At 66.6% G+C, this 55,844-nt stretch carries 54 protein-coding genes (2 of these 54 cut by a window edge); 32 read left to right on the top strand and 22 right to left on the bottom strand.

Annotated features, from left to right (window positions below):
- The 6 genes from VGV58_RS02050 to VGV58_RS02075 form a co-directional block, all read left to right on the top strand.
- Positions 1–166, top strand: partial view of a transketolase family protein gene (locus tag VGV58_RS02050; protein WP_326872300.1) — the final stretch only. 860 nt of this gene lie to the left of the window's left edge; 166 of the gene's 1,026 nt are visible here — the last part of the coding sequence; its start codon lies off the left edge, out of view; its stop codon occupies positions 164–166.
- Positions 167–215: 49 nt separating this feature from the next.
- Complete coding sequence (locus VGV58_RS02055) at positions 216–1,100, top strand: NAD(P)-dependent oxidoreductase (protein ID WP_326872301.1); 885 nt, start codon at positions 216–218, stop codon at positions 1,098–1,100.
- Positions 1,101–1,150: 50 nt separating this feature from the next.
- Complete coding sequence (locus tag VGV58_RS02060; protein WP_326872302.1) at positions 1,151–2,167, top strand: TRAP transporter substrate-binding protein; 1,017 nt, start codon at positions 1,151–1,153, stop codon at positions 2,165–2,167.
- 4 nt (positions 2,168–2,171) lie between these two features.
- Positions 2,172–2,729, top strand: coding sequence for a TRAP transporter small permease (locus VGV58_RS02065; protein ID WP_326872303.1), 558 nt, complete (start codon positions 2,172–2,174; stop codon positions 2,727–2,729).
- A complete protein-coding gene (locus VGV58_RS02070; protein ID WP_326872304.1) occupies positions 2,726–3,985 on the top strand; it encodes a TRAP transporter large permease in 1,260 nt (419 codons plus the stop codon). The genes VGV58_RS02065 and VGV58_RS02070 overlap by 4 nt, the downstream gene beginning before the upstream one ends.
- 111 nt (positions 3,986–4,096) lie before the next feature.
- On the top strand, positions 4,097–4,693 hold the full coding sequence (locus VGV58_RS02075) for a GNAT family N-acetyltransferase (protein ID WP_414643844.1): 597 nt from the start codon (positions 4,097–4,099) through the stop codon (positions 4,691–4,693).
- Positions 4,694–4,785: 92 nt separating this feature from the next.
- On the opposite strand, the gene tkt is transcribed toward VGV58_RS02075, so the two are convergent.
- Both tkt and VGV58_RS02085 read right to left on the bottom strand, forming a co-directional pair.
- The gene (gene tkt / locus VGV58_RS02080) at positions 4,786–6,747 is read right to left on the bottom strand and encodes a transketolase (RefSeq protein WP_326872379.1); all 1,962 of its coding nucleotides are present in this window, start codon (positions 6,745–6,747) and stop codon (positions 4,786–4,788) included.
- A gap of 439 nt (positions 6,748–7,186) precedes the next feature.
- Positions 7,187–7,885 (bottom strand): GntR family transcriptional regulator, encoded by a 699-nt coding sequence (locus tag VGV58_RS02085; RefSeq protein WP_326872380.1) that lies wholly within the window; start codon positions 7,883–7,885, stop codon positions 7,187–7,189.
- Positions 7,886–8,334: 449 nt separating this feature from the next.
- On the opposite strand from VGV58_RS02085, the gene VGV58_RS02090 reads away from it, so the two are divergent.
- The 7 genes from VGV58_RS02090 to VGV58_RS02120 all read left to right on the top strand — a co-directional run bounded on the left by VGV58_RS02090 (position 8,335) and on the right by VGV58_RS02120 (position 14,242).
- A complete protein-coding gene (locus VGV58_RS02090; protein ID WP_326872306.1) occupies positions 8,335–9,213 on the top strand; it encodes an NAD(P)-dependent oxidoreductase in 879 nt (292 codons plus the stop codon).
- Between the two features lie 3 nt (positions 9,214–9,216).
- Positions 9,217–10,107 (top strand): NAD(P)-dependent oxidoreductase, encoded by an 891-nt coding sequence (locus tag VGV58_RS02095; RefSeq protein ID WP_326872307.1) that lies wholly within the window; start codon positions 9,217–9,219, stop codon positions 10,105–10,107.
- Between the two features lie 124 nt (positions 10,108–10,231).
- On the top strand, positions 10,232–11,029 hold the full coding sequence (locus VGV58_RS02100; RefSeq protein ID WP_326872308.1) for a transporter substrate-binding domain-containing protein: 798 nt from the start codon (positions 10,232–10,234) through the stop codon (positions 11,027–11,029).
- A 255-nt stretch (positions 11,030–11,284) separates the two neighbouring features.
- The gene (locus tag VGV58_RS02105) at positions 11,285–11,968 is read left to right on the top strand and encodes an amino acid ABC transporter permease (RefSeq protein ID WP_326872309.1); all 684 of its coding nucleotides are present in this window, start codon (positions 11,285–11,287) and stop codon (positions 11,966–11,968) included.
- 7 nt (positions 11,969–11,975) lie between these two features.
- Positions 11,976–12,623, top strand: a complete 648-nt coding sequence (locus VGV58_RS02110) for an amino acid ABC transporter permease (RefSeq protein WP_326872310.1) — start codon at positions 11,976–11,978, stop codon at positions 12,621–12,623.
- The gene (locus tag VGV58_RS02115) at positions 12,610–13,401 is read left to right on the top strand and encodes an amino acid ABC transporter ATP-binding protein (protein WP_326872311.1); all 792 of its coding nucleotides are present in this window, start codon (positions 12,610–12,612) and stop codon (positions 13,399–13,401) included. The genes VGV58_RS02110 and VGV58_RS02115 overlap by 14 nt, the downstream gene beginning before the upstream one ends.
- 64 nt (positions 13,402–13,465) lie before the next feature.
- On the top strand, positions 13,466–14,242 hold the full coding sequence (locus VGV58_RS02120; RefSeq protein WP_326872312.1) for an SDR family NAD(P)-dependent oxidoreductase: 777 nt from the start codon (positions 13,466–13,468) through the stop codon (positions 14,240–14,242).
- Positions 14,243–14,287: 45 nt separating this feature from the next.
- Here VGV58_RS02120 and VGV58_RS02125 read toward each other — a convergent pair whose 3' ends face one another.
- From VGV58_RS02125 to VGV58_RS02165, 9 genes are all read right to left on the bottom strand, one after another.
- Positions 14,288–15,262 (bottom strand): DUF4432 family protein, encoded by a 975-nt coding sequence (locus tag VGV58_RS02125; RefSeq protein WP_326872313.1) that lies wholly within the window; start codon positions 15,260–15,262, stop codon positions 14,288–14,290.
- A 100-nt stretch (positions 15,263–15,362) separates the two neighbouring features.
- On the bottom strand, positions 15,363–16,331 hold the full coding sequence (locus VGV58_RS02130) for an SMP-30/gluconolactonase/LRE family protein (protein WP_326872314.1): 969 nt from the start codon (positions 16,329–16,331) through the stop codon (positions 15,363–15,365).
- Positions 16,328–17,614 carry a TRAP transporter large permease gene (locus VGV58_RS02135; RefSeq protein WP_326872315.1) on the bottom strand — a complete coding sequence of 429 codons (1,287 nt, stop codon included), beginning with the start codon at positions 17,612–17,614 and terminating at the stop codon, positions 16,328–16,330. Before VGV58_RS02135 ends, VGV58_RS02130 begins: the two co-directional genes overlap by 4 nt.
- Before the next feature lie 4 nt (positions 17,615–17,618).
- Positions 17,619–18,140 carry a TRAP transporter small permease gene (locus VGV58_RS02140; RefSeq protein WP_326872316.1) on the bottom strand — a complete coding sequence of 174 codons (522 nt, stop codon included), beginning with the start codon at positions 18,138–18,140 and terminating at the stop codon, positions 17,619–17,621.
- Between the two features lie 31 nt (positions 18,141–18,171).
- Positions 18,172–19,188 carry a TRAP transporter substrate-binding protein gene (locus VGV58_RS02145; RefSeq protein ID WP_326872317.1) on the bottom strand — a complete coding sequence of 339 codons (1,017 nt, stop codon included), beginning with the start codon at positions 19,186–19,188 and terminating at the stop codon, positions 18,172–18,174.
- Between the two features lie 81 nt (positions 19,189–19,269).
- Positions 19,270–20,289 carry a Gfo/Idh/MocA family protein gene (locus VGV58_RS02150; protein WP_326872318.1) on the bottom strand — a complete coding sequence of 340 codons (1,020 nt, stop codon included), beginning with the start codon at positions 20,287–20,289 and terminating at the stop codon, positions 19,270–19,272.
- Positions 20,286–21,395, bottom strand: a complete 1,110-nt coding sequence (locus VGV58_RS02155) for an isocitrate/isopropylmalate dehydrogenase family protein (RefSeq protein WP_326872319.1) — start codon at positions 21,393–21,395, stop codon at positions 20,286–20,288. The genes VGV58_RS02150 and VGV58_RS02155 overlap by 4 nt, the downstream gene beginning before the upstream one ends.
- Positions 21,392–22,090: a GntR family transcriptional regulator gene (locus tag VGV58_RS02160; protein WP_326872320.1), complete on the bottom strand. Its 699-nt coding sequence runs from the start codon at positions 22,088–22,090 to the stop codon at positions 21,392–21,394. Before VGV58_RS02160 ends, VGV58_RS02155 begins: the two co-directional genes overlap by 4 nt.
- 438 nt (positions 22,091–22,528) lie before the next feature.
- Entirely contained in the window at positions 22,529–23,245 is a 717-nt protein-coding gene (locus tag VGV58_RS02165; RefSeq protein ID WP_326872321.1) for a GntR family transcriptional regulator, read from the bottom strand.
- Positions 23,246–23,427: 182 nt separating this feature from the next.
- Between VGV58_RS02165 and VGV58_RS02170 the strand changes: the two genes are divergently transcribed.
- The 15 genes from VGV58_RS02170 (at position 23,428) to VGV58_RS02240 (ending at position 37,968) form a co-directional block, all read left to right on the top strand.
- Positions 23,428–24,210: a citryl-CoA lyase gene (locus tag VGV58_RS02170; protein WP_326872322.1), complete on the top strand. Its 783-nt coding sequence runs from the start codon at positions 23,428–23,430 to the stop codon at positions 24,208–24,210.
- A 4-nt stretch (positions 24,211–24,214) separates the two neighbouring features.
- On the top strand, positions 24,215–25,549 hold the full coding sequence (locus VGV58_RS02175) for a phenylacetate--CoA ligase family protein (protein ID WP_326872323.1): 1,335 nt from the start codon (positions 24,215–24,217) through the stop codon (positions 25,547–25,549).
- A gap of 27 nt (positions 25,550–25,576) precedes the next feature.
- Positions 25,577–26,455 (top strand): branched-chain amino acid ABC transporter permease, encoded by an 879-nt coding sequence (locus tag VGV58_RS02180; protein WP_326872324.1) that lies wholly within the window; start codon positions 25,577–25,579, stop codon positions 26,453–26,455.
- Entirely contained in the window at positions 26,452–27,414 is a 963-nt protein-coding gene (locus tag VGV58_RS02185) for a branched-chain amino acid ABC transporter permease (protein WP_326872325.1), read from the top strand. Before VGV58_RS02180 ends, VGV58_RS02185 begins: the two co-directional genes overlap by 4 nt.
- Positions 27,411–28,139 carry an ABC transporter ATP-binding protein gene (locus VGV58_RS02190; protein WP_326872326.1) on the top strand — a complete coding sequence of 243 codons (729 nt, stop codon included), beginning with the start codon at positions 27,411–27,413 and terminating at the stop codon, positions 28,137–28,139. The genes VGV58_RS02185 and VGV58_RS02190 overlap by 4 nt, the downstream gene beginning before the upstream one ends.
- Complete coding sequence (locus tag VGV58_RS02195) at positions 28,136–28,858, top strand: ABC transporter ATP-binding protein (protein ID WP_326872327.1); 723 nt, start codon at positions 28,136–28,138, stop codon at positions 28,856–28,858. Before VGV58_RS02190 ends, VGV58_RS02195 begins: the two co-directional genes overlap by 4 nt.
- A gap of 97 nt (positions 28,859–28,955) precedes the next feature.
- Positions 28,956–30,107, top strand: a complete 1,152-nt coding sequence (locus VGV58_RS02200; RefSeq protein WP_326872328.1) for an ABC transporter substrate-binding protein — start codon at positions 28,956–28,958, stop codon at positions 30,105–30,107.
- Between the two features lie 70 nt (positions 30,108–30,177).
- A complete protein-coding gene (locus tag VGV58_RS02205) occupies positions 30,178–31,044 on the top strand; it encodes an isocitrate lyase/PEP mutase family protein (RefSeq protein WP_326872329.1) in 867 nt (288 codons plus the stop codon).
- Positions 31,045–31,349: 305 nt separating this feature from the next.
- A complete protein-coding gene (locus tag VGV58_RS02210) occupies positions 31,350–32,057 on the top strand; it encodes a cupin domain-containing protein (protein ID WP_326872330.1) in 708 nt (235 codons plus the stop codon).
- On the top strand, positions 32,054–32,947 hold the full coding sequence (locus VGV58_RS02215) for a GNAT family N-acetyltransferase (protein ID WP_326872331.1): 894 nt from the start codon (positions 32,054–32,056) through the stop codon (positions 32,945–32,947). Before VGV58_RS02210 ends, VGV58_RS02215 begins: the two co-directional genes overlap by 4 nt.
- A 19-nt stretch (positions 32,948–32,966) precedes the next feature.
- Positions 32,967–33,893 carry a 2-hydroxyacid dehydrogenase gene (locus VGV58_RS02220; RefSeq protein WP_326872332.1) on the top strand — a complete coding sequence of 309 codons (927 nt, stop codon included), beginning with the start codon at positions 32,967–32,969 and terminating at the stop codon, positions 33,891–33,893.
- 12 nt (positions 33,894–33,905) lie between these two features.
- Complete coding sequence (locus tag VGV58_RS02225) at positions 33,906–35,375, top strand: NAD-dependent succinate-semialdehyde dehydrogenase (RefSeq protein ID WP_326872333.1); 1,470 nt, start codon at positions 33,906–33,908, stop codon at positions 35,373–35,375.
- Positions 35,376–35,525: 150 nt separating this feature from the next.
- A complete protein-coding gene (locus tag VGV58_RS02230; RefSeq protein ID WP_326872334.1) occupies positions 35,526–35,969 on the top strand; it encodes an AraC family transcriptional regulator in 444 nt (147 codons plus the stop codon).
- A 9-nt stretch (positions 35,970–35,978) separates the two neighbouring features.
- The gene (locus VGV58_RS02235) at positions 35,979–37,373 is read left to right on the top strand and encodes an aminotransferase class III-fold pyridoxal phosphate-dependent enzyme (RefSeq protein WP_326872335.1); all 1,395 of its coding nucleotides are present in this window, start codon (positions 35,979–35,981) and stop codon (positions 37,371–37,373) included.
- A 118-nt stretch (positions 37,374–37,491) separates the two neighbouring features.
- Positions 37,492–37,968 (top strand): Lrp/AsnC family transcriptional regulator, encoded by a 477-nt coding sequence (locus VGV58_RS02240; RefSeq protein ID WP_326872381.1) that lies wholly within the window; start codon positions 37,492–37,494, stop codon positions 37,966–37,968.
- 6 nt (positions 37,969–37,974) lie between these two features.
- Here VGV58_RS02240 and VGV58_RS02245 read toward each other — a convergent pair whose 3' ends face one another.
- Positions 37,975–38,841 (bottom strand): GNAT family N-acetyltransferase, encoded by an 867-nt coding sequence (locus VGV58_RS02245; RefSeq protein WP_326872336.1) that lies wholly within the window; start codon positions 38,839–38,841, stop codon positions 37,975–37,977.
- Positions 38,842–39,029: 188 nt separating this feature from the next.
- On the opposite strand from VGV58_RS02245, the gene VGV58_RS02250 reads away from it, so the two are divergent.
- Positions 39,030–40,307: an NAD(P)/FAD-dependent oxidoreductase gene (locus tag VGV58_RS02250; protein ID WP_326872337.1), complete on the top strand. Its 1,278-nt coding sequence runs from the start codon at positions 39,030–39,032 to the stop codon at positions 40,305–40,307.
- A gap of 154 nt (positions 40,308–40,461) precedes the next feature.
- On the opposite strand, the gene VGV58_RS02255 is transcribed toward VGV58_RS02250, so the two are convergent.
- The 6 genes from VGV58_RS02255 to VGV58_RS02280 all read right to left on the bottom strand — a co-directional run bounded on the left by VGV58_RS02255 (position 40,462) and on the right by VGV58_RS02280 (position 46,536).
- Complete coding sequence (locus VGV58_RS02255; protein ID WP_326872338.1) at positions 40,462–41,247, bottom strand: ABC transporter permease; 786 nt, start codon at positions 41,245–41,247, stop codon at positions 40,462–40,464.
- A complete protein-coding gene (locus VGV58_RS02260) occupies positions 41,244–42,056 on the bottom strand; it encodes an ABC transporter permease (RefSeq protein WP_326872382.1) in 813 nt (270 codons plus the stop codon). The genes VGV58_RS02255 and VGV58_RS02260 overlap by 4 nt, the downstream gene beginning before the upstream one ends.
- 241 nt (positions 42,057–42,297) lie before the next feature.
- A complete protein-coding gene (locus VGV58_RS02265) occupies positions 42,298–43,353 on the bottom strand; it encodes an ABC transporter substrate-binding protein (protein ID WP_326872339.1) in 1,056 nt (351 codons plus the stop codon).
- Positions 43,354–43,392: 39 nt separating this feature from the next.
- Positions 43,393–44,709, bottom strand: coding sequence for an NAD(P)/FAD-dependent oxidoreductase (locus VGV58_RS02270; protein WP_326872340.1), 1,317 nt, complete (start codon positions 44,707–44,709; stop codon positions 43,393–43,395).
- Positions 44,710–44,714: 5 nt separating this feature from the next.
- A complete protein-coding gene (locus tag VGV58_RS02275) occupies positions 44,715–45,419 on the bottom strand; it encodes an HAD-IA family hydrolase (protein ID WP_326872341.1) in 705 nt (234 codons plus the stop codon).
- Between the two features lie 31 nt (positions 45,420–45,450).
- Positions 45,451–46,536: an ABC transporter ATP-binding protein gene (locus VGV58_RS02280; protein WP_326872342.1), complete on the bottom strand. Its 1,086-nt coding sequence runs from the start codon at positions 46,534–46,536 to the stop codon at positions 45,451–45,453.
- A gap of 230 nt (positions 46,537–46,766) precedes the next feature.
- Here VGV58_RS02280 and VGV58_RS02285 point away from each other — a divergent pair, with 230 nt between their 5' ends.
- The gene (locus tag VGV58_RS02285) at positions 46,767–47,720 is read left to right on the top strand and encodes a LysR family transcriptional regulator (RefSeq protein WP_326872343.1); all 954 of its coding nucleotides are present in this window, start codon (positions 46,767–46,769) and stop codon (positions 47,718–47,720) included.
- A gap of 9 nt (positions 47,721–47,729) precedes the next feature.
- On the opposite strand, the gene VGV58_RS02290 is transcribed toward VGV58_RS02285, so the two are convergent.
- A complete protein-coding gene (locus VGV58_RS02290) occupies positions 47,730–49,199 on the bottom strand; it encodes an aldehyde dehydrogenase family protein (protein ID WP_326872344.1) in 1,470 nt (489 codons plus the stop codon).
- A gap of 2 nt (positions 49,200–49,201) precedes the next feature.
- Positions 49,202–49,870, bottom strand: a complete 669-nt coding sequence (locus VGV58_RS02295; protein WP_326872345.1) for a haloacid dehalogenase type II — start codon at positions 49,868–49,870, stop codon at positions 49,202–49,204.
- Positions 49,871–50,083: 213 nt separating this feature from the next.
- Between VGV58_RS02295 and argE the strand changes: the two genes are divergently transcribed.
- On the top strand, positions 50,084–51,226 hold the full coding sequence (argE, locus tag VGV58_RS02300) for an acetylornithine deacetylase (protein ID WP_326872346.1): 1,143 nt from the start codon (positions 50,084–50,086) through the stop codon (positions 51,224–51,226).
- 4 nt (positions 51,227–51,230) lie between these two features.
- On the opposite strand, the gene VGV58_RS02305 is transcribed toward argE, so the two are convergent.
- The gene (locus VGV58_RS02305) at positions 51,231–52,553 is read right to left on the bottom strand and encodes an NAD(P)/FAD-dependent oxidoreductase (protein WP_326872347.1); all 1,323 of its coding nucleotides are present in this window, start codon (positions 52,551–52,553) and stop codon (positions 51,231–51,233) included.
- An 89-nt stretch (positions 52,554–52,642) separates the two neighbouring features.
- Positions 52,643–53,971 carry an NAD(P)/FAD-dependent oxidoreductase gene (locus VGV58_RS02310; protein ID WP_326872348.1) on the bottom strand — a complete coding sequence of 443 codons (1,329 nt, stop codon included), beginning with the start codon at positions 53,969–53,971 and terminating at the stop codon, positions 52,643–52,645.
- Positions 53,972–54,250: 279 nt separating this feature from the next.
- Here VGV58_RS02310 and VGV58_RS02315 point away from each other — a divergent pair, with 279 nt between their 5' ends.
- Positions 54,251–55,844, top strand: partial view of a peptide ABC transporter substrate-binding protein gene (locus VGV58_RS02315; RefSeq protein WP_326872349.1) — the 5' portion only. It continues 89 nt past the right edge of the window; only the first 1,594 of its 1,683 coding nucleotides appear in the window; its start codon is at positions 54,251–54,253; its stop codon lies beyond the right edge, outside the window.

Consider the following 55,844-nt stretch of genomic DNA (forward strand, 5'->3'; position numbering starts at 1 on the left):
CGAGGCCGTCGCCGGCCTGTTGATGCGCGAGGGCGTGCACCCCGCCTTCCGCATGGTCGGCCTGCCCGACGAGTTCCTCGCGGCCGGGGCGCTGCCGACGCTGCACGACCGCTACGGTATCTCGACCGACGCTCTCTGCAACCGGGTCAAGGGCTGGCTGAAATAGCCGGAACACGCTGCAGCTCCCGCCAGGAGGAGTTCGAAGGGGAGGGGTGATGAAGACGATCGGCTTCGTGGGGCTCGGCTCGATGGGCCTGCCCATGGCGATCAATCTCGGCAAGGCCGGCTTCGCCGTGACCGGTTTCGACCTGCGTGCCGAGGCCCGCACGGTGCTGCAGGCGGCTGGCGGCGAAGCCGCCGGTTCACTCGCCGATGCGTTCTCCGGCCGGGATGCAGTCGTGCTCATGGTCGTCAACGCAACGCAGGCCGAGGATATCCTGTTCGGCCAGGGTGCGCTGACCCAGCTCGCCCCGGGCGGCACCGTCATCCTGATGGCGACCTGCCCGCCGGCGGCCGTCGCGGCGCTGGCCGCCCGCGTCGAGGCGGCCGGGCATGCGTTGGTCGATGCGCCGGTCTCCGGCGGCGTGGTCGGGGCTGAGGCGGGCAGCCTGACCATCATGGCCGCAGCGCGCCGGCCCGTCTTCGATGCCGTGAAGCCGGTGCTCGACGCCATGGGCTCCAAGGTCGTCTTCATGGGCGAGGAGCCGGGGCAGGGGGCGACGGCCAAGGCGGTCAACCAGTTGCTCTGCGGTGCCCATCTCGCCATCGCGGCGGAGGCGCTGTCGCTGGCCGAAAAGCTCGGTGTCGATACGCACGCCATGCTCGACATCGTCTCGGGCTCGGCGGCATCGAGCTGGATGCTCAGGGATCGCGGCGCCCGCATGCTGGAGCGCGAACCGCGCGTGACCAGCGCGGTCGACATCTTCGTCAAGGATCTCGGCATCGTCCTCGAAGCGGGGCGCGATGCCAAGGCGGCGCTGCCGATGGCGGCGCTCGCCCATCAGCTCTTCCTGTCGGTCTCGGGGCGCGGCCTTGGCGCCCGCGACGACAGCCAGGTGATCGCCGCCTACCGCGCAATGCAGGGGCGTGACGCGACCTGATCCGGAACAAGCAGCAAGAGCCGTCGAAACGGCGATAATGGGAGGATGACATGACGAAGATCGATCTGCCGACCGGAGGTCTCAGCCGCCGGAACCTGCTCACCGCGGGTCTGGCGATGCCTGCCGTGTTGAGCCTGCCGCGCGGTGCGCAGGCGCAGGCCACCATGACGCTCGGCCACAATGCCGCGGCCGGCAATCCGCGCTGGATCGCGGCCGACAAGTTCGGCGAGCTGCTCAAGGAGCGCACCAATGGCCGGCTCGCCGTGCGCGTCGCCGGCGCCGAGCAGCTCGGCAACGAGCAGTCGCTCCTGACCAGCCTGCGCACCGGCGCCGTCGACATGACCGTCAACAGCCAGGGCTCGACCTCGGCGCTGCTGCCGGAGCTGGCGGCGCTCGGCCTGCCCTTCCTGTTCGCGACCTCGGCCGACGCCTTCAAGGTGCTGGGAGGCCCGATCGGCGCCGAACTCGACCAGCGCTTCGCCAAGATCGGCATGGTGCCGCTCGGCTGGTGGGACAACGGCATCCGCCACATCACCAACAGCAAGCGCCCGGTCGTGAAGCCTGCCGACCTCAAGGGCCTCAAGATTCGCACGCCGCCCGATCCGATGACGATCGACATCTTCCAGGCGCTCGGCGCCGGCACCGAGCAGATCTCCTTCGGCGAGCTCTATGTCGCGCTCCAGCAGGGTGTCGTCGACGGCCAGGAGAACCCGCTCGTCAACATCGCCTCGTCCAAGCTCTTCGAGGTGAACAAGTACATCTCGCTTTCGGCCCATAAATGGGAGTGCTCGCCCTTCCTGATGTCGCAGATCACCTGGATGCGCCTGTCGCCGGCCGATCGCGAGGTGGTCAAGGCGACGGCGAAGGAGGCGGGCGAATTGCAGCGCAAGCTCTTCCTCGACGCCGAGACCAAGTTCGCCAACGAGTTCAAGGCGAATGCGAAGTTGCAGGTCAACGAGGCGGATCAGGCTGCCTTCCGCGAGGCCTCCGCCAAGGTCTACGACGCCTGGAAGACCAAGCCCTTCGGCGATTTCGTCGACCGCCTCGCCAAGGCGGCACGGGGCTGACGTCATGGACAGGCAGCCCGAGACGGGGTGGCGCGCCGGCGTCATCGCCCTGGCGGACGGTATCGATCGTCTCGCCGCCAGGTTCTGCGAGATCGTCGTGATCGCGGTCGGCTCGGCGCTGCTCGCCATGCTCGCCGCCAATGTCGGCGCGCGCTATGCGCTCGAGTCCGGCGGCTTCCGCTTCGCGCAAGAGCTGCCGGAGCGGCTCTTCCCGGTCTTCATCATGGCGGGCGTCGTGCTCGGCGTGCAGAAGGGCGGGCACATGGCGGTCGAGACCGTGCTCGCCATGCTCGGCCGCCAGGGCGCGCGGATCATGCTGCTGGTCGGGCATGCGATCGTGATCGGCAGCTACATCCTGCTGAGCAGGGACATCCTGCTTCTCGCCGAGATGCTCTGGATCGACCGCTCGCCGGTGATGGGGATCCCGGCGAGCTATGGCTACTACACCCTCGCGATCGGGCTCGCGCTGATCATCGTTGTCACAACGACGCAAGCGGTGCGCGTCGCCCTGATGGGCCCGGAGGCGATGCCCGTCCCGGCGCCGGAGGAGCAGGTCGCATGAGCCTCACCCTCATCCTCTCCTTCACAATCCTGATGTTGCTCGCCATCCCGGTCGGCCATGCGCTGATCGTGGCGGCGGGCGCGGCCCTGCTGGTGCAGGGCCAGATCCCGCTGACGATCATCGCCCAGCAGATGTACCAGCAGACCCAGTCCTTCCCGATGCTGGCGCTGCCGTTCTTCATGCTGGCGGGCTCGCTCATGCTTGGCGGCAAGCTCGGCAGCGAGCTTCTCGCCTTCGCTTCCAAGGCGATGCAGCGCTGGCGCGGCGGGCCGCTCTCGACAACGGTGGTCGCCTCGGTGGTGTTCGGTGGGGTCTCAGGCAGCGCCGTCGCCAATGCCAGCGCGCTCGGCTCGGTGCTGATCCCCTGGCAGAAGCGGCAGGGCTATCCGGCCCCGCTCTGCGCCGCCAACAACGCGACCTCGGCGATCATCGACATCCTGATCCCGCCCTCGATCCCGCTGATCCTCTACTCCCTGGTCTCGAACGTCTCGATCGCCGATCTCTTCACCGCCGGCATCCTGCCCGGCCTCTTGATGGCCGGCGGCTTCATCGTGCTGTGCAGCTGGATCGCGCGGCGCCGCGGCTATGTCTCGCCCGAGGCGCCGGTCTCCAAGGCGGAGCTGGCCCGGCTGGCCTGGCGCAGCATGCCGGCGCTCTTGATGCCGGTCTTCATCCTGCTCGGCCTGCGCTTCGGCATCGCGACGCCGACCGAGATCGCGGTTCTCGCCGTGCTCTACGCGCTGGTTCTCAGCGTCGTGCTCTACCGCGACATGAGCTGGCGCCGCTTCCGCATCAGCATGGTCGAAGCCGGCGTCGCGACCGGCGTGGTGATGCTCGTCATCATGGGCTCGGCCATCGTCGGCTGGATCCTGACCTTCGACCAGGTGCCGCAGCGCTTCGCCGAATGGGTCTCGGCGACGATCTCGAACCCCCATTTCGTCATCCTGGCGATGAACATCCTGCTGCTGCTCGTCGGCATGCCGATCGACCTGCCGCCGGCGATCCTGCTGCTGGGGCCGATCTTCGTGCCGCTGGCGGCCTCGATCGGGCTCGATCCGGTCCAGCTCGGCATCATCATGGTGCTGAATCTCGGCATCGGCCTCTACACGCCGCCGATCGGCACGACCTTGTTCATCTCGACCTCGATCGCCCGGACCTCGCTCGGCGAGACCACGCGCGAGCTCTGGCCCTTCTTCGGGGTGGCGATGATCGTGCTGCTGCTGGTGAGCTATGTGCCGGCGCTGACGATCTACTGAGCCGGTTGGCCCGGGCCGCCGCGTCCTGACTCTTTCGGGCTCGCCGACATGGCACAAGCATGTCGGCGAGCCCATATGCGATGGGCCGATTGCATACATCGGGACCATGCCATGGCGCCCATTGCTGTCCGTTCCGCCTCTCGCGACGAGGAACGCACCGTCTCCGCGCTGATCACGCTCGCCTTCGCGAGCGACCCGATGGCGCGCTGGTCGCTGAGAGAGCCCCATGCCTATCTCGCCGTGATGCCCGAGCTGATCCGCGCCTTCGGCGCTGCAGCCTATGACAGCGACAGCGCCTATGTGAGCGAGGATGGCGGTGGCGCGGCGATGTGGCTACCGCCCGGTGTGGAGCCCGATATCGAGACGCTCGATCGTCTCATCCGGGAGAACGCCGATCCGGCGATCCTGTCGGACGTCGAAGGGATATTCGATGCGATGGCGCGCTATCACCCGCAGGAACCGCACTGGTATCTGCCGCTGATCGGCACCGACCCGATGCGGCAGGGCCACGGCATCGGAAGCGCACTTATGAAACACGCGCTCGCCCGCTGCGATCGTGATGGCGTCGCGGCCTATCTGGAATCGTCGAATCCGCTGAACATTCCGCTCTACCGGCGGCACGGCTTCGACATTCTCGGTACCATCCAGATCGGGTCATCACCGGTCCTGACGCCGATGCTGCGCCAGCCGCAGCCTGCCGCGGGCTGATCGGAACGGACCCCGGGAGCTCGATCCCGTCGCGTCGTTCGCTTCGGCACGGCAGCTTGCGGAAGGGCAGGGCGATCGGCGTCGCCCCTTTTTTAGTTTCGTAGACGCAAGCGCGCCTCTTCAGCGACCGCCTCTGCGGTGATGCCGAAATGCCGGTAGAGTTCCTCGGCCGGGCCGGAGGCGCCGAAACCGGCCATGCCGACGAAGCCTCCATCCTCGCCGATCCAGCGCTCCCAGCCGAACTTGACGGCGGCCTCGACGGCGACGCGAACGCAGCCCTCGCCCAGAACCTCCCGCCGATAGGCGCGGTCCTGCGCTTCGAACAGGCTCCAGCACGGCATCGAGACGACGGCGGTCGGAATGCCGTCCCGTTGCAGCAACTCGCGGGCCGCCAGCGCGATCTGCACCTCCGAGCCGGTGGAGAGCAGTGTCACCTTGCGCGCGCCGCCTTCGGCTTCAGCGAGTACATAGGCGCCGCGAGCCGAGCGGTTTTCGGGACCTCCGTCGCGCCGCAATTGCGGCAGGCTCTGGCGAGCGAAGACGAGAGAGACCGGGCCGGCGCGATGGTCGAGCGCGATTTCCCAGGCCTCGGCGGCCTCGACCGCGTCGCAGGGGCGCAGCACCAGCATATTCGGCATCGCCCGCAGCGAGGCGATGATCTCGACCGGCTGGTGTGTCGGCCCGTTCTTTCCGATGCCGATCGAGTCGTGGCTGAAGACGAACAGCGTCGGCAGGCCCATCAGCGCCGCCATGCGCATCGCCGGTCGTTCATAGTCCGAGAAGGGCAGGTAGGTCACCGCGAGCGGGATCACGCCGCCATGCGCCACCATGCCGTTGGCGAGCGCGCCCATCGCATGCTCGCGTACGCCGCAATGGAGATAGCGGCCGGCCCGGTCACCGGCATTGAAGGCGGCGAGCTGGCGCTTGTGGTTGGTCGGCGCCTCCAGATCGGCACAGGCCGTCATCATCTCCGGCAGCACCTCGTAGAGCGCGGCCGCGATCTCGCCGGAAACCGCGATCGAGAACTCGGCCTTGCCATCCTGCGCAGCGCGCGCCTTGAAGGCATGAATGGCCTCGCGCCAGCCGATTGTCAGGGCGCGCTCATGCACGCGCTCGAATTCGTCGCGGACGGCGTTGCTCGTCTCCGCAAGCCGTGCGGCCCAGCTTGCGTGGTCCTGCGCTCCGCGCGATGCAGTCGCGCGCCAGGCGGCCGCGATTGGCTCGGGAATCTCAAAAGATCTCCCCTCCCAACCGAAGCGCTCGGCCATCGCAGCACGATCCTCAGGAAAGAGCTTGCCGGAATGGCCGCCGCGCTGCCCCTCGAGGCGCGGAATGCCGCGCGCAATCACCGTCTTGCAGGCGATCAGCGAGGGGCGTGGATCGATCTTGGCGGTGTCTATCGCCGCATCGATCGCAGCGATGTCGTGGCCATCGATCTCCTGGACGTGCCAGCCGGCGACGCGGAAGCGCTCGGCGACGTCTTCGGAGATCGAAAGCTCGGTCGCGCCGTCATCGGTGATGGCGTTGTCGTCCCAGAAGACGGTGAGCTTGCCGAGCCGCAGATGTCCGGCGAGCTGGATGACCTCCTGCCCGACGCCCTCCTGCAGGCAGCCATCGCCGACGAAGGCGAAGGTTCGGTGGTCGACCAGCGCGTCGCCGAAGCGGGCATTGAGCGACGCTTCCGCGATCGCCATGCCCAGCGCATTGGCGATGCCCTGGCCGAGCGGGCCGGTGGTGGTCTCGATGCCGGCCGCCGGCTCGTATTCCGGATGCCCGGCGCAAGGTGAGCCGAGTTCACGAAAGCGCTTCACCGCGTCGAGCGAGACATGGTGGTAGCCGGAGAGGTGCAGCAGGGAATAGAGCAGCATCGAGCCATGACCGTTCGACAGCACGACGCGGTCACGGTCGGGCCAGGTCGGATTGGCCGGATCGAACTTCAAATGCCGGGCGTAGAGGGTGGTGGCGATCTCCGCCATGCCGAGCGGCACGCCCTGATGGCCTTCGCCCGCGGCGAGAATTGCATCGACCGAGAGAAACCGGATCGCATGGGCCATCTCGGCGAGAGCGGTCGGGCGCGAGCCAGCGGGCGCTCCCCATTGTGGAATGTTCAAGCTCTGCCTCACGCGATCCGGTTCCGGAGAGCAGATTGTGCCGAAATCCCAGCGCTGGCTAAAACGCGAAATTTAGAGCGACACATGAAGCTGATTCAGCTTTCGGCCCTGGGCAAGCTGGGGCGCGATCCGAAATAATTGGCCTTCGCCCTCCTTACATTGCGCATCTATCTTGTTTTACGCGAATGCAGCCCGCTCCTCGGCCATCCGCGAGGGGAGGCAAAGCTCTGCCGCTGGTTGCGAATGTCCGCTTCCAGGCAACGACCCAACTGCCGATATTGGCCCATCGCCGACTCTCGCAACGACCGCTTTCCGGCGATCTGGTTCGCGCGGCAGCAACCGTAAAGAATGAGTCGATAAAATCGGGTGGAGCCGAAAGTGCTCAGATAGAATCCTTAACGCGTCGCCACGTGTCGTGGATATGTTTCTCCAATATGGCTGCCATATGCTCGCCGTTGCGGCTTTCCAGCGCGACCATCATCTGCTCGTGATCGTCGACCGCAGCCGCCCACTTCTCGGGGCCTTCGTTGCCGATATAGCGGATGCGCCGCAACCTGCTTTGCAGAACCGCATGGACATCGATCAATGCCGCGTTGCGCGATGCGCGTATGATCAACGAGTGAATGGATTGGTTCGTCTTGAAATAGGCCAGGCGATCGCGAGCAGCGTATAGCCGCAACATCTCGTCGTGCATCTTTCGAATCTGGCGAATATCATCGTCCGACGCATTGAGGCACACCAGACGCCCCGCGTAATTCTCGATATTCGCCAAGACGTCGAGGCAATCCTTGACGTCCTTTGCGTGAAAGACCCGGACGACCGCGCCACGCCCCGGCGAGAGATCGAGCAGGCCCTCGCTCGCCAGGGACTTGATGGCCTCGCGCAACGGCGTCCGCGACACGCCGAGCTCCTGCCCGAGGTTGCCCTCGTGAACACGGGTGCCCGGACGGAGATGGCCTTCGGTGATCATGTCGCGGAGTCGGCTCACGATCAGATCGTGAAGGTTATGCCGAATGATCGGGTTCGGCGCCGTCTCGGACGAGGCTGCGCCGAGAGAGGCGCGCGCGCTTGCAGGTTCCATCATGTGCCACTCCGGCTCAGGCCCGACTTCATGACTGCTATGCAATGGCTGAATGCACAACGACAATATCCTGTATGCAGCATATTGACAGGCAAAATTCGGCTCCATAACCTCGTTCTCGAACAAGGGGAGCGCAGGCCGTGACATGCAGAAGCCCGCATGGCGGTGGCAGGTGGGGAGACCCAGCAGTTCAGCATTGAGCGAGTTTGCTCCCCGTTTTCAGAGAGCTTTGCAGCAGCGCTGATAGATATGTTCGACGCCAATCGACGCGTGCGCCAAGACGGCGCGATGAGCAGCGCAGATAGTTGGCTGGAAAGACAAGGAAGGTCTCGGCAACGACCAGGGCCTGAATACGAAATACCAAAAACAAGCAACAAGGCGGCTTGGAGGAAATCTTGGAACGCACGGCATATACGCAGTCTCAGCTCGCGCCGGCGATGTCCTGAGTCATGGCGAAAGTTGGATTCATCGGCGTCGGCGTGATGGGCCGAGAGATGGTGATCAACCTGCTCAAGGCTGGTCACGAGGTTCGCGTTTTCGATACCCACCTGGCTGCCGCCGAAGCGCTGGTCGCCCATGGCGCCGTGGTGGCAAAGTCTGCAGGCGATGCCGTGCGTGACGCGGATGTCGGCATCACCATGCTTCCCGACACCCCCCAGGTCGAAGCCGCGATACTGGGCCCTGACGGCGTCCTGTCCTCGCCGCCCGCCGGCGGCGTTTTCGTCGAAATGAGCACGATCTCTCCCCAGGCGACGCGTGCGATGAGTGCCGCGCTGGCGGAGCGCGGTGTATCGATGCTCGACGGGCCGGTCTCCGGGGGGCCGCTCGGCGCAACCAACGCGACGCTGTCGATCATGGTTGGAGGCGACGAGCAGGCTTTGGCGAAGGCCATGCCGGTGCTCTCCGCCATGGGCAAGACGATCGTGCATATGGGCGAGAGCGGAGCCGGCCAGGTCACGAAGCTGTGCAACCAGCTCGTCGTCGGCATCAACCTCCAGGGTGTGTGCGAGGCGCTCGCGCTCGGCCGCGCCGCTGGCATCGATCTGGAGAAGTTGAGGGATGCGCTTCTGGGCGGCTCGGCCTCGTCCTGGATGATGCAGAACCTCGCGCCCAAGATCATCGCCAAGGATCCCGCTGCCGGCTTTCGCATCGATCTGATGCTCAAGGATCTTCGCCTGACGGGCGAACTCGCCTTCGCGCTCGGCGTGCCGCTACCCGGCAATGCGCTGGTCACGAACCTCTTTCTCGAGGCGCGAGCCCATGGCGAGGGTGGGAACGGCAACCAGGCGCTCTATCGCGCCTATGACCGGCTAACCAACCAGGAATGAGCGATGGCTGCTAAACCGAGACTGGGTTTCGTCGGCCTCGGCCTGATGGGCACGGCGATGTCGCTGCGCCTTCTGGAAAAGGGCTGGCCGCTCAATGTCTGGAACCTCGAGCCTGACCGCCTGGGGCCTGTGGTGGAGGCCGGTGGCGTCGCCATGGCGTCGCCCGCGCAGGTCGCGGCCGAAAGCGACGTCGTCCTCATGTGTGTGCTTCACACGCAGGCTGTCGAGGCCTGCGTCTTCGGTGAACATGGCATCGCGCAGACCGCCCGCAATGGCCAGGTCCTGATCGATCATTCGACGATCGATCCGAACAAGAGCAAGGCTTTCGCGGCGAAGCTGCGTGCCGACACCGGAATGGCCTGGGTCGATGCGCCGATTTCGGGGGGCCCCCTGGCGGCGCGGGACGGCCAGCTGACCGTCATGGCGGGCGGCGAGGAAGCGGACGTCGATACGATCAAGCCGATCATGGCGGATCTGGCGGCGAACTTTACGCGCGCCGGCAGCGCGGGCGCCGGCCAGCTGGCGAAGATGCTGAACCAGGCCATCGTCGGAACGACCTATGTGCTGATGGCTGAGGCGCTGACGCTGGCCGAGGCGTCCGGCATCGACGCTGCGAAGCTGCCGGAATGCCTCGCCGGCGGTCACGCCGACGGCACCTTGCTGAAGCAGCTCTACCCCCGCATGCAGGCCCGTTCCTTCGATCCGCCGCTGGCCTATGCCCGGCAGCTTCTCAAGGACATGAAGGCGGTAAAATCCGAGATCCATGGCCTCGGCCTCGATCTGCCGCTGATCGAGAAGGCGGTGGCGCAGTATGACAGCTACGTCTCTGCCGGGCATGAAATGGCCGACGCGGCTTCGATCGTGAACCTTTATCGGCGCGGCGGAGGGGCATAGCGGCATCGCCCGATACGGACACGCACCCCATGCTTTCGATCTCGCCCGGCCGGCGAGACCGGAGGAACAACAGGACCGGGATCAACCCGACCACAAAAAACAAGCAATCACAGGGAGAACAACGATGAGATCATTCAAAGTCCTGGCCTTGGCATCGCTCGCGGGCTGGGCCCTGATGTCGCTGCCGGCGCATGCCGACCTGCTGGCCGATATCAAGGCCGCCAAGAAGATCCGCATTTCGACCGACCTGACGATTTCGCCCTACGGCAAGGTCGACGACAAGATGCAGCCGACAGGCTCCGATGTCGAAATCGCGAAGATCCTGGCCAAGGACCTCGGCGTGGAGTTCGAGCTGGTCTCGACGACGGCGGCGACGCGCATCCCGAACCTGCAGACCGGCAAGGCGGACATCGTGATCTCGTCCCTGGCGATCACACCGGCGCGCGCCGAGGTCGTCGACTTCTCGGTGCCCTATGCCGACCAGCTGTCGGTCGTCGCAGGGCCGAAGAGCGTCAACGTCAAGTCGATCGAGGATCTCGAAGGCAAGAAGGTCGCCGTCACCCGCAGCACCACCCAGGACAGCGACCTGACCCAGCGCGCCAAGAAGACCCAGATCGTCCGCTACGAGGACGACGCCACGCTCGCGCTCGCCATCGCGTCCGGCCAGGCGGATCTGTTCGGCACCGCCTTTGCGCAGATCATCAACATCAACGCGAAGAACCCGTCGCGCGAGCTCGAAGCGAAGTTCACCCTGCAGACCTTCTTCCTCGGCATCGGCGTCCGCAAGAACGAACCGGAACTGAAGAACTGGCTCGATGCCTGGGTGAAGGAAAATCTCCGCAACGGCAGGCTCAACGCCATTCACAAGCAGTTCCACGGCATCGAGCTGGCGCCCGATACGCTGAAGGCCGGCAACAGCTGAGCGACGGCATGGCGGGCATCGAGGCGCGCGCCATCATGGCGCGATCTTCGATGCCTGCGATGCATGACTTCGGGCCGGGGCGACCATTTCCTCCCGGCCCGACACCGCGGAGCGGGTTCGGACTTCAGACTGCCTGAACGTGCTGACGAAACCCGGTCCGTGCGTCGCTGATCGCGAGGTCATGCCCGAACGGTCGACGAGAACGCAATCGCTCGATCAATCCCGACTGGTCCGGCCGCGCAGGAACGCATCTGAATGAACTATAGTTTTAGCTTCGCATTCCTGGCCAACCGCTGGCCCGCCCTGGTGGAAGGCGTCTGGCTGACCATTCAGCTGACGGTCGTGTCGATCACGCTCGGCTTCCTCGTCGGCACGCTGTGCGCCGTACTGAGGGTCTACGGCAATGGCTTCGTTCGACGCGTCGTCGGCTCCTATGTCGAGATCATCAGGAACACGCCGCTGCTCGTTCAGATGTTCATCGTCTATTTCGGCATCGCCAGCATGGGCGTGAAGCTCAGCGCCGAAGTCTCCGCCATCATCGCTCTCGTCATCAATGCCGGCGCATACACGACGGAGATCATGCGGGCGGGCATCGAGTCGATCAGCAAGACGCAGCTCGAAGCCGCGGAATGCCTGGGGCTGTCGCGCGTCAACACCATCATCCACGTCGTCCTGCTTCCGGCCATGGAGCGCGTCTATCCCGCCCTGAGCAGCCAGTTCGTCCTGCTCATGCTCGCATCGAGCGTGACGTCACAGATTTCAGCGGAAGAGCTGACGGCCGTCGCCAACGTCATGCAATCCGACACGTATCGCAGCTTCGAAGTGTATCTGATCGTCGCGGCGATCTACATTTCACTGTCGTTTCTCTATCGTTTTGCATTTGCGCTGGTCGGGGCGGTTCTCTTCACCCGTCGCCGCAAGCTCGGCACGGCGCTGTGAGGCCGGCATGATCCAATTCGGCTCCGCACACGTCATCTATATTTTCGAAGCGGCACGCTGGACCATCGTGCTGTCCTTGATCGCCTTCTTCGGCGGCGCTGTTCTCGGCCTGCTGCTGGCGCTCGCACGCGTGTCCCGCCTGCTGATCCTGAGGGCCTTGTCAGCCGCCTATATCCAGACGATCCAGGGCACGCCGCTCCTGATCCTGCTGTTCCTGTCCTATTTCGGGCTGAGCCTGCTGGGCTATCGTCTCGCCCCGATCGTGGCGGCCGGGCTGTCGTTGACCCTCTATGTCGGCGCCTTTCTCGGCGAGATCTGGCGCGGCTGCATTCAGGCCGTGCCGCGCACCCAGTGGGAAGCATCCGACTGCATCGGGCTCAACCGGTTTCAGCAATACGCCTATGTCATCCTGCCCCAGGCTGTCCGCATCGCGACCCCGCCGACCGTCGGCTTCATGGTTCAGGTGGTGAAGAACACCTCGCTCGCCTCGGTGATCGGCTTTGTCGAACTGACCCGCGCCGGCCAGATCGTCAATAACTCGACATTCCAGCCGCTGGTCGTGTTCCTGCTCGTGGCCGCCATCTACTTCGCGATCTGCTATCCGCTTTCGGTTGCGAGCCGCGTCCTTGAAAGGAAATTCAATGTCGCGAGATGACCAGCAGACCCTCGCTGGAACGCGCCCGGCCCCGACCGGGGCGCCGGATACGGCGGTGATCAAGGTTCGCGACGTCGAGAAACTCTTCGGGCAGCTCAAGGTTCTCGACGGAGTTTCTCTCGACGTGATGGCAGGCCAGATGGTGGCGATCATCGGCCGAAGCGGCTCCGGAAAGAGCACATTGCTGCGTTGCATGAACGGGCTGGAGGACATCCAGGGCGGCGATATCACGATCTGCGGCCACAATGTCGGGCGCGGCAAGTCCAACCGGGCGGATCTGCGCCGCGACGTCGGCATGGTGTTTCAGAGCTACAACCTCTTCCCGCATCTGACGGTGGAGCGAAACATCACGCTGGCCCTGACCCTGGTGAAGAAGAAGTCGAAGGCCGAGGCACGGCAACGGGCCGAGCAGGTCCTTGCGCAGGTCGGCCTTGCGGAAAAGATCGATGCCTATCCCGAGCAATTGTCGGGCGGGCAGCAGCAGCGGGTTGCCATCGCTCGCTCGCTGGCGCTTTCGCCGCAGGTGATGCTGTTCGACGAAGTGACCTCTGCGCTCGATCCCGAGCTCACGGTCGAAGTTCTTCGCGTCATGGAGGACCTCGCCAGGGGCGGCATGACGATGGTGCTGGTGACGCACGAAATGGCTTTCGCGCAGCGCGTCGCGGACCAGGTCGTGTTCATGCACAAGGGCAAGGTCTGGGAGTCGGGCCCGACGAAGGAACTCTTCGCAGCTCCCAAGACGGCCGAGTTCGCGCAGTTCATCGGCACAGGTCTGTAGTTTCGATCGGGCGGGGGCGGCGCATCCCGCAAGCCAAACCACTCACTTCCCGGAGGGATGACGCATGGCGAATTCGGATGCCGCGCTGCCGGCCTGGCGCCTGGACGGCGCCGTAGCCGCCATCACGGGCGGCGCGAGGGGGATCGGCCGCGCGGCCGCCGAGCTTTTTGCCGCGGCCGGGGCCCGTGTCGTCATCCTGGATGTCGATGGTGATGCGGCTCGGGCAGCAGCATCGGCCATTGGTGGGGCAGCCACGGCCCATGCGATGAACGTCGCGGATGAGGCCGCCGTCGATTCCGTGTTCGAAGCGATCGTGCGGACCGAGGGGCGTCTGGACGTTCTGGTCAACAATGCGGGAATGGCGCTGAGGCGCCCCACCGTGGAACTCACGCTCGCCGACTGGCAGCGCGTCGTCGACGTCAACATGACCGGCGTATTCCTGTGCGCGCGTGCCGCCGGCCGGGTGATGACGCGGCAAGGCTCGGGCGCCATCGTCAATCTCTCCTCGATCATGGGGCTTTCGGGTGGCGGGCTCTATCCGAACATTTCCTATCAGACGACGAAGGGGGCGGTCGTCAACATGACCCGCGCGCTTGCCGTCGAATGGGCGCGCGCCGGCGTGCGCGTCAACGCCGTCGCGCCGACCTGGGTGGATACCGAGTTCATCGCGGCGCTGAAGGACAACCCGGAATTCATCAGCGCGGTGGAGCGCCTGACGCCGATGGGGCGCCTCGCGACGGTGCAAGAGGTCGCTCAGGCGATCCTGTTCCTGAGCAGCCCGGCGGCCGCGATGATTACGGGGCATACATTGCCCGTCGATGGTGGTTTCCTCGCCCAGTAAGCATCGGCCAGCCGAGCGGAGGGCCGCCGCGCGTCTCAAGCCTCCTTAGGGACAACTCACCGTTGCGCGCAGCCAGAACGTCTTGCGCTCTCCGGCCATGAGACTCGAGGCGGTGCCGTTCTCGACTGCCGCGGCAAGCCCCTCGCGAGGCATGCTCGTAAACGGCTCCAGGCCGATATTGTAGTGGCGGCCGAACCAGGGGTAGTCGCGCATCGCTCCGAACTCCTGCCAGCACCAGACATAGGGCATCACGGCTGCGTCCCAGGCGATTTCGAGTCCCAGCTCGCGGGTATTGCGAACCAGATAACGGCCATCGCGGAAGCCGCGCAGATAGCTCATCTCCCCGGGCGTCCCGGCTTCCGGCAGCAGCGACATCTCGACCGCCCGGCCGTCAGCGTCCACAGCATCATGCCAGGGCATGACCCGATGATCGGCGAGGCGGCGCTGCGGATGGCTGCGCGAGATGTCGCCCGTCACGACCTCCACGCCCCGCGGCATCTCGATGACGGCTCCGGGCCCCAGAAACGGCCGCCCGAACGTGATGTGGTGGCCCCACATCAGCGGGAGTTCGACCTTGCTCTCATTGATCGCGACTTCCTCGAAGAGCAGCGACGGCGAGCCGGATTCGAGCCTGACATTCCGGATCAAGCGATAGGGCAGCGTCTCCGTCCGAACGCTCAATTCAACCTGCACGGCGGACGGGGCGTCTTCCACGATCCGCCAGTCCCATGGCCGGTGCCAGACCTCGCCATGCATGCCATGGCTGCCGATCGGAAGGCCCGGGCCGGCCGACGGGGCGCCGCCGGCCGGGAAGACCTCCTGCCAGCCGCCGGGATAGCTGTCATAGAACGCCATGCGGGCATCGGGCGGGGTGACCGCGCGCAGGGCCGGATGCCGAAGCCCGTTGGCAGAAAGCCAGACGAAGTCAGTATCTGTGGGCTTGTGCAGGAATTCGACCAGATCGGCCCCGCGCCCCACTGCGAAGCTGACGCGCAGTCGCTCGTTCTCCAGCGTCAGCACGTCCAATCCATGCCAGACGACATGATTGATGCGGACGCCCCAGTTCCGTTGCGGGCGATAATAGCCGTTCATCGACGGGGAGCCCTCGGTACGGCCTATGTCAGTACAGCCAGTGCACCGGTGGCACGCCCGCCACATCGAGACGGGTCACTGCAATCGAGCCGCCGAGCAGGCAGCCGAGATAGCCCGTCCGGAGGTCAGCCCCGCCGAAGGCGATGCTCGAGAGATTGCGGAGCTTCGTCGACGGATTGGCGTCCATATGCGGCCGCCCGAGCGCATTCGCCTGATAGGCCTGCTCGACCCAGGCGACATGGGCCGGATCAGTCTCGCTCAGCATGATCTCGCAGCTTCCGCTCTCCGGATCGATGCGCATCAACTGGTTGGAGATCACGCCTGCGATCCAGATACGCCCTTCGGCATCGAAGGCGAGACCATCGGGAAACTGGCCTTCTCCGAACTCGTGGATCACCTCTTTCGGGCCCAGGCTCGCATCGTCGCGGAGCGCAAAGCGGCTGAGTCGCCGGCCATAGGTCTCGTTGACATAAAGCCAGCGCCGGTCTGGCGAGATCTGGCATTCATTGGTGAAGCCGAGCCCGTCCGCGACGATGCGCGCGCCCTTGTCGTCCATCACGGCGATGAAGCCGCTCCTGGAATCGCGGCGGTAGTCGAGTGAGCGCGGCACCATCGTTGTCGACACGGTGAGCCAGAGCCGGCCGAGATGGTCCCGCACCAGATAGTTCGAGGGCGCGATCGGGTCGCCGTCGATCTGTGTCCAGTACGGCGCCACCTGTCCGTCGCGCGTCAGGCGCCAGACGCCCCCCGCCTCGCTGCCGAGATTGGCGAGCAGGAAGGAGCCGTCCGGCTCGAGCGCGATGCCGTTCGGGCGCAAGCCCTCGGGCAGGTCGGCCGTGGTGGCGCTGTAAAGCGTCTGCGTGCCGTCGGGCTTGAGATGCGCCACGCCGCCGCGCCAGTCGGCGGTATAGAGGTCGCCTTTCGCCGTCGCGAGGACGCATTCGGGGCGGCTGAGGCCGGAGCCGAGCAGCGAGACGTCTTCGAGAGTCAGAGTCATCCGCGCATCAACCAGACCAGAGCCATCGGGATCGCCTCGACATAGGTGACGAGGAACAGCACGCAGAGCGCCAGGATGAACATCGGGATGAGTTCGCGCGAGATCGCGACCATGCCAACCCGCGCGATTTTGGCTGCCACGAACAATGTGCCCCCGACAGGGGGCGTGTAGAGCCCGATCACCAGATTGAAGACCATGATCAGGCCGAGATGGACCGGGTCGATGCCGAAAGCCTTGGCAGTCGGAATGAACAGCGGTGCCGTCAGCATCAGCGAAGGCAGCGGCTCCAGGAAGATGCCGACGAGGATCAGCGCCAGGTTGAGCAGGAACAGGAAGACGTACTTGTTCTCGGCGATGTTCAGGATCGCCTGCGCCAGATTGGCCGGGATCTGCTCGACCGTGATCAGCCAGGAAAGCGCGCCGGTGGCGCCGACGACAAGCATGACCACGGCGCTGGTGCGGAAGCTCTGCAGCAGCATGCCGGGGACCTGCGCCGGCTTGATCTCGCGATAGACGAATAGTGCCAGGACAAGCCCGTAGAACACCGCGACCGAGGCAGCCTCCGTCGGCGTGAAGATACCGGTCAGGATGCCGCCGAGGATGACGACCGGCATGCCGGAGGCCGGCAGGATAGCGAGGAAGCTCTTCCAGATATCGGCCCGGCTCGGCATCGCCCCGCCGAGATCGCAGCCGAGAGAGCGACCCTTCCAGACGCAGAGCAGGATCAGGACGAAGGCGAGCGTGAAGGCCGGGAAGACGCCCGAAACCAGAAGCTCGCGGATCGAGACATTGCCGACGAAACCATAGACCAGCAACGGGATCGAAAGCGGCATCAGCACGCCGATCGTCCCGGCGACCGCGATCAGCGCGGCTGCGAAGGCACGCGGGTAACCGCGCTCGGCCATGCGAGGCACCATGATCGAGCCGATCGCCGCCGAATCCGCCACGGCCGACCCCGAAACCGAGCCGAACATGGTGCAGGCGGAGACCGTGACGACGCCAAGCCCTCCCGGCATGAAGGCCAGCAGCGAACGCGCGAAATCGATCAGCCGGCGGCCGACGCCGCCATGGGTGATCAGTTCACCGGTGAAGATGAACAGCGGTATCGCAGCGAGGTGCAGCGGTTCCAGGCTCGATATGTAGGAGAGGAAGATCGCCTCGAGCGGGTAGCTCATGCCGAAGATCCCGATCGTGGCGACCGTGGTCAGCAGGAGCGCCCAGACAAGCGGCATTCCGAGAAGGGCGAGCGCGAAGAAGACCGCGCAGATGACGGCAAGAACCATGGCGTCAGTCCTGGAAGGCTTCTTGCGGGAGGGGCTTGCTGCCCAGCAGCAGCGCCATCTCGTAGAGCACGAAGACGAGCGCCAGCGCCGAACCGACAGGCATCGCGAGGTACTGAAGTCCCATCGGGACATGGAGCACTGTCAGTTCCTGCCCCATCGTGCTTTCCGTGATGCTCCAGCCATAGGAAATCAGGAGCACCAGCAGGCCGACGACACCGAGCCGAGTGGCGAGCTCGACGGCTTTCTGCAGGCCGGGCGGCATCTTGTCGGTGACTTCGGTGATGCGCATATGCGCCCCCCGGCGCGCGGCTGTGGCCCCGCCAAGGAAGGTCGCCCAGAGCAGGACGAACTCGCCGAATTCGGTATTCCAGGCGAGGTCGCTGTTCAGCGCGACGCGCGCGGCGACATTGGCGAACATCACGACGAGCAGCATGGCGGCCAGCAGCGTCAGGGCAATATCGACCATGTCGCCGAGCCAGCGCAGGGGCGCTGGCTCGGGCAGGTCGGGGCGATAAAGGAAACGCATGCCGGCCTCCGGTGATGCTTTGCGACGAGGCTCAGCTCATGCTTTTGCGGATCTCGGCCGCCTCGGCGATGAACTGGTCGACCGCGGCTGCACCGAACTCCTTGCGGGCGCGCTCGACGGCGCCTTCGCTCGCCTTGCGCCACACCGAAAGATCCGGCTTGGCGATGGTCGCGCCCTTAGCGGTCATCTCCGCCAGCAACTTTTCGTCATTGGCGCGCACTTCGTTGCGATTCCAGTCGCCGGCTTCCTTCGCCGCCTTGAGGATGCCCTCCTGATCGGCCGCGCTGAGGCTCTTGAAGGTGCGCTCGGCCATGGCGACCCAGCGCGGCGAATAGACGTGCTGCGACAGGGTGACGTGCTTGGCGACCTCATAGAAGCGCTGCGAGTAGATGGTGTCGATCGGGTTCTCCTGGCCGGAAACCGTGTTCTGCTGGATGCCGAGATAGACCTCGGTCACCGGCATCACGACCGGCGAGAAGCCGATCGATTCCATGATCCAGCGGATCATTTCGACCGGAGCGATGCGCAGCTTCTTGCCCTTGGCATCGGCCGGGCTGTTGAGCGGGAAGTTCGTGGTGAAGCTGCGGAAGCCGGCCTCCCAGTTGCCGACGATGCGCATGCCCTTGGCGGGCAGCAGGTCCGCCTGCTGCTTGATGAACTTCGAGGTGTCGTAGAGCTTCCAGCCCTGCTCGTAGTTCTCGGCCAGATAAGGCAAGGCGATCAGCGAGAGATCCTTCACGTGGGGGGTGAAGGTGACGACGCCGGTCAGGGCGAAATCGAGCCCGCCGACCTGCAGTTGGTCGAGCGACTTGGCGTCGTTGGCGAGCTGGCCGGAGTGGAAGACCTGAACCTTGCAACGGCCGGCAGTGTAGGTCTCGACCGCCGCGGCGAAGCGCATCGCGGCCTCGTTTGCGGCACCCACGGAGGTGTCGGTGTGGCTAAAGCGCAGCGTGCGGACGCTCTGGCCCAGGACGATGTTGGGAAAGCCGGTGATCGCGCCGCCCGCCAGCGCGGCCGAAGCTTTGAGGATGTGACGCCTGTTCTGCATGATGTGCTTCCTCGGTTGTCGTTTCCGTCTCACTGGGCGGCTCCGACGGCCGCCTTCTCGTGATTGGTGTTCAATCCAGTCTCAGACCGGGATCAGGCGCGCCTCTTCCGCGGAGCGGTAAACCGCTTCCTCGATGGTGAGATTGCGCAGGTAGTCGCGGCCGGAATTGACCAGCGGCTCGCCCTTCGTCAGATGCCGGACGATGTGGCGGCTCTGGCCGTAGACGCAGTCGCCGCCATAGCCCCGGTCCTCCCAGGCGTAGGCGTGCTCGCGTTCCTCGCCGCGCAGCGGGCGCAGGAACAGCCGGCCATAGCCATCGAGCCTGAGCACGCCGCGGTCACCCTCGACCATCAGCACGCCATTGGTCATGCGCGTATCGTCGGCCGGATGGTCGACATGGCGGTTGCCGTCGAAGAGCCCGGCGCCGCCGCTGGCAAAGTCGAAGATCACGAGCCCGGCATCCTCGCCCCTGATTACCGGATTGATGCGCCGCAGACGCGCGAAAACACCGGTGATCTCGCCCATGATGTCGCGGAAAACATCGATCAGATGGATACCGGTCTCATGGATGAGGAACCGCGGCATGGTCTGGAAATAGGGCTGGCGCGAGAGATAGGCCTCGGGCCCCTGTCCGTCCCCCGGCCGCAGGCGGAAATTGACGTTGAGCGGGGTGCCGATTGCGCCTTCGGCAACAAGCCGCTTGGCTTCCATGAACCAGGGCATGAAGCGAAAATTCTCATGCACCGCCAGCATCACGCCCGCCTTCTCGGCAATGGCGACGATCTCCTGCGCTTCGTCGAAGGTCGGTGCCAAAGGCTTCTGGCAGATCATCTTCACGCCGCGCCGCGCGGCCGCCTCGACCAGCGCCCGGTGCGTCTGCGGCGGCGTGACGATGTCGACCAGGTCCGGACGCGTCGCATCCAGCATCGCCTCGGCGTCCTCGAAGGCCGCGGCGCCTTGCAGCAAAGTGGCCGCCGCCTCGCGCTTGCCGGCATCGCGGTCCGCGACGCCGACGACGCGCACCCCCTCCATCCGGCTCCACGCATCCTGATGGAACCGGCTGAAGTAGCCGCAGCCCGCAATAGCAACGGTCAGAGTCATTGCGGGTCGGCTTTGCCGCTCGCGATCAGTTCGGCGATGGTCCCGCCGATGTCACGGGTGCCGTGCCGCCCGCCGATGTCGTAGCTGCGCAGATTCATCGTCCCGAAGGCGTGGTCGACACCGAGCTCGATCGCCCGCGCGGCATTGCGGGCCGCGGCGCTGCCATGACGCTCGCCCAGCCAGTCCAGCATCATCGCAGCCGAGAGGATCATCGCCGTCGGATTGGCGATGCCCTTGCCGGCAATGTCCGGAGCCGTGCCATGGCTGGGCTGGAACATCCCATGAGCCTCGCCAATGTCGGCCGAAGGCGCGAAGCCCATGCCGCCGATCAGCCCGGCGCCGAGATCCGAGAGAATGTCGCCGAAGAGGTTCTCCGTCGGCAGGACATCGAAGTCCCAGGGCCGGCGGACGAGGTCGAGCGCCATAGCATCGATGTAGTGATGGCGCGCGTCGATATCGGGATGCTTGGCCGCGGTCTCGTAGAAAACCTTCCGCATGAAGGCGAAGGAGCGGAACACATTCGCCTTGTCGACGAGGGTGACGCGGCCGGGCGTGCCGCGCGTCTCGCGGCGGCGGCGGGCGAGGTCGCAGCAAAAGGCGGTGAGCTGCTCGGTCACCTGGCGGGTGATGACCTGCGTGTCGCGCGCTTCCTTGTCGTCGATGATCTCGCCCTTGCCGCGCGAGGCGAACATGCCCTCGGTGGATTCGCGCACGATGACGAGGTCGATGTCCTTCCAGCGCTCATGGGTGAGGACCGGCGGAGTGCCTGGAATGGCACGGATCGGTCGCACGCCCGCATAGAGGCTGAAATGCATGCGGATATCGAGCTGGGGCGCGATCTCGGTCCCGTCCTTGAAGCGGATGTCCGGCCAACCCATCGCTCCGAACAGAATGGCGTCAGCCTTGCCGGCACGCTCCAGCCCGTCCTTCGGCAGGATGGCGCCAGTTTCCTTGTAATGATGGGCACCGCCGGGGATGTTCTCCTGGCGAAAGGACAGGTCGAAGCGCTTCTCGACCGCGTCGAGCACGACGGCCGCAGCCTCCATGACCTCGATGCCGATGCCTTCGCCGGGCATCACGGCAAGATGGAATGAGTTCGACGTCATAGCCTCTGGATTCCGTGTCGTTCGATGATGGTGGTCAGCTCGAGGCCGCCGCGCTTGCGATGCTCGTGGTAGATTTCGCGGGCACGCTCGACATTGCCCGCGAGGATGGCCTCGACCACGGCACGGTGCTCTGCCGTGGACTGCACCGGCAAAGGCCGCAGCGAGAGCGTGAACATGCGGGCGCGATGGGCCTGGTCCCAGACCTGCATGATCATCCCAGCCAGGCGCTTGTTGCCGCAGAGGCGCGCGAGGTTGAGGTGAAAGGCCTCGTCGGCGGCGGCCCAGGCCTGCAGATCGGGCGTGCCCTCGAGCGCAGCCTCCATCGCATCGCAGGAAGCGATCAGCCCGGCGAGTTCCGCCCTGTCCGGCTTCCGCCGGGCCAGAAGCTCGACAGCCGTCGGCTCCAGCGACATCAGCACCTCGTAGATCTCGCGCATGTCGCCGGGCGAAAGCGCCGAGATGCGCGCGCCATGGCGCGGCACGATCTCGAGCAGCCCCTCCTGCTGCAATCGCACGAAGGCCTCGCGAACCGGTGTCCGCGAAGCGTCCAGCTCGGCTGCGATCTCGCTCTCGAGGATCTGCGCGCCAGGTGGATAGCGGTTGTCGAGGATGTGCTGCTTCAGCTGCGCATATACCGCATCTGTCGAGCGCCGGGCCGGCTGAAGCGTATCCGAAGTGATCAATGTACCAATCATCGAATCCAATAACGCATACATTAATTGACGGCGCAAGCGTACACGTGATGAAGCCGATTGCGAGCGGGCATCGATTTCGCGAACGTCCGCTTCATGGCCGTGCAGCAGGCGGTGGAGGCGCCCATCCGCAAAGCAGAAGCAGTCGCCTTCCTGCGGAAATTCGTGCGGGGGCGATCGAAAGCGGATTTGTCGCCAGCCTTATCGAGAAGCACGCCGTCGAAGGGCTGACAGTCGCGGCTATCCAGTCTTCATGGAGCCGCGTCAATCAAGTCGGCGCGCCGCCAAGGGCAACTTTCCGGCAGAGCTGAACCGTCCGCTCCTGGCGCAACGCGGCCTGGAGCAGGCCGCCCGATAACGGGGGGCGGGGCGCGGACAGCGCCTTCGCCTGCCGACGCCAGGTCAAAAGGCCAAAGCGCGATCAATCTCGCTTGGCACTTTCTACCGGGCAAACACGCGTTGGGGCATGGCTTCGGCCACGCGCATCGCACGCTCCAGGTGATCCCTGACATGTTGTTCCGCCAAGGCGGCATCGCCGGACAGGATCGCGCGGGCGATGTCACGATGCTCGGCGAGGGAGGCGGCGATGTTTTCGACCGTCAGCGTGCCCGTGAGCTGGTACATCAGTGCGGGCAGCCGCAACTGCTTGGTCAGCCTGAGCAGTTGCTCGTTCCCGCTCGCTGCGACCACGGCATCGTGGAACCGGTGGTTCTCTTCTATGTAGTCAGGCCCCGCAGCGCGGGGGCGTTCATCCCAGATCGGTTCGATTTCCTGCTCGAAACGCGACCTGGTCGCGGGATATGCCATGGCCTCGGAGGCTAGCCGCGCTGCGAGCATCTCAAGTCCAAGGCGGATCTGAAAGAGCTCCTTCATCTCCTTGAGGGTCAGACGGCGTACCATCGCTCCGCGGTGCGGCACGATCTCAAGAAGGCCTTCTGCCGACAGGCGCCGAAATGCCTCGCGCAATGGACCCCGGCTGACTCGGAGCTCCTGCGTCAGATCCGCCTCGATAAGCCGCTGTCCCGGAGCATAGCGACCCTGGAGAACGCCGCTTCGCAAATGTTCAAGGATGTACTCGACCGTTCCCCCACGCTCGGGGCCCTCGACGGCCTCGGAGCCGGGGGAACCGTTGGTCAGGTGATCATCGAGTGTCGCCATGGTTATGGGCCTATCAGTCTCAAACGCGGTTGACAACGTTTCGACCTGCAATATTGTCCTACAAACTTAGAAGACAAAATACGCCGAACACGGCGAAGAGGAAATGCCAAAGTCCAGTACGGACCTAACGCTCGGCTTGCCGAGTGGGCTCTCTTCGCGCGCCCGGCGACAGGAGAGGCGACATGTTGATTGGCAAGGCAGGCCCAGCGGTTACCGGCATCTGCACCTCCGAACCCGATCGGATCGAGATCCGCGGCAAGGACTTTGCCAGCGAGATCATGGGCCATTACGGCTTCACCGACTTCTTCTTCTTCCTCGTCACGGGCAAGAAGCCGTCCGAACAGCAGCGCTATTTCCTCGACCTGCTTCTCGTCGCCATCGCCGAGCACGGTCTGACGCCGACCGCTCAGGCGGCGCGGATGACACTTGCCGCTGCGCCCGACAGCCTGCAGGGCGCGGTTGCCGCCGGCATTCTCGGCTGCGGAACGGTCGTGCTGGGCACGGCGGAGCTTTGCGCCAAGGTCCTGGCCGAGGCTGCGGCGAGGGTCGATGCGGGCGAAGACCCCGATGCCGTCGTCAACGACATCGCGTCGAGTACACGCCGCGCCGGCGGCAAGATGCCGGGTTTCGGCCATCCCATCCACCATCCCGTCGATCCGCGCACCGAGCGCATCTTCGCCCTGGTCGAGGAGCGCGGTATCGCCGGCCGCCATCTCGATCTCCTCAAGCGGATGCGCGGCGCCGTCGCGACGGCGTGGGGGCGCCCGATGCCGCTCAACGTCTCGGGCCCGATCGCCGCGGTGCTGATGGATCTCGATTTCCCACACACGATGATCAAGGCCGTGCCGATCCTGGCCCGGACGGCAGGCATCCTCGGGCATCTGGCCGAGGAGCAGAGGAACCCGATCGGTTTCATCCTCGCGCATCACGCCGAGGAAGCCATCGCCTACGACCCCGCGAGCTGAGCAGATGCTGCAGGAACCCGATATCGAAACCTTGCCCTGGCCCGAGCAGCGCGCGAAGGACGACACGCGCTATCGCGAGCAGCTCCGCTATCTCTTCGATCGCTCGCGCTTCTTCCGCGAGAAGCTGCAGGCAAGCGGCTTCGCCACGCCCGAGGCGATGGGCGGCCTCGACGAGATCGGCGCGCTGCCGCTGACGGAGAAGGACGAGCTGCGCCAGAGCCGCAGCGAGGCCGATCCGATCGGAACGCATCTGGCAGCCCCGCTCGAGGACGTGGTGCGCATCTTCTCAACGAGCGGCACGACGGGCCTGCCCAGCTATATCCCGCTGACGGCTGGCGACCTCGACAACTGGGTCCGGACCTCGGCGCGCAGCTATGGCGCCAGCGGGCTCAGCAAGGGCGAGCGCATCGTCTCCACGTACAATGCCGGTCCCTTCGTCGCCGGCGCGGCGCTCGATGCCTTCCCGCGGCTCGGGCTTTGCCACATCCCCGTCGGCACCGGGAATACAGAACGGCTGCTGGCCGCAGTGAAGCTGCTGAAGCCGCAAATCCTCGCTTGCACACCGTCCTATGCGCTTCATCTCGCCGAGATCGGCGAGGCGCGCGGCCTCGACCTGCGCAACAGCAGTGTCAAGCGCATCATGGTGGCGGGCGAGCCGGGCGGCGGCGAGCCGGCCATGCGCGAGAAGCTCGAGGAAGCCTGGGATGCCAAGGTCACTGAGGCGATGGGCATCGGCGATATCTCCGTCTCGCTCTGGGGCGAGTGCGAGGAGCAGCACGGCATGCACTTCTCCGGCCGGGGGTTCGTGCATTTCGAGCTCATCGACCCCGATACGGGTAGGCAGGTCCCGATCGAAGACGGCGCGAAGGGCGAGCTCGTCTATACCCATCTGCAGCATCGCGGGGCGCCGCTCCTGCGTTTCCGCAGCCGCGACCATGTCGTCGTCTGGACGAGCCCCTGCCGCTGCGGGCGCACGGCGCCGCGGGTCCGCTGCATCGGCCGCACCGACGACATGCTGATCGTGCGCGGCGTCAACGTCTTCCCCTCGGCGATCCGGGAGATCGTCAACCGCTTTGCGCCGGCCGTGACCGGGGTGGTCTCGGTCCGGCCCACGGCGAAAGGGGTGAAGCAGGCTCCGCCGCTGAAGGTTGTCGTCGAGCTCGCCGAGGCGGGCGCTGCCCCGGACGGCCTGCGCGAGCGGATCGAAGCCGATATCCGCGCGACGCTCGTGGTGACGACGGCGATCCACCTCGTGCCGCCAGGCACGCTGCCGCGAAGCGAATACAAGTCCCGGCTGCTCGACTTCTCCGAGGCATCGGCGGAGGCGCTCGATGAGTGAGACGCAACGCCTCGCAGGTCCGGCCTCATGACGGCCTCCATCATACAGGCCGTGCTCCTGTCGCTGAGCATCGCCGGCCTCTATGCCGCGGTGGCGGCGGGGCTGACGCTGACGGTCGGCGTGACGCGGATCATCAACTTCGCCCATGGCGAGTTCGTCATGCTCGGCGCCTTCCTGACCTATGGACTCTATACCCGTTTCGGGGTGTCGCCCTGGCTCGGCATGCTCGCTTCCGGCGTGGCGCTCGGGGCGTTCTCGATCCTGGTCTACCGGCTGTTCCTGGCACGGGTGCTGAAGCAGGACGAGCACAACCAGCTCCTGGCCACGCTCGGACTGTCGATCCTGCTGCTCAACATCGCGATCATCCTCTGGTCGCCCGACCCGCGCGTGATGCAGGCGCCAGCGCTGCTGCCGAGCCTGCAGGTCGCGGGTGTGACCGTGCCGGGCAACAACATCGTCGTCGCACTGGTCGGGATTCTGCTCTTCCTCGTGCTGCTCGGCATCAAGAACTACACCCGCTACGGCACGCAGATGCGCTTCGCGAGCGACGATCCCGTGCTCGCGATGCATGCCGGCATCAATGTCGACCGCATCTTCGAGCTGTCCTTCGTGATCGGCGGCGCGGCGGCGGGTCTGTCGGGCGGGCTCGTTGCACTAGTGCTCTATGTCCAGCCGACGGTGGGCGTCGATCTCGTCATCCGTGCCTTCGCGATCATCGCGCTCGGCGGCCTCGGCAACATTCCCGGCGCACTCTTCGGCGCGGCGATCCTTGCGCTGGTCGAGGGGTTGATCGGGACCTTCGTTCCCGGCGGCGGCAGCTGGGGCTTCGGCGTCGCCTTCCTGATCCTGCTTCTCGTCCTGCTGGTGCGGCCGAGCGGGCTCTTCGGCCGACAGGTGCAGGCATGAGCAGCCTCTTTCCCCGCATCGGCCTCTATGCCGCGATCGCCGCGCCGCTGCTGCTGATCGCGGCCACTGACCGCCCCTTCCTGGTTCAGGTCGCGATCGGGACGGCGATTTCGGCAATCCTGGCACTGGCCTGGGACATCCTCTCGCGGACGGGACAGGTCTCGCTCGGGCACGCAGCCTTCTTTGGAATCGGCGGCTACGGCTCAGCCCTGCTGACGCCTCTGTTCGGCGCGGTGCTCGGCTGGATAGCCGGCATCCTGATCTGCGGGCTGGTCGCGGTGCTGCTCGGCTCGGTGACGCTGCGGTTGCGCCGCCTCTATTTTACCATCGCGACCCTATCCTTCAGCCTCTCGATCCATGTCGTCATCCTGGTCACGCCCGGCATCACCGGCGGATCGACCGGCATCATGCCGCCGGTCATTGCGGGTGGCTCGCCGCCGCTGCAGCTCGCCTTCATCACGGGCTGCCTCGTTGTGGCGGCTGTCGTCAGCGACATCTTCCTCGGCCGCCGCTTCCGGCCGGCCTTCTTCATGATCCGCAACAACCCCGATCTCGCCGCGGCATCGGGCGTACCGGTAACCCGGCTGAAGGTCCTCGCCTTCGCCGTCTCGGGCATGATCGCGGGGCTCGCCGGCGCCTGCTATTGCGGGCTCTACGGCTATGTGATCCCCGAGGACGTATTCACCACCAACTGGAACGTGCTGCCGCTGGCAGTGACGATCCTCGGCGGCATGGACACGACGCTGGGGCCGGTGGTCGGGGCCGTGGTGCTGCGCCTGCTCGAGGAGGTGGCGCGCCATCTCGTCGGCGGCGTCGGCTATCAGGTCGTCTATGGCGCCGTGATCATCCTGTTCATCGTCGGCATGCCGGAAGGCCTCGTTGGCTTCCTGCGTCATCGCTTGCGCCGCCGCCGGCGGCAGCCGGGAGAGCCCCAGGCCAAACCGGGGCTCGCATCGTGACCGCGCTCCGCATCGAGGGCTGTACCGTCTCCTTCGGTGGCCTGAAAGCCATCGACGACGTGACGCTTGCCATCCCCGCCGGAGCGATCACGGCTCTGATTGGGCCGAACGGATCGGGCAAGAGCACTTTCGTCAACATGGTCTCGGGCCAGATCCCGCCGCGCAGCGGGCGTGTCGCGCTCGGGGACGAGACCATCACCGGCTTGCGGCCGGATCTGATCGTTCACCGCGGCCTGGCACGGACCTACCAGGTTCCGCGCGTGCCGAAGGAGCTGACGATCGAGGAGGTGATCGCGGTCCCGCTGCTCTATGTGGGCTCGCCCAGGCCGTTGCCGGGCGGTGCGAGCACTGTCGCCGAGCTCGCCCGTTATTGCGGCTTGCGACCGGCGGTGACGACGCGCTGTGGCCAGCTCTCCGTCTCGGATCTGCGGCGGCTCGAGATTGCCCGCGCGCTGGCCTGCCGCCCTTCGGTGCTGCTGCTCGACGAGGCGATGGCCGGGCTCAGCCTGGAGGATACCGACCAGGTCATAGGCCTGGTCAGGGAGATCCACGCATCGGGGGTCACGGTGGTGGTGATCGAGCATGTGATGCGGATCGTCGCCCGCTTGTGCGGCCACGCCATCGTGCTGAACCAGGGCCGGCTTCTCGCCGAGGGAGCGCCGGAGACAGTGCTGCGCGACGCAAGCGTGCGGGAGGCCTATCTCGGCAAGGGGTTCTCGCTGTGAACAGGTTCGAAGCCACCATCGAGCGGGCGGCCTACGGCGAACTCACGGTGGTGCCGAAGCTCTCGCTCCATGTGTCTGGCGGGGAGCTGCTGGTGCTGCTGGGCCCGAACGGCGCCGGCAAGACCACCTCGTTGCGCGCACTGGCCGGAACGGTTGGTACGCTGCGTCGCAATCTGCGGCTCGACGGGCAGGACCTCTCGGGGCAGTCGCCCTGGCAGCTCGCCCGTTCCCGCATCGCCTTCGTTCCGGACGGAGCCCGCTGCTTCGCCAATGCCACCGTTGAGGAGAACCTGCGGGGCGCCTTCGAGGCGTTGTCGCCTCGCAGCGCCCATGCCGAAAGGCAGCGGCTCTGCGAGGTGGTGTTCGAGCTGTTCCCGGTGCTGCGCCAGCGCAGCCGACAGCTCGCCGGCTCCATGAGCGGCGGGCAGCGGCAGATGCTGGCGATCGGCCGCGCGCTGATGATCGAGCCCAGGGTGCTGATGCTCGACGAACCCTCCGCCGGACTGGCGCCGAAGCTGGTCGAGGAGCTGTTCGAGGCACTCGGGCGCATCAAGGCGGCCAGTCGCTGCGCCATCGTGATGGCCGAGCAGAATTTCGCTGCTGCCATGAGTGTCGCCGATACCTGCCTGGTGCTCGACGAGGGGCATGTCGCGCTGTCGGGCACGATGCAGGAGATCGCCAGCAACGAGAAGCTCAGGATTGCCTACCTCGGATTGTGAAACGGGGAAGCCAGGCCAATGCCTGCCGTCACGAGCAGGCTTTTCAGGGAGGGACAAGAGGATGTGGTGCAGGCTTAGACATCTCGCGGCCGGGGCCGTGCTCGTCGGTGCGGCGCTTGCCACGACGGCGGCGTCCGCACAGCAGCCGATCAAGATCGGCGTGCCGCTGCCGTTGACCGGCGCGCTGGCCGGCGGCGGAACGCAGATCCTCTGGGGCATCCAGTATGCCACGGACGAGATCAACGAGGGGGGCGGCCTGTTCGGCCGCAAGATCGAGCTCGTCGTCGAGGACACGAAGGGCGAGGCCAACACATCGGCCACCGTCGCTGCCAAGCTCGCGACGCAGGACAAGGTCGACGCCTTCGTCGGCGGCTTCGGCAGCACCTCGGACTTCGCGCTGCTCAACGCGCTGCAGCGCTACGAGCCAATCTTCGTCCATCCGGGCTCGTCCTCGGTCCGCCTCGAGGAGAGCTTCGGCAAGCACGACTGGTACTATCACGTCTATATCTGGGACTATCATCGCCAGAAGGCGGCGGTGAACTTCTTCAAGAGCATTCCCGGCGTGAAGACCCTCGCCATCGCCTATGAGGACAAGCTCTACGGCACCGACGGCGCCAAGTTCACGCAGCAATACGCCAAGGAGGCGGGGCTCGACGTGGTGATGAACGAGCCATTCCGAGCCGGTACGCCGGACTTCTCGCCGATCCTGAACCGCGCCAAGGGCCTCAACCCCGACGTTCTCTTCCTGATCGGCTATTCCGGCGACAACATCCAGATCGCGCGTCAGGCCACACAGCTCGGCATCAAGCCCAAGCTCCTCGTCACGCAAGGCGCAGGCGAGAAGCGCTCCGATTTCGGCCCCGCCGGGGACAATGTCGTGGTCATTGACCTGTGGTCGGCCAAGCAGACCACGCCGGGCCTGGCGGAATGGGTCAAGAAGGCCGAGGCCAAGCGTGGCGGGGAAGTCGTGTCGAGCGCGGTGCAGGGGTATGTCGCGATGCAGACGCTGCGCGACGCGGTCAAGGCGGCGGGCTCCTGGGACCGGGCGAAGATCCTGGCCAATCTCGGCTCGATGACCTTCGACACGCCCTACGGCAAGGTCGCCTACTCGGCTTCCGAGATGGGCGGCAAGCATCAGCTCATCACCGACAAGAGCATGATCGCTGTCCAGTACAAGCCGGATGGCGGGCAGGAGGTCGTTTGGCCGGCCGAGAAGGCCGCCGCCAAGATCACCTATCCGGCCCCGTAAGCTCCTCACGAGTACGACGGTCCCGGCCGCCACGCGGCGGCCGGGCCTTCTCCCGAGAGCAGGATCCCCGATGCCCCAGACATTCTCCGAACGCCTGCGCCAGCCCGGGCTCGTCATCGCGCCCGGCGTCTACGATCTCGTCTCGGCGAAGCTCGCTGACCGGGCCGGTTTCGATGCGCTCTATATGACGGGCTTCGGCGTCGTCGCCTCCCATCTCGGCTATCCGGATGCCGGCCTTGCGACCTATTCCGACATGGTCGGGCGGGTGCGGCAGATCGCGGAGGGGACCACGACGCCCCTCATCGCCGATGGCGATACCGGCTATGGCGGTCTCCTCAATGTCGACCACACAGTGCGAGGCTATGAGGCGAGCGGCGCTCAGGCGATCCAGCTCGAGGATCAAGAATTCCCGAAGAAGTGCGGCCATACGCCGAGGCGGCGGGTCATCCCGCTGGAAGATGCCGCCCGGAAGATCAAGGTCGCTGCCCAGGCACGCTCCTCCGCCGGGTTCAAGATCATCGCCCGCACTGACGCCCGCACAGTCCATGGCCTCGATGAGGCGCTGCGCCGTGGCGAGGCATTCTTGAAGGCTGGCGCCGACATTCTTTTCATCGAGGCGCCCGAGAGCCTGGAGGAGATGGAGCGCATCGGCCGCACCTTCGACGTGCCGTTGCTGGCCAACATGGTGGAGGGCGGCCGCACGCCGATCCTCGGCCGCGCCGAGCTGGAGCGTCTCGGATACAAGATCGCGATCTATCCGGTCGCCGGGCTCCTCGCTGCGGCGAGCGCCCTGCAATCGGTCTACGCACAGCTCAAGGCGACGGGCTCGACCCAAGACTGGGACGGCGAGCTTTATCCTTTTGGCGAGTTCACCCGGATGATCGGCTTCGAGCGGGTATGGGAGTTCGAGCGCGCGCATGCCGAGGAAGAAGCCTGAACATTGGACTTTCCGTTCGAAGGCTAGGCCGATCACAGCCGTGCTGACCGATGCCACGTCTGGTACTGTCGATTCATGGCATCGGCCCGAAAAGTGGAATCCACTTTCAAAAAACACGATGCGATAACAATGCGATAGATCATCGTGACCGCATCCGTTTGGACGCACGATGATCCAGGCAGTCAAAGACCGCGTTGCGCCGGATCTCGACCTCTGGACGGTACACAGCTCGTCCCGAGAATTTCCTCCAATCCGTTGGCTGCGAAACGGCTTAGCTCAGCACCATCATGCTGGATGGACCGTTCATGCCGACCTTTCCGATCGTCTTTGCCACTCACGCCGCCGCCTCCGGCGCCGGGCCATTGTCCAAAGGCGATCCTTTCGGCGCCAGCCGAGAGATCGCCTGGAGCGGATCGCAGGATCTGGCGGTGGGGCTCGTCACATTCTCCGGCACCCTGGACAGCTCCGCCTTCCCGCATACGGAGGTGATCGTCGTCCGGTCGGGGCGTCTGGATCTGACGGTCGCTGACAGTGGCAGGTGCACGCTCCAGGCCGGCGAGAGCATCGTGATCGCGCGCGGCACGGCCCTGCGCGTCGAGGCGGCGCCCGGCACGAGCTGGGTCTTTTGCGCCAATACCGGAGCCGCCTCCGCGGCGCCCGGCGTGACCGAGCTGCCGGCCGATGCGCCCCTTTCGCCCTCGTCGCCGCCTCCGGCCAGTCTTCTCGAAGGGCCGGTGCCGCAGTGCCGGAGCTTCAACGCCTTTACCGACGAGGCGGCGCGCCTGCGAGCCGGCATCTGGGATTCGACGCCATATCGACGCATCCTGCGCCCGCAGCCGGTCAACGAGCTGATGCATATCCTCGCCGGCAGCGTCACCCTCACCGGAACTGACGGGCGTCCGGTCCGGATCGCGGCAGGCGAGAGCGTGTTCGTGGCCCAGGGCACGCCATGCGCCTGGGACAGCGACGAGCACGTCGCCAAGGTCTATGTCGTCCAGGAGGTCGGCGCGTGAGCTCCGTGGCGTCCGTTGCCGGCACGGGCATGACCGGGGGCGCGGCTCCGGACGCGCTGACGCTGCGGGCAATCCGCATGGACGATGCGGCGTCCTGTGCGGAGCTGTCGCGCCGTGTCGGCTGGCCCCATCGCCGCGAGGACTGGGAGTTCGTGATCGGCCTCGGCCATGGCGTCGTCGGGGAGCGGAACGGCAAGCTCGTCGCCACCGGCCAATGGTGGCCCTATGGCGAGAGTCATGCGACGGTCGGGATGATCATCGTCGTACCCGAGGAGCAGGGGGCCGGGATCGGCAAGCGCCTGATGCAGGCGCTGCTCGCGCAGGCCGGCGAGCGTTCGCTGATGCTCAATGCGACCATCGCCGGCGAGCCCCTCTATGTCCGTCTCGGCTTCCGGCCCTGTGGTGGCGTGAGCCAGTATCACGGCCACGTCCTCGCCGTCGCCGCACCTGAGCTTGGCGCGGACGAAAGCTTGCGTCCGGGCAGCCCGGCCGATCTCGCCATGCTCGAACGGCTCGATCGAGAGGCGACCGGGCTGGCGCGAGGGCCGGTCCTGGCGGCGCTCCTGCAATGCGGCGAATGCCTGGTGCTGGAACGGGCCGGCCAGCCCGTTGGGTTCAGCATCCTGCGCGCCTTCGGTCGCGGCCATGTCATCGGCCCGGTCGTGGCGGCCGACGAGACGGATGCGCGTGCCTTGATCGCATGCTGGCTGCACGGTCGCGCCGGCCAGTTCATCCGGGTCGATCTGCGGCTCGGCTCCGGCTTGAGCGACTGGCTGGTACAGCTCGGTCTTGCGCCGGCCGGCGACGTGACGGCAATGGTACGCGGCGATCTGCCTGCGGCCCCTGGCCCGGCAGGCCTCCACGCCCTGATCACTCAGGCGCTCGGTTGATATCCACGAGGTCGACACGATGACGTTGCTGCTCAAGTCCGATGCCGCCCGCGCCGAGGAATGGACGCAGCTGCTGTCGAAGAAGGCGCCCGAGCTGCCATTCCGGATCTGGCCGGATATCGGCAATCCCGCCGATATCCGCTATCTTGCCGCCTGGCTTCCGCCGGACGACCTGCTCGGCCAGTTCCCCAACCTCGAACTGCTGGTCTCGGTCGGCGCCGGCGTCGACCAGCTGAACCTGGCGGACATTCCGGCGCACTTGCCGATCGTTCGCATGATCGAGCCCGGCCTCGTCGACAGCATGGTCGAATACGTCACCATGTCGGTGCTGGCCCTGCACCGCGATCTCGTGCCCTACATCGCGGCACAGCGGCAACAGGCCTGGACGCCGCTGCGGATCAGGCCGACGAGCGAGCGCCGTGTCGGCGTTCTCGGGCTCGGAATGCTCGGCAAGGCCTGCGCGCTGAAGCTTGCGGAGTTCGGCTTTGGCGTCGCCGGCTGGAGTCGCTCGCGGCACGAGGCCCCGGGCATCGAAACCTTCGCAGGCGATGCAGAGTTGCCGGATTTCCTCGCCCGCACCGACATCCTGGTCTGCCTGTTGCCATTGACCGACGCGACGCGCGGCCTGCTCGGAGCCGAGCTCTTCGCCCGGCTGCCGCAGGGCGCGATGATCGTCAATGCCGGCCGCGGCGGCCATCTCGACCAGAATGCGCTGCTGGCGGCACTGGACAGCGACCATCTCGCGGGGGCCGTGCTGGATGTCTGCGAGCCGGAGCCGCTTCCGGAAGGGCATCCGCTCTGGAGCCATCCCAAGGTCCTGCTCACCCCGCATATCGCCAGCCGCTCGCGCTCCGAGGCCTCGCTCGACATCGTCCTCGATAACCTGCGGCGCCACCGGGCGGGCGAACCCCTGATCGGCCTGATCGACCGCGATCGCGGCTACTGAACGAGGTCTCTCATGTCGATTGTCGCTCTCGAAGATCGCAGCCTTCTCGTCAATCGCGCCTTGATCGGTGGCGAATGGGTCGGCGCCGCCTCCGGCGAGGAACTGCCGGTGCGCGATCCGGCGACGGGCATCGAGATCGGCACGATTCCGGCTTGCGGCGAGGCGGAGACCAACGCTGCGATCGCGGCGGCACAGGCTGCATTTCCGGCCTGGAAGGCGCGCCCGGCGGCCGAGCGGGCCGCTTTGCTGGAGCGCTGGCACGACCTCCTGCTGGAGCACCGCAAGGACCTCGCCCGCATCATGACGGCCGAGCAGGGCAAGCCGCTGGCGGAAGCCGAAGGCGAGGTGCTCTACGGCGCCGGCTTCATCAAATGGTTCGCCGAGGAGGCGCGCCGCGTCTATGGCAGCACCGTGCCGGCGCCGACCACCGACCGGCGTATCCTCGTGCTGAAGGAGCCGGTCGGCGTCTCCGCCGCGATCACGCCGTGGAACTTCCCCAATGCGATGATCACCCGCAAATGCGCGCCGGCGCTCGCTGCCGGCTGTCCGATCGTGGTGAAGCCCTCGGAGCTGACGCCCTTTTCGGCGCTGGCGCTCGGTGTGCTGGCGCAGCGCGCCGGCTTCCCGCCCGGCGTGATCAACATCATCACCGGCCTGCCGCAAGGCGTCGGCGCGGCGCTGACGCAGAACCCCGTGGTACGCAAACTCTCCTTCACCGGCTCGACCCGGGTCGGCGCGCTGCTGATGCGGCAATGCTCGGACACGCTGAAGCGGCTCAGCCTCGAGCTCGGCGGCAATGCGCCCTTCATCGTCTTTGACGATGCCGATCTCGACGCTGCGGTCGCCGGCGCGCTCGCCAGCAAGTTCCGCAACGCCGGCCAGACCTGCGTCTGTGCCAACCGCATCCTGGTGCAGGACGGCATCCACGATGCCTTCGCCGATCGCCTTGCCAAGGCGGTGGCGGCGATGCGGGTCGGCGACGGCCGGCAGGACGGCGTCACCATCGGCCCATTGATCAATGCGGCGGCGGTCGAGAAGGTCCATGCGCATCTCGACGATGCGCTCTCGCTCGGCGCGACGCGCTTCGCCGCGGCACAGGGCGAGGTCGACGGCTCCCGTTTCGTCGTGCCGACGGTGCTGACCGGCGCGACCACGCGCATGCGCCTCGCCAATGAGGAGACCTTCGGCCCGGTCGCGCCGCTGTTCCGCTTCAGGCACGAGGACGAGGCGATCGAGATCGCCAACGGCACGCCCTATGGGCTGGCGGCTTATTTCTACACCGAGAACCTCAACCGCTCCTGGCGCGTCGGCGAGCGGCTCGAATTCGGCATGGTCGGCCTCAACACCGGCTCGGTCTCGATGGAAGTGGCGCCCTTCGGCGGCATCAAGCAGTCGGGCATCGGCCGCGAGGGCGGCGCGACCGGCATCGAGGAATATCTCGAACTGAAGAGCTTCCATATCGGCGGGCTGAAGTCAGCCTGATCGGCAAGGCCGAAGCACGATCTGCCGAACCCGCCCCCGAATAGGGCAGGGGATACCAAAGCGGCGCGCCAAAGCCGCCGCACAGCAGCGCCGGCCGCTCCTAGCCTCCCTACTAGCGCTATTCGCGTTCAGCGGAGGACGAAGCGGTCCATGCTCCAGCCTGTTTCCAGCCCCGTCGCACGCTTGGCGGAGCCGGCAAGCCCCGGCATCCGGCGGGCGCTCAGCCATATCGAACGGCACTTCACCGAGGCCCTCTATCTCGATGATCTCGCCTCGCTGGCCGGTCTCAGTGTCTGCCGTTTCGTCACTGTCTTCCGGCGCCAGGTCGGGCTGACGCCGCACCGTTTCGTCTGCCGTGAGCGCGTGCGCTATGCGCGGGCGCTGCTCGCCGACGGTGTTCCTGCCGCGCAGGCTGCGCTTGAGGCCGGCTTCTTCGACCAGAGCCATCTCTCGCGCCATTTCAAGAGCGTCTACGGCGTGACGCCCGGCCGCTATCTCCGCGAGCTGGTGCAAGCCCCGCCATCCCGCATGGGCCGGATCGCCTATCCGGCGCCAACGGCCTTCTCATCCATTCCGTCGTCCCGTCCTGCCTGAGGTTCCGCCATGAGCGTCAACTCCCTCGAAGCCCTCGACCGCCGCCATTGGGTCCATCCGGTCGCCAACTGGGCCGGCCATGAGAAGCGCGGCGTCACCGTGATGAAATCGGCCAAGGGCGCCTTCATCACCGACAGCGACGGCCATGAGCTGATCGACGGCTTCGCCGGGCTGTGGTGCGTCAATGTCGGCTACGGCCATGACAGCATCGTCGAGGCGGCCGCTCGCCAGATGCGCGAACTGCCCTATGCCACCGGCTATTTCAGCTTCGGCAGCGAGCCGACGATCCGCCTCGCCGCCAAGCTCGCCGAGCTGACCCCCGGCGATCTCGACCACATCTATTTCTCGCTGGGCGGTTCGGATGCGGTCGACAGCGCGCTGCGCCTGATCCAGTTCTACTACAACGTCACCGGCCGGCCGACGAAGAAGGCGATCCTCTCGCTTGAGCGCGGTTACCACGGCTCGAGTTCGACCGGCGCCGGCGTCACGGCGCTGCCGGCCTTCCATGCCAATTTCGACTTTCCGGCGCATGTGCATCACTACGTCGCCCCGCCCTATGCCTATCGCAACCCGACCGGCTCGGGCGACGCGGCGGTGATCGCGGCCAGCGTCGCCTCGCTGCGCGCCAAGGTCGCTGAACTCGGTGCCGAGAACGTCGCGGCCTTCTTCTGCGAGCCGGTGATCGGTTCGGGCGGTGTCATCGTGCCGCCGAAGGGCTGGCTCAAGGCGATGCGCGAGACGGCCGCCGAGCTCGACATCCTCTTCGTTGCCGACGAGGTCATCACCGGCTTCGGCCGCACCGGCCCGATGTTCGCCTGCGAGGCCGAAGGCGTCGTGCCGGATATGATGACCATGGCCAAGGGCTTGACCTCGGGCTATGCGCCGCTCGGCGCGCTCGCCATCGGCGAGAAGGTCTATCGCGCCATCGCCGACAACGCCCCGGCCGGCGGGCCGGTCGGCCATGGCTACACCTATTCTGGCCATCCGGTCAGCGCCGCGGTCGCGCTCGAAGTGCTGCGCCTTTACGAGGAGGGCGGCATCCTCGCCAACGGCCAGCGCGTCGGCGCTTATTTCGAGGAGCGGCTGGCGACGCTCGCCGACCACCCGCTCGTCGGCGAGGTCAGGGCGCGCGGCCTGCTCGCCGGCATCGAGCTGGTCGCCGACAAGGCGACGAAGGAAAAGCTGCCGCGCGAGGCGAAGCTGCCGGACCATCTGTTCGCCCGCGGCTATGCCAACGGCGTCATCTTCCGCGCCTTCGCCGACGACATCATCGGCCTTGCCCCGCCGCTCTGCTGCAGCGAGGCTGAGATCGACCTGATCGTCTCCAGGCTGCGCAAGACGCTCGACGACGTCCTGGCACTGCCGGAGGTGGCGACGGCGTTGAAAACCGCAAAGGCGGCATGATCCCTGCTTGGCCCGGACCGTATCGAACGATTAGTCTGATGCTGGTTCGGGCCCGCCCTGCGAGCCCGGTTCCGCAAGAGGCATCCAGGGAAAAGAGGCCTTCGTCGTGACACCGGGCGTGCGGCTCGACCGCATCGACATGAAGATCCTGATCGAGCTGCAGAACAACGGCAGGGTGACGAACGTCAACCTGGCCGACGCGGTGGGTTTGTCGCCGAGTCCTTGCCTGCTGCGGGTCAAGCGGCTGGAGCAGGCTGGCTTCATCTCCGGCTATGGCGCGACCATAAACCTGCAGAAGCTTGGCGAGACGATCACGGTCTTCACCGAGATCACCCTGACCGACCACACCAAGGAATACTTCATCCGCTTCGAGACGGCGCTTCGGCGCGTCGACGAAGTCGTCGAATGCCATCTCGTCAGCGGCGGCTACGACTACCTCGTCAAGTTCGTCACGCGCGGTCTCACGCACTACCAATCGCTGATCGAGACGCTGCTCGACCGCAATATCGGCATCTCCAAATATTTCAGCTACATCGTGATCAAGTCGCCGATCCAGAAGCCCGGCTATCCGCTGCCGGTACTGTTCGACATCTGACCGATTTCAGCCAAGCGCCTGGGTGACGAGCCCGAAGGTCCGTGCTTCTCCGCGCGGCCCGTGATTATGGCCCCGGACCATCGTGGTCACGGTGTCGTAGACGGTCATGCCGCATTCTTCGAGGAAGCCGCCGAACCTGCCCTGTTCCTGGGCGGTGTCGACGCGCAGGAACTGCCCGTCATGCGCGATCACATGCGGGCGCAGTAGCGCGATCGCCGCCTCGTCGCTCTCGGCGACGATAGGGCCGACGACATGGCCGCGGCCGAAGCGGCGGCAGAGCGCGAAGCCGGCGACCCTGCCGTCGCGCTCGATCACGGTCCCGGTCGCGAGCTTCATCAAGGCGGCGATGACGCGCGAGCGGTCGGCGCCATAAGCGTCGGCGTCTAGCTGGGCGATCGCGTCGCCATCCGCGGCGGTCATGGGCCGGACGGCGAATTCGTCGGGCGCAGCACCAGCCGGCGCCTGGGCGCGCCCCTGGTGCTGGAAGATCCGGCCGATCGGCTGGAAATCGAGCGAGCGGTAGAGCCGGTAGCCGGCCCGCGTCGCGTTCAGCCTTAGGTCGCGCTCACCGGCCTGTTCGAAGATCGTGTCCATCAGCCGCCGGCCGGCGCCCTGCATCTGCAGGCGCGGCGAGGTGATGACCATGCCGATCGTGGCGAAATGCGGCCCGTAGGGCCACCACATCGCCGAAGCGAGTGCCCGGTCGATCGCGTCGCAGGCGACGAAGCCGTGGCCCACCTCCAGCACCAAGCGCCAGTCCTCCGGCCGGTGCGGCCAGCTGACGCCGACGGAAAGCTGGTGCGCCTGGGAGATATCCGCTTCTGTCATCGGCCTGATGGTCAGCTCGTAATCGAGCCGACGCCGAGCCGTCACGTGAGCCACAATTGCAGGCCTCGTTCGTCGAAATGCGAGGCGACTATAGGCAGGCGCCGGGCTGCGGAGAACTGCAAAATTGTCCAAGAACCTGCGCCGCAAGGCGGTATTCTCGACGGTCGGAGCCGGTTCGCCCGGCCGAGGGGCGGCCCGTGCCGCCCTGTCCGGAGCGCTGAGACGGTAACCCCATGAAGCTCGAACCCTACTGGCTCGCGACGTCGCCGAGATTCACCGGTGGCGCCACGGCTCCGATCGCCGGCAAGGTCGATGTCGCCATCGTCGGCGGTGGCTTCACCGGCCTCTCGGCCGCGCTTGCTCTGGCGAAGGCGGGCGCGAGCGTCGCCGTGTTGGAGGCTGGCCGCGTGGTCGGGCAGGCATCCGGCCGCAATGGCGGGCATTGCAACAATGGCCTCGCGCATGATCTCGGCAGCCTTGCCGCGGGCCTCGGCGAGGAGAGGGCGGTCGCGCTCTACCGCGCCTTCGACAGCGCCGTCGATACGGTCGAGGCGCTGGTCGCGCGCGAGGCGATCGACTGCGATTTCATCCGCACCGGCAAGATCAAGCTCGCGGCCAAGCCGGAGCATTTCGCCAAGCTGGAGAAGAGCGCCGCCCTCCTGCGGCGGACGGTCGAGCCCGATCTGGCAGTGGTGTCTCCGTCCGAGATTCGGCGCGAGATCGGCTCGGACGGCTTCTTCGGCGGCCTCGTCTATCCGCGCAGCGCCCATATGCATATGGGCCGCTTCGGCGTCGGCCTCGCCGAGGCAGCGGCACGAAACGGTGCTGCGATCCACGAGAACGCGGCAGTGACCGGTCTGCAGCGGCTGAACGGCGGGGCTCACCGCGTCGTCACCAGCCGCGGCACGCTGGAGGCGGGGCAGGTGCTGCTCGCGACCGGCGCCTCGCGGCAAGGGCCCTTTTCCTGGCTCCGGCGGCGCATCGTGCCCGTCGGCAGCTTCATTATCGCGACCGAGCCGCTCTCGCCCGAACTCACGGCGGCGATCATGCCGACGCGGCGAACGGCGACGACGACCAAGAACATCGGCAACTACTTCCGGTTGACCCCCGACAACCGGCTGATCTTCGGCGGACGGGCGCGCTTTGCCCTGTCGAGCCCGGCCTCGGACGTCAAGAGCGGCGCGATCCTGCGGGCGCGCATGCTGGAACTATTCCCGGAGCTTGCCGCCACGCGCATCGACTATTGCTGGGGCGGGCTCGTCGACATGACGGCCGACCGGCTGCCGCGCGCCGGCGAGCGCGACGGCCTCTTCTATGCGCTCGGCTACAGCGGCCATGGCACGCAGATGTCGGTGCATATGGGGCAAACGATGGCGAAGGTGATGGGTGGCGAGACGAAGGCGAATCCCTTCGCCGGGCTCGATTGGCCGGCGGTGCCTGGCCATTTCGGCCCGCCCTGGTTCCTGCCCTTCGTCGGGATGTATTACCGCTACCAGGACTGGCGCCACTGAGGGCGCTCCGGAACGCTACTCCGACGGCCGCCTGACGCGGCCGTCTGCGCTTCCGGTGCTCACGGACGAAAAGTCCGCTCCGCTCCGGTTCTCGACGACCACGCCAGTCGACTCACCGGAGCGCGTTCCACAGCGTCCTCAGACGTGGCCTACGCTACGCCTGCTTCTTCTGCCCGCTCATGGCGAGCAGGACGAGCAGGAAGGAGGCCGCCGTCAGCAGGGTCGAGATCGAGGCGATGGTCGGGTCGATCTCGTCGCGCAGCGCGGTGAACATGCGCTTGGTCAGGGTCTGGTACTGACCGCCGGAGACGAAGAGCGCGATGATCGTCTCGTCGATCGCCGAGATGAAGGCGAAGACGGCGCCGGCGAAGACGCTGGCCTTGATCTGCGGCAAGGTCACGGTGAGGAAGGCGCGGAGGCGATTCATGCCGAGGCTGCGCGCCACCATCTCCTGCGTCTTGTCGAAGCTCTGCAGCCCGGCAACGACCGAGGTGATGACATAGGGCAGGCCGAGCATGACATTGGCCAGCACCAGCCCGGTCAGCGTCTGGATCAGGCCGAGCTTGGCGTAGACGAAGAAGATGCCGATCGCGACGATGATGATCGGCACGATCAGCGGCAGCATCAGCACCATGTGCAGCGAGCGCATCAGCCGGTTCTGGGCATTGCTGATGGCATAGGCGGCGGCGGTGCCGAGCGGCGTCGCTATCAGCACGGTGAGCACGCCGAGCATCAGGCTCATGCGCGTGCCCTGCATCCAGTTGGGATTGCCGAAATATTCGGCGTACCAGCGCAGCGAGAGCGCCGGCGGCGGGAACGTCAGGAAGCGCGTGCTCGAGAACGACATCGGCACGATGATCAGCACCGGCAGCATCAGGTAGATCAGGACGAGCCCGACGACGAGGCCGAAGGCGAGGCGGGACAGCAGCGAGGTCTTCATTTCTGCCCCAGCATCTTGTCGAGCGGGATAATGCGGCCGACCGCGGCGAAGATCGCGAGCACGCAGACAAGCAGCACGACGCCGACGGCGCTCGCTGCCCCCCATTGCGCGTAGAGCTCAACATTGCGGCTCACCACCATCGAGATCATCACGGTGCGTCCGCCGCCGAGCAGCTCGGGTGTGATGTAGAAGCCGAGCGTCAGCACGAAGACGAGGGTGAGTCCGGCGACGACGCCCGGCAGCGACAGCGGCAGAAAGATGCGCAGGAAGCTGTAGAGCGGGCCGCCGCCGAGGCTGGCGCCGGCGAGCATCAGCTCGCGCGGGATCTTCTGCATGGTCGAATAGAGCGGCAGGACCATGAACGGCAGCAGGATGTGTACGGTCGCGATCACTGTGCCGAGCTCGTTATGGACCATCGCCAGCGGCTCGCTGATCAGGCCGAAGCGCTCGAGCAACTGGTTGGCGACGCCGGTGCGCTGCAGCAGCACAAGCCAGGCATAGGCGCGCACCAGAACGCTGGTCCAGAACGGCAACATCACGCAGGCGAGGATCAGCACGTTCCACGGCCGCTTGGCGTGGGCGGCGGCATAGGCGACCGGGTAGCCGAGCAGCAGAGTGAGCAGCGTCACCATCAGCGCGATACGGAAGGTCAGCGCAAAGCTGCGCCAGTAGACTTCTTCGGTGAAGATGCGGCGGTAGTGCTCCAGCGTGAAGCCGTTGTCGTAGATCGACTGGGCTGCGAGCCAGCCGACCGGGATCACCACCAGCGCGACGATCACCAGCACGGCCGGGGCCGCGAGCAGCGTCATCAGCGCCTGCTCGCGGCGCTGATGGGCGAGGGATGGGTCGATCGCGCTCACGAGCCGTGTGCTCCTGCTCTCACGAGGTCGGTGTCATTCCGGGGCGATCCGAAGGATCGAGCGCCGGATCCAGAGCCGATGCGTTGGATCGGGAGAGGGGAGGTGGGCTCCCGATCCGGAACCGGCATCGTTTATGGATTCCGGGCTCACCGCTCTGCGGCGCCCCGGAATGACGGAGGTTGCGTCGTGCTCACTTCTGCATGAACTGCAGCCAGCGCTTCTCGGCGGCTTCGCCGGCCGGCGAGGTCCACCAGGCATAGGACATCAGCGCCTGCACCTTGGCATTCTCCGGCGCGCTCGGCAGTTCCTTGACCCGCGCCTCGGAAATCACCTTGGTGTCGTAGGCCTTCGGATTGGCCGGGCCGTAGTCGATATGCAGCGGCAGGTTGGCCTGGTGCACCGGATCGACCGCCTCGTTCAGGAACTTGATCGCAGTCGGCAGGTTGGGCGCGCCCTTGAGCACGCAGAGCGAGGTGCTCTGCAGGATGCCCTGGTTGTAGGTGTACGCGACCTTGGCGCCTTCCTTCGTCAGCGCGCTGATGCGGCCGTTCCAGGCCATCACCATGTCGACCTCGCCATCGTTGAGCAGCTGGGCCGACTGGGCGCCGGAGGTCCACCACACCGTGATGTTCGGCTTGATCTCCTCGAGCTTCTTGAAGGCGCGGTCGACATCGAGCGGGTAGAGCTTGTCCGCGGCGACGCCGTCGGCCATCAGCGCCGCTTCCAGCGTCGCGAGCGGGTGGTTGCGCAGCGAGCGGCGGCCAGGGAACTTCTTCACGTCCCAGAAATCGGCCCAGCTCTTGGGCGCCGAGGCGGCATCCGGGAATTTCTTCAGATTGTAGCCGAGCACGCTCGAATAGAACTCGTAGGCGACCGACCAGTCGCTGCGATACTCGGCCGGCATCGCGGCGGCGTTCGGGATCTTGCTGAAGTCGAGCTTCTCGACGATGCCCTGCTCGCCGCCGCGCAGGCAGAAATTGGTGGCGACGTCGACGACGTCCCAGGTCGGCTTACCGGTCGCGACCTGCGAGCGCATGATCGGCCAGGCGTCTGGCACGCTGTCCTGGTTGATGGTGATGCCGAGCTTCTTGGCGCTCGGGTCGAGGATCGCGATGGTCTGCGCCTTCTGATAGGCGCCGCCCTGCGAGACGAACATCATCTGCTCGGCCGCGCTGGCGGAGCCGACCAGCGCGAGGGAGAACCCTGCGACGGCGCAGGTCGTTCGGAAGTTCAAGCTCTTGGCCATGTCCTGTTCCCCTGTTGTTTTGGATCGGAGCTTCGAGGCCTACCGTCCGATCGCATCCAGAAACTGGTACCAGCCGGCGACCAGACGGACCGCCGGTTCTCGAAGCGCGTAGAAGGGCACGGGCCGCATGCGACCGACGTCCAGCAGCCCGACATCGGGGCGTTCGCCGCGCGCGAAGGCGGCGAGGTAGCGGCCCATCAAGCTCGACATGGCGACGCCAGCGCCGTTGTAACCCAGGGCGACCATGACCCGGTCGTCGACACGGCCGACATGCGGCACGGAATCGAGTGTCATCGCGACGAGGCCGGACCAGGAAAAGGCCAGCGGCACGTCGGCGACATCAGGGAAGATGCCGACCATCGCCTTGTGCAGAGCGGCGAAGGCAGCGGCGGAATCGGTCTTGCCGAAGGCACCGCGCCCGCCGAAGACGATCCGGTCGTCGACCATCCGGAACCAGCGCATCATCCGCTTGGTCTCGGTATAGGTCCGGCCCGTCGGCATCACGCTGGCGGCGAGGTTCGGTGAGAGCTTTTCGGTCGCGATGATCGCGCTGCGGAACGGGATCAGCGTGCGCTGGTAGTCCCGCGTGGCGGGTGTGAGATCGGAATAGCTGTTGGTCGCTATGATCGCCTGCTTCGCCCGCACCGTGCCGCGGGGTGTCTCGACCAGGACGCCGTCCGCTTCGCGCCTGAGGCTGAGCGCCGGCGTCTGGCTATGGACGGCGATGCCTTGCGAGGTCACGCCGCGGGCGAGGCCGCGCAGATAGTTGAGCGGGTGGATGCCGCCGGAGCCGGCATTGAGCACGCCGCCGACGAAGCCGGCCGAGCCGGTCTCCTCGCGCACCTGCCCGGCATCGAGCACGGTCATCGTGGTGTCGCCGAGCTCGGCGCGCAGCCACTGCGCCTCCTTCACCGCATAGGCCAGCGTCTCGTGGTTGTGCGCCGCCTTGACCTGGCCGGCACGGGTCAGTCCGGCATCCCGGATGCTGTGGGTGTCGACCAGCTCGGCGACGATATCGGTCGCCTCATGGGCGATGTCGTACATGCGTTTCGCCATGCCTCGGCCATGGCTGGCGGCGATTGCCGGGAAGGACAGGCGGAACTTGGCGGTGATGACGCCGCCATTGCGCCCGCTCGCGCCCCAGCCGGGCTCGTTCGCTTCGAGCACGACAGGTGCAAGGCCGCTGGCAGCGAGGTGATGGGCAGCCGAGAGCCCGGTATAGCCGGCGCCGATGATCACGACATCCGCCTGCGCATCGCCAGCGAGCGGCGGCAACGCGGGCAGCGACGACGCCGTCGCCCGCCAGAGCGAGGGGGCGGCGTCGAGGGCCTGCCAGGATGTCGGCGCGGCCGTCATGCGTGTCAGGCCCGTTCGGCCTCGACTGCGTCGGCAAGCGCCTTCAGCGTCGGGAAGTGATAATCGGGCTTGGTGATCTCAGGCACCGCCGGCGTGCCGCCGAAGCCCTTCTGGCCCTGGCGACGCTCGATCCAGCAGGTGGCATAGCCGAGCGATTTGGCGACGCGGATGTCGTGGTACTGGCTCTGCGCGACGTGGAGGATCTCCTCCTGCTTGTAGCCGAAGGCGGACTGCCGGCCGCGATTATAGGCGAAGTAGAGCGGATCGGGCTTGGGGTGGATCGCCTCGTCGGCGGTGATGCTGTCGTGGAACGGGTTGCCGAGCGTGTGCGAGTAGCAGGTGAAGCTCGGCCGGTCGGCATTGGTCATCGCCACCAGACGGTAGTGCTTGCGCAGCCGTGCCAGCGCCGCTGCCGAATCCGGGAAGGCGGGATGGCGCAGGATGGCGAGCTGGAAGGCGTCGGCCGTGGCATCGTCGTGCGGCAGGCCGAGTTCCTTGGCGAGGTGGATGTAGACCAGCTTCATCACCTCGCTGGAGCGCTCGTAATGCAGCTCGCGACCCTTGAGGTAGGGCGCGAAGATCTCGTCGTCGCTGAGCTTGGCGGCAGCCGGGCCGCCGAGGCGCCGAACCGCGCCGAGGACGCCGGCCTCGAAGTCGATCAGCGTGCCGACGACGTCGAATGTGAGAACCTTGAAATCGCTGAGGGCCATAATCTTGCGTCTCTGCTTCGGGAAGGGGGGGTCAGGCGCCGGCTTTCGGCACGATGATCGTGTCCTGCGGGTGGAGGCTGACGGCGAGGCGTTCGCCGACCGGGGGAATGCGGCGGGCGGCCTCGTAATGGCTGGGCTGGCGCAGGCTGAGCGCCGTGCCGTCGTCGAGGGCGAGGAAGACGCGCAGGCTCTCGCCCTGGAAGACGACATCGGTGACCCGGGCTTCGAGCCGGTTGCGCTCGGGGCTGCCGGAGCCGTCCTCGACCAGCAGCTTCTCGGTCTGGATCGCGAGCACGAGCTCGCCGTTTGGTGCGATCGGGCGGGCGCTCTTCAGCACGGTGCCGGCCAGGGAGACGCTGTCAGAGCCGGCGCGCTGGACCGGCAGCAGCGTCGCCTCGCCGATGAAGCTCGCCACGAAAGCGTTGGCGGGGTGGTCGTGCAGGCGCTCGGGCCTGTCGATCTGGACCAGCTTGCCGTCTTTCAGGATGGCGACGCGGTCGCTCATCGTCAGCGCCTCGCGCTGGTCGTGGGTGACATAGATGATCGTCGCGCCCAGCCGCTTGTGGAGCTGGCGCAATTCGATCTGCATGTTCTCGCGCAGCTGCTTGTCGAGCGCCGAGAGCGGCTCGTCCATCAGGATGAGGCGCGGCTCGAAGATCATGGCGCGGGCGAGCGCGACGCGCTGGCGCTGGCCGCCGGAGAGTTGGCCGATGCCGCGCTCCTCGTAACCGGCGAGGTCGACCATGGCGAGCGCGCCACGAACCTTCTCAGCATAGGTCGATTTCGGCAGGCGCCGGGCCCTCAAGGGGAAGGCGACGTTCTCGCCGACGCTCATATGCGGAAACAGCGCGTAGTTCTGGAAGACGATGCCGATGTCGCGCTTGTGCGGCGGGGTATAGGTGACGTCGCGGCCGCCGAGATGGACCGAGCCGCCGGAGGGCTGGATGAAGCCGCCGAGAATGCCGAGCAGGGTGGTTTTGCCCGAGCCGGACGGGCCGAGCAGCGAGACGAACTCCTGCGGGGCGATGTCGAGCGAGACGTCGTCGAGGGCGCGCACGGAGCCGTAATGCTTGCTCGCTGATCTGATCTCGACGCGTTCGCCGCCTATGCTGGCCATGGCATTCTCCCGTCCGGATACAGCGACATCGCGGCACTGCGCAGGCAAAGACCGTTTTCGGGACGGGCCATAAGGTGGTCTTATGGCGATCCGCACCGGCGCTGGTGCCGTGAGGCGGTGCAAGCCTCTGCCGGGCCGTCACCGCAAGCCGTATTCGATCGGCTCATGAAACGGGATTTCGGCTCTGTGCTGCAATTGCCAAATAATCAGGCAAAGCATAACCTGATGTAATGTCAGAGCTGCGCCGCATGGTCTCGTCGAGCAATGCGCTCTTCGTCTTCGAGGCGGCGGCGCGCAGCGGCAGTTTTACCCGCGCGGCGGAGGAACTGAACGTCACCCAGCCGGCGGTCAGCCGCATGCTGTCGCGCTTCGAGAGCCATCTCGGCCTGCGCCTGTTCGAGCGCGGCGGCAAGGGCGCGGTCCTGACGCCGGAGGGCGAGGTGCTCTATCGCCGCGTCGCCGATGGCTTCCGCAGCATCGAAGCGGGCTTGCGCGAGGTCGAACAGCTGCGCGGCGGCAAGGAGACGGTGACGATCTCGGTCTCCTCCGCGTTCACCACGCATTGGCTGATGCCACGCATGGACCATTTCCAGCGCCGTTTTCCCGCGGTCGACCTGCGCTTCCAGATGATCGCCGGCTCGCTGCGCGGGCCGGTCGACAATGTCGATCTCGGCATGCGCTTCCTCGATGGCGACGAAGCGGTGCCGGCCGAGGCGATGGTGGTGCGCGAGGTGATGCTGCCGATCTGCAGTCCCGGCTACCGACAGGCCGAGCCTGAAGCCGAGGTGACCGGCGAGGGCAACACGATCATCAACCTGACTGATTCCGCGCTCGACTGGGCCGAGCGCTACCCGCCCTTCGCCACCGGCCGTGCGGGGCCGGTCAAGACGCTGAGCTTCTCGGACTACGCCGTGGTGGTGCAGGCGGCGCTGCTCGGCCAGGGCGTCGCCTTCGGCTGGATCACGGTGGTGTCGCATGCGCTGAGATCTGGCGCGTTGGTGCCGGCCAGCGACCGGCTGACGCGCGGCGAGCGCAACTGCGTGCTGCTGACGCCGCGCAATCGCCTGCCGAGCCCTGTCGTCGGCGCGATCCGGGAGTGGATCGGGGCGGAGCTGAAGGCCGAGATCGAGGCGATCGACGCGCTTCATCCCGGCCTCGACCTGAGGCAGGCCTGTTATGGCTGAGGGCGCGCCTCAGCTCGCGATGTCGATCAGCACCGTCTTGTGGCGCAGGTTCTGCTCGACCGCCTGCCGGCCGAGATCCTTGCCGATGCCGGAGCTCTTGTAGCCGCCGGTCGGCAGGATGAAGTCGAGCGTGCGGCTGTAGCGGTTGACCCAGACGGTGCCGGCCTGCAGCCGGCGCACGGCGCGCAGGCCGCGGCCGAGATCGCGCGTGTAGACGCCGGCGGCGAGCCCGTATTCGGGATGATCGGCGAGGGCGAAGCCTTCTTCCTCATCGGCGAAGGTCTGGACGGTGAGGACCGGCCCGAAGACCTCCTCGCGCACCGCGGCGTTGTCGCCGGTCACGTTCGCGATGATCGTCGGCTGGTAGTAGGCGCCGCCGTAGCCAGCCAACAGCCCGCCGCCGAGCAGCACCTCGCCGCCTTGCTCCCGGCTGGCGGTAACGATGCGGTCGATCCGGCGAGCCTGCGCCTCGGACACGATCGGTCCGAAATCGGTTGCAGCCTTCCAGGTATGCCCGGGCGTGATCCGGGGGAGCTTCACCTTCAAGAGGTCGATCAGGGCCTCGGCGACTGGGCGCTGCACGATCACCCGCGAACCGGCGACGCAACCCTGGCCGGAATTCGCCAGGATCGAGCCGGCGATGCAGGTCGCTGCCTTCTCCAGATCGGCATCGGCGAAGACGAGCTGCGGGCTCTTTCCGCCGAGCTCGAGCGTCACCGGCTTGATGCCGCTCTCGGCCGCGGCCTTCATGATCGCGACGCCGGTCCGGGTCGATCCGGTGAACGAGATTTTGCCGATACCCGGATGGCGCGCCAGCGCATCGCCGGTGACGCCAGTGCCCTGGACGATGTTGAAGATGCCGGCCGGCATCCCTGCCTCGATCGCGAGCTGCGCCAGCCGGACGGCGGAAAACGGCGTCAGCTCGGACGGCTTCAGTACGATGGCATTGCCCGCCGCCAGCGCCGGACCGAGCTTCCAGGATGCGGTGCTGAGCGGCACGTTCCAGGGCGCGATGGCGCCGACGACGCCATAGGGCTCGGAGACGATCAGGCCGAGATTGTCGCTGCGCGTCGCCGCGACCTCGCCCCCGAGCTTGTCTGCCCACTCGGCGAAGAAGCGGATGCCGTCGGCGGTGGCTGCTACGTCGCCGGTCACGGCCTGGGAGATAGGGCGTGTCGATCCGACGGCTTCGATCCGGCCGAGCGCTTCGGCACTCGCTTCGATGAGCTCCGCCCAGTGTCTCAGGACGCGGGCCCGCTCGCGCGGCGGACGCGATGCCCAGCCGCTGGCAGCAACCGCTGCATGGGCGCTGCCGACGGCCCGGTCGACCATGGCGGCGTCGGCGATCGGGATCTCGGCATAGTCGACGAGGTCGGACGGACGAGCGACGGGAAGCGTCTCACCGCCGCCGATCGCCTCGCCGCCGATGAAGTGCCCGGCCGTGACCTCGATCATGGCCGGGTCGAAATCACCCGGCATGATCAGAGCCCGACCAGGGCCGGCAGGCCGCCGATGTCCTTGATCTCGTGGGTGCTGTAATAGGGGTTCGACGGCTCATGGCCGCGATTGACGAAGACGCGGCGGGCGATCTTCATGTCGTAGGCCGTCATCTGGTCGTAGCGGAAGCTCGACGAGCAGTGCATCACGTCCTGCGGGCCGCAGCCGAGCATGTCGAACATGTACTCGAAGGCGCGCATATGCGGCTTGTAGGCCTGCGCGTCCTGCGCGGTATAGGCAGCGTGGAAGGGGGCGCCGAGCTTGGCGACCGAATGCGGGATCAGGTCGGTCATCGAGTTCGAGAGGATGACGAGCGGGATCTCCTTGGCGACTTTGGCAAGGCCGGCCGGCACATCCGGATGCGGCCCCCAGCTCGGGATTTCGTCGATGATGGCCTGGGCGTCGGCCGGGTCGTAGGAGATGCGCAGGAGCTTGCAGGTTCGCTCCACCGCATTGCGGACGACGTCCTGATAGGGCTTCCAGGCGCCGAGCACCTCGTCGAGGCGATAGCTCGAGAAGGCGTCGCAGAAGGCGTCCATCTGCTCGGGCGAAAGGCGGCCGGCATAGGCGCGCCGGGCGGCCGGAGCCATTTCGAAATAGATCAGCGTGCCGTAGCAGTCGAAGGTGATGAATTTCGGCCGGAAGCTGCTCATCGTCTCGCTCTCGATCGTTGCGACGGCTCTCTGCCGTTAGGAAGAGGCTAGAGCGCGAGCGCGGGGAGGGAGGCGGAATCCGAACGGCACGACCGAATATTCTGCCGATGAACCGGGCCGTTTCGGCATGGATTGCTGCGTGTGCCGAGGCAGGATGGACAGGCCGGGCCGCCTCGCCGAAGTTCGGCCGAACCAACCTTCAAGCGAATCCCCATGAGCGTCGAAACCGTTCTCGCCGATCTCGTCGGCTTTCCGTCCGTCTGCCGCACCCCGAACGGGGCGATCATCGAGCATGTCCGCGCCTATCTCGCCGGCCATGGCATCGACAGCGTGATCGTGCCGGGGCCGGAGGGCGATCGTTCCAACCTGTTCGCGACGATCGGGCCGAAGGTCGAAGGCGGCGTCATTCTCTCGGCCCATCTCGACGTGGTTCCGGCGGCGCCGGAAGGCTGGATCGGCGACCCTTTCAAGCTGCGGCGCGACGGCGAGCGGCTGATCGGGCGCGGCGCGGTCGACATGAAGGGCTTCGCCGCTTGCGTGCTGGCGAGCGTGCCCGCCCTTGTCGCCAGGAAGCTGGCGCGGCCGGTGCACATCGCCTTGTCCTATGACGAGGAGGTCGGCTGCGTCGGCGTGCGTCATCTGATCGCGCGCCTGCCGGAGCTGTGCCCGCCCGTGCTCGGCTGCATCGTCGGCGAGCCGAGCGGGTTGCGGCCGGTGCTGGCCCATAAGGGCAAGATCGCTCAGCGTGTCACAGTTGACGGCAAAGCCGGGCATTCCTCGCGCACCGATCTCGGAGACAACGCGATCCACTACGCTGCTGGCCTGATCTCGGCGATCCATGAGGAGGCGCTGCGCCATGCGTCACAGGGGCCCTTCGCCGAGGCCTTCGCGCCACCCTATTCAACGATCCAGGTCGGCGTGATCAGGGGCGGCACCGGCATCAACATCGTCCCGGCGCAATGCGTGTTCGAGGTCGAGGCCCGCGCCATTGCCGGGCAGGAGCCCGCCGCGCTGCTCGGCTTCCTGCCCGAGGTTGCCGAGCGGATTGCGCGCGAGGCCGTCGCAACCGGGCACAAGGTCGCGTTCAGCTTCGAGACCATGAGCGACTATCCGCCGCTCGCGCTCGACGAGAGCGATCCGCTGGTCGCCTTCACCGAGGCGGCTTCCGGCCAGCAGCGCCAGGCTGCCGTCAGCTACGGCACCGAGGCCGGCCGTTTCCAGTGCGCCGGCATCGCCGCGATCGTCTGCGGGCCCGGCGATGTCGACCGCGCCCACAAGCCGGAAGAGTACATCACCGATGCCGAGCTCGCCGGAGCGATGGCGATGATCGCGCGGGTCGCTGACCGGCTCTGCTGAGACGTCAGAACTCGCCGATGGCGCCGCGAGAGCCGTCGACGAGGCGCGAATGCCTGAACGGGCTGGAGTCGACGATCGGCGTGTCGCCGGTCGCAAGGTCGGCGGCGAGATGGCCGGCGGCGGGGCCGAGGCCGAAGCCGTGGCCGCTGAAGCCGGCCGCCAGCACGAAGCCGGAGAGGCCGGCGACCGGCGAGATCACTGGCACCGCGTCGGGCGTCGAATCGATATAGGCGCCCCAGCTTTCGCGCACGGCGACGGTCTTCAGGGCCGGGAACATCGCATGAGCGCGCTCAAGCAGGGTTGCCATCGCGCGCCGGCTCGGCGCGGGGTCGAGCACGCGGATCGTCTCGAAGGGCGAGACCTCGTCGAGCTTCCAGCTGCCGAAGGCTTCCGGGCCCTTGAAGAAGGAGGAGCCGATGCCGAGCTCGACCGCCTTCAGCCGCTTGACGAACATCGGCAGGAACTCGCGGGCATAGCGCAGGCCCTGCGGCGTGATCTCGAGCGTGCCCTTGCCGCTGATCGCGACTGTGTAGCTGCCGTCGAGGCGGCGGGTCAGCGCGATCTCCGGGGTATAGAATGCGTCGAGGAAATGAGGCGCAACCTCGGTGCGCAGGCTTGTCGCGCGGATGCTCGCCTGCGGAAAGGCGATGCCGTGACGGCGGCAGAAGGCAGAGGCCCAGGCGCCGCCGGCGAGCACGACTGCATTTGTGCGGATCGTACCCTTCTCGGTGACGACGCCGGTGACCGCGCCATTGGTGATGTCGAGTCCGCGCGCCGCGCAGCCCTGATGCACGCTGGCCCCAAGGCGGCGGGCCCCGTCGGCCATGAGGGGGGCGGCTAGAGCAGGCTCGGCCTTGCCGTCGGTGACGGAGTGCAGCCCGCCGAGCCAGCTACGGCCACTGGCGGCGGTCATGGCCGCGGTCTGCGGCCCCGTGAGCATGGTCGTCTCGACGTTGAAGGCCCTGGCGGTCTCGCGCCAGCGCTCCCATTGCGCCAATTGCGCGGGGTCGTTGGTGGCGTAGACCAGGCCGCAACGACGGAAGCCGCTGTCGCGACCAAGCTCCTCGCTCAGTCTCTCCCAGAGCTCCATGGCGCGGATCGCCAGCGGCAGTTCGCGGGCGTCGCGGTTCTGCTTGCGGCACCAGCCCCAGTTGCGGCTCGACTGCTCGCCGCCGACCACGCCCTTTTCCACCAGCGCCACCGAGCGGCCGCGCCGCGCCAGGTAATAGGCCGCCGCCGCGCCGACGATGCCGCCGCCGATGACGACGACATCCGCGGCGGCGGGCAGCGCCTCGCTGCTGGCGATGCGTTCGATGGTCAGTGGCATGGATGGCTCCGGAGGCGGCCATGCCACCAAGCGGCATGGCCCGGGATGTCCCGTTGCGATGGGACTGGGCGGCTAGGGCAGGGCGGACGTCACATCAGCCCGGGTTCGCCGAGGTCGGTCCCATCGATGAGGCGGCTGTAGCGATAGGGGGTAGGGTCGACGATCGGGGCATCGCCGGCGACGATGTCGGCCGCGAGCCGCCCCGCCGCGGGGCCGATGCCGAAGCCATGGCCGCTGAAACCGGCGGAGACGTGCAGGCCCGGCAGCTTGTCGACCGCGGAGATCACCGGCACCCAGTCGGGTGTGAAATCGATCAGCCCGCCATATTTGTGCTTGATCTCGACATTGGCGAGCTGCGGGAAGATCTCGGCGAGCCGCTTCTTGGCGAAGGTGATCAGTTCCTCCTGCGGCGGCGGATCGTAGGTCCGCATCTTCTCGAAGGGCGAGACCGTATCGTTGCTCCAGCGCATCAGCGCTTCCGGCCCGAAGAAGAAGGACTTGCCGGCGCGGATCGTCAGCAGCTTGTGGCGCTTCTTGAAGGTGCGCCAGAACGGCTGGGCATTGAGCATGCCGTGCGGCGAGAGCTCGAGCAGGCCGCGCCCGCTGATGCCGACGGTGAAGCCGCCATCGACCCGGCGGCGGATGGTGAGATCGGGCGTCGAGATGCCGCCCGTGGTGATCTCAGGCGCTGGCCCGGTGAAGAACGAGGTCGACTTGATGCCGGCGAGCGGCATGCGGATGCCGTGGTGGCGGGCGAACATCGCCGTCCAGACGCCGCCGGAGAGCAGCGCCGTCGAGGTTTTGATCGTGCCCTTCTCGGTGACGACGCCGCTCACGCGGCCGGCCGCGGTTTCGAGGCCGCGGGCCGCGCAATCCTGATGGATGGTGACGCCAAGCCGGCGTGCCGCCTCGGCGATCGCAGGAACGGCCATGGCCGGTTCGGCGCGGCCATCGGTCGGTGAATGCACGCCGCCGATCCACTCACCCTTCGCATGCGGCGCCATGGCTTTGGCCTCCTCGGCGCTCAGCATGCGCGTCTGCATCTGGTATTGCCGGGCCTTGTCGCCCCAGCCCTCCCAGGCGTCGAGATCGGACTGGCGCGTCGTCAGATAGGTCAGGCCGCTGCGGCGGAAGCCGACATCGGCGCCGACCTCTTCCGAAAGCCCGTTCCACATCTCGACAGCCCGCATCGCCAGCGGCAATTCGCGCAAATCGCGGTTCTGCTGGCGGCACCAGCCCCAGTTCCGGCTCGACTGCTCGCCGGCGAGATAGCCTTTCTCGACGAGCGCGACCGAATGGCCCTTCTTCGCCAGGTGATAGGCTGCGGTGACGCCGGCGATGCCGCCGCCGATGACCACGATGTCGGCCGCGGCGGGCAGGGCTTCGTCGCTGTGGACGCGGTTGACCGGTGGCGACATGCGGCATGGTCCTTGGCGGAGAGCGGTCGTGCCGGCGGCGCGGACCGGGAGCGGGAGGCCGATATTCAAGCCCGAACCGCCTGGAACCCTATGCCAAAGGAAGGGTGCGATTCGGCAGATTGTTTTGGTTGCCCCGGCAAAGGACGGGGACCATCGCGGGTCGTCTGCTGCCTATCATGAGGCGGGCCGACAACGGGCGGCCCATGCGGCGAACCGCCAGGCAAAAGGCGGCGACCGTGCATCGGCCGCACAAGGCCGTCGACAACGAGGGGATCGACGATGAACAAGCCGTCCATGAAGGCGTCCGGCCTTGCTCTGCCTGCCCTGCATCGCCGCGAGGTCCTGGCGCTCGGCGCCGGCGGCCTGCTCGCTGCCTCCGGCCTTGGCGCTCGCGCTCAAAGCAAGGCGCCTCCGCCGCCACCCGCCAAGCCGAGCGGCCAGGTCGTGGTCGGCCTGTCGCAGGAGCCGACGGCCTTCAATCCGCTGATGCCCGGCATCGAGGTCGACGAGACCGTCTGGATGCAGGTCTTCAACACGATGTGGCTGGCCCAGCCCGACGGCTCGCTGGTTCCCGACCTCGCCGCCGAAGTGCCGAGCGAGGCCAATGGTGGCATCTCGGAAGGCGGCCTCGCCTGGAAGGTCAAGCTGCGCGAGGGCATCACCTGGCATGACGGCACGCCGTTCACCGCCGAGGACGTCAAGTACACGCTCGAGCTGATCAACGCGCCGGGCTTCAAGGCGCGCACCCGCGTCGGCCATTCGCTGGTCAAGGACATCAAGGTCACCGGCCCGCTGGAGATCTCCTGGCGCATGGAGAAGGCCTATGCGCCCTATCTCGCGCTGCTCTCCAACACCTTCATCGTGCCCAAGCATTTGCTGGAGAAGGCGGCCGATCCGAACACGGCGCCGTTCAACGGCGCGCCGGTCGGCACTGGCCCGTTCAAATGGGGCACGCGCACGCCGGGCGACAACATTCAGCTCGTCGCCAACGAGAAATACCACGGCAAGGGGCCGTATCTGGAAAAGGCGGTGCTCAAATACGTGCCGGACCAGACCGCGCTCTACGCCCAGTTCCGCACCGGCCAGGTCGACCTGATCATCGGCACCGGCATCCCCGCCAATTTCTATGCCGAGGCGGTCAAGCTGCCCGGCCGCAAGGTGGTGAAGATTCCGAGCGCCTCGCTCGAGGTGCTGATGCCGAACCTCGAGCATCCGGCCCTGTCGGACAAGGCGGTGCGCAAGGCGCTCTACGCCTCGATCAACAAGCAGGCGATCATCGACATCGTCTTCTACGGCCTGCACATCCCGACCGAATCCTTCATGCCGCAGGAATCCTGGGCCTACGACCCCAACCTGCCGAAGCAGGTCTACGACCCGGCGCTCGCCGGCAAGATCCTTGACGATGCCGGCTGGAAGCGCTCCGGCTCGGGCGTGCGCATGAAGAACGGCGTGCCGCTGGAGTTCGCCGTCTCGACCACGACAGGCGCGGCGCTGCGCGAGCAGTGCCAGCAATTGATGCAGCAGGACTGGCAGCAGGTCGGCATCAAGATGACGATCAACAATATGCCCGCGGCGGTGATCTGGGGCGATTTCTACACCCGCTCCAAGTTCCAGTCGCTGCTGGTCGGCACGGCCTTCCGCACGGTGATCGATCCCGATCCGGCGCATCGCTTCGGCTCGGACGCGATCCCGGCCAAGAGCGGCAACGGCGCCAACCAGATGCAGTGGCAGAACGCCGAGGCCGACGCCCTGATGAAGCAGGGCCAGGAGACCTTCGACACGGCGAAGCGCAAGGAGATCTACCAGAAGCTGCAGGTGCTGGTGCGTGAGGAATTGCCGATCCTGCCGATCTACCAGTACGCGCCGGTCGAGG

The organism is Allobosea sp. (genome assembly GCF_035944895.1).
GTDB lineage: Bacteria > Pseudomonadota > Alphaproteobacteria > Rhizobiales > Beijerinckiaceae > Allobosea.

Bases quoted from the DNA above. Each gene is read 5' to 3' on its own strand.
- VGV58_RS02095 (WP_326872307.1), top strand. From the start codon at position 9,217: ATGGCTGCTAAACCGAGACTGGGTTTCGTCGGCCTCGGCCTGATGGGC.
- VGV58_RS02100 (WP_326872308.1), top strand. From the start codon at position 10,232: ATGAGATCATTCAAAGTCCTGGCCTTGGCATCGCTCGCGGGCTGGGCC.
- VGV58_RS02230 (WP_326872334.1), top strand. From the start codon at position 35,526: ATGCTCCAGCCTGTTTCCAGCCCCGTCGCACGCTTGGCGGAGCCGGCA.
- VGV58_RS02205 (WP_326872329.1), top strand. From the start codon at position 30,178: ATGCCCCAGACATTCTCCGAACGCCTGCGCCAGCCCGGGCTCGTCATC.
- VGV58_RS02070 (WP_326872304.1), top strand. From the start codon at position 2,726: ATGAGCCTCACCCTCATCCTCTCCTTCACAATCCTGATGTTGCTCGCC.
- VGV58_RS02275 (WP_326872341.1), bottom strand. From the start codon at position 45,419: ATGGCCCTCAGCGATTTCAAGGTTCTCACATTCGACGTCGTCGGCACG.
- VGV58_RS02220 (WP_326872332.1), top strand. From the start codon at position 32,967: ATGACGTTGCTGCTCAAGTCCGATGCCGCCCGCGCCGAGGAATGGACG.
- VGV58_RS02145 (WP_326872317.1), bottom strand. From the start codon at position 19,188: ATGCAGAACAGGCGTCACATCCTCAAAGCTTCGGCCGCGCTGGCGGGC.
- VGV58_RS02160 (WP_326872320.1), bottom strand. From the start codon at position 22,090: ATGATTGGTACATTGATCACTTCGGATACGCTTCAGCCGGCCCGGCGC.
- VGV58_RS02250 (WP_326872337.1), top strand. From the start codon at position 39,030: ATGAAGCTCGAACCCTACTGGCTCGCGACGTCGCCGAGATTCACCGGT.
- VGV58_RS02075 (WP_414643844.1), top strand. From the start codon at position 4,097: ATGGCGCCCATTGCTGTCCGTTCCGCCTCTCGCGACGAGGAACGCACC.
- VGV58_RS02180 (WP_326872324.1), top strand. From the start codon at position 25,577: ATGACGGCCTCCATCATACAGGCCGTGCTCCTGTCGCTGAGCATCGCC.
- argE (WP_326872346.1), top strand. From the start codon at position 50,084: ATGAGCGTCGAAACCGTTCTCGCCGATCTCGTCGGCTTTCCGTCCGTC.
- VGV58_RS02260 (WP_326872382.1), bottom strand. From the start codon at position 42,056: ATGACGCTGCTCGCGGCCCCGGCCGTGCTGGTGATCGTCGCGCTGGTG.
- VGV58_RS02170 (WP_326872322.1), top strand. From the start codon at position 23,428: ATGTTGATTGGCAAGGCAGGCCCAGCGGTTACCGGCATCTGCACCTCC.
- VGV58_RS02140 (WP_326872316.1), bottom strand. From the start codon at position 18,140: ATGCGTTTCCTTTATCGCCCCGACCTGCCCGAGCCAGCGCCCCTGCGC.
- VGV58_RS02150 (WP_326872318.1), bottom strand. From the start codon at position 20,289: ATGACTCTGACCGTTGCTATTGCGGGCTGCGGCTACTTCAGCCGGTTC.
- VGV58_RS02110 (WP_326872310.1), top strand. From the start codon at position 11,976: ATGATCCAATTCGGCTCCGCACACGTCATCTATATTTTCGAAGCGGCA.
- VGV58_RS02085 (WP_326872380.1), bottom strand. From the start codon at position 7,885: ATGGAACCTGCAAGCGCGCGCGCCTCTCTCGGCGCAGCCTCGTCCGAG.
- VGV58_RS02210 (WP_326872330.1), top strand. From the start codon at position 31,350: ATGCCGACCTTTCCGATCGTCTTTGCCACTCACGCCGCCGCCTCCGGC.
- VGV58_RS02055 (WP_326872301.1), top strand. From the start codon at position 216: ATGAAGACGATCGGCTTCGTGGGGCTCGGCTCGATGGGCCTGCCCATG.
- VGV58_RS02155 (WP_326872319.1), bottom strand. From the start codon at position 21,395: ATGACGTCGAACTCATTCCATCTTGCCGTGATGCCCGGCGAAGGCATC.
- VGV58_RS02270 (WP_326872340.1), bottom strand. From the start codon at position 44,709: ATGACGGCCGCGCCGACATCCTGGCAGGCCCTCGACGCCGCCCCCTCG.
- VGV58_RS02295 (WP_326872345.1), bottom strand. From the start codon at position 49,870: ATGAGCAGCTTCCGGCCGAAATTCATCACCTTCGACTGCTACGGCACG.
- VGV58_RS02090 (WP_326872306.1), top strand. From the start codon at position 8,335: ATGGCGAAAGTTGGATTCATCGGCGTCGGCGTGATGGGCCGAGAGATG.
- VGV58_RS02290 (WP_326872344.1), bottom strand. From the start codon at position 49,199: ATGCCGGGTGATTTCGACCCGGCCATGATCGAGGTCACGGCCGGGCAC.
- VGV58_RS02120 (WP_326872312.1), top strand. From the start codon at position 13,466: ATGGCGAATTCGGATGCCGCGCTGCCGGCCTGGCGCCTGGACGGCGCC.
- VGV58_RS02165 (WP_326872321.1), bottom strand. From the start codon at position 23,245: ATGGCGACACTCGATGATCACCTGACCAACGGTTCCCCCGGCTCCGAG.
- VGV58_RS02305 (WP_326872347.1), bottom strand. From the start codon at position 52,553: ATGCCACTGACCATCGAACGCATCGCCAGCAGCGAGGCGCTGCCCGCC.
- VGV58_RS02265 (WP_326872339.1), bottom strand. From the start codon at position 43,353: ATGGCCAAGAGCTTGAACTTCCGAACGACCTGCGCCGTCGCAGGGTTC.
- VGV58_RS02135 (WP_326872315.1), bottom strand. From the start codon at position 17,614: ATGGTTCTTGCCGTCATCTGCGCGGTCTTCTTCGCGCTCGCCCTTCTC.
- VGV58_RS02065 (WP_326872303.1), top strand. From the start codon at position 2,172: ATGGACAGGCAGCCCGAGACGGGGTGGCGCGCCGGCGTCATCGCCCTG.
- tkt (WP_326872379.1), bottom strand. From the start codon at position 6,747: ATGGCCCATGCGATCCGGTTTCTCTCGGTCGATGCAATTCTCGCCGCG.
- VGV58_RS02225 (WP_326872333.1), top strand. From the start codon at position 33,906: ATGTCGATTGTCGCTCTCGAAGATCGCAGCCTTCTCGTCAATCGCGCC.
- VGV58_RS02255 (WP_326872338.1), bottom strand. From the start codon at position 41,247: ATGAAGACCTCGCTGCTGTCCCGCCTCGCCTTCGGCCTCGTCGTCGGG.
- VGV58_RS02280 (WP_326872342.1), bottom strand. From the start codon at position 46,536: ATGGCCAGCATAGGCGGCGAACGCGTCGAGATCAGATCAGCGAGCAAG.
- VGV58_RS02235 (WP_326872335.1), top strand. From the start codon at position 35,979: ATGAGCGTCAACTCCCTCGAAGCCCTCGACCGCCGCCATTGGGTCCAT.
- VGV58_RS02115 (WP_326872311.1), top strand. From the start codon at position 12,610: ATGTCGCGAGATGACCAGCAGACCCTCGCTGGAACGCGCCCGGCCCCG.
- VGV58_RS02185 (WP_326872325.1), top strand. From the start codon at position 26,452: ATGAGCAGCCTCTTTCCCCGCATCGGCCTCTATGCCGCGATCGCCGCG.
- VGV58_RS02285 (WP_326872343.1), top strand. From the start codon at position 46,767: ATGTCAGAGCTGCGCCGCATGGTCTCGTCGAGCAATGCGCTCTTCGTC.
- VGV58_RS02130 (WP_326872314.1), bottom strand. From the start codon at position 16,331: ATGACTCTGACTCTCGAAGACGTCTCGCTGCTCGGCTCCGGCCTCAGC.
- VGV58_RS02060 (WP_326872302.1), top strand. From the start codon at position 1,151: ATGACGAAGATCGATCTGCCGACCGGAGGTCTCAGCCGCCGGAACCTG.
- VGV58_RS02310 (WP_326872348.1), bottom strand. From the start codon at position 53,971: ATGTCGCCACCGGTCAACCGCGTCCACAGCGACGAAGCCCTGCCCGCC.
- VGV58_RS02175 (WP_326872323.1), top strand. From the start codon at position 24,215: ATGCTGCAGGAACCCGATATCGAAACCTTGCCCTGGCCCGAGCAGCGC.
- VGV58_RS02105 (WP_326872309.1), top strand. From the start codon at position 11,285: ATGAACTATAGTTTTAGCTTCGCATTCCTGGCCAACCGCTGGCCCGCC.